We start from the raw sequence: 44,232 nt of genomic DNA, 5'->3' as shown, positions 1-44,232 counted from the left end.
TCGAAAGATGACTTTTTGAACTACCGTTTTCATAAAGGTTCAAAAAGGCAGGTTTGGAGCACCGAGAAGGTTGGATGAAGCTAGGACCGAGTAGCGCAGCGTAGCTGGAGGCTACGTGAGCAACGGAAGGCCCGGCTGAATCCAAGATTCGATGCTGATTAAGCTTCTTGACCTGCTTCGTGATCGAAAGATGACTTTTTGAACTACCTCTATAAGGAAGAAGGAATGTAATATGAAGAAAGCACTAATCGTCTGGGGCGGCTGGGATGGACACGAACCGGAACAGGTCGCGGACATTTTCTCCGGCATCCTGCGGGAGCATCGTTTTGACGTGGAGGTATCGGACACCCTGGAAGCTTATGAAGATGCAGAGAAGCTGCTGGGCCTCGACCTGATCGTGCCGGTATGGACGATGGGGGAGATCTCCAAGGAGCAGGCGGGCAACGTATCGGCGGCGGTTCAGGCCGGAACCGGCCTCGCCGGCTGTCACGGCGGCATGTGCGACTCGTTCCGGAGCAATGTCGATTGGCAGTTTATGACCGGCGGACAGTGGGTCGCCCATCCGGGCAACGACGGCGTAGACTACAAGGTCGAGATCATCGCCAATTCCAGCCCGCTGGTCGAAGGCATTGAGGATTTCCGCGTGCAAACCGAGCAGTACTACTTGCATGTAGACCCTGCCGTCGAAGTGCTGGCCACGACCCGTTTTCCGGTCGCCGACGGACCGCACCGCCTCAACAAACCGGTCGATATGCCGGTCGTTTGGACGAAACGCTGGGGCGTCGGGCGGGTGTACTATAATTCGCTTGGGCATCATGCCGATATCGTCGCGTTGCCGCAGGTCAAGGAGATGATGACCCGGGGCATGCTATGGGCAGCCGACGGCAAACGGCGCGCCTCGGTTTCGCAAAACGGCGATACGCAGAAACAAGCCAACATTTATACGGGCATGGGGGATAGTCAATAATGGAGAAAATCAAAGCAGGCATTATCGGCTGCGGTAAAATCAGCGGCATTTATATGGAAAACTGTCACAAATTCGAGGCGCTGGAACTCGTAGCCTGCGCCGACCTCGACCTGTCCCGGGCGCGGGAACAGGCGGAGCAATATCGCATCCCCCGGGCTTACTCGGTGGACGAATTGCTGCAGGACCCCGAGATTTCGCTCGTGATCAACCTGACGATTCCGGCGGCGCATGCCGAAGTTTGCTTAAAAGCGCTGGAGGCCGGCAAACACGTGTACGTGGAGAAGCCGCTGGCCGTCACCCGCGAGGAGGGGCTGGCGATTCTCGAAGCGGCCCGCCGGTACGGTCTCTTGGTCGGCAGCGCGCCGGAGACGTTCTTCGGCGCCGGCATCCAGACGGCGCTGAAGCTGATCCAGGACGGCGCGATCGGCCGTCCCGTGTCGGCCACAGCGTTTATGATGAGCCGCGGCCATGAACATTGGCATCCGGACCCGGAATTTTACTACGCCAAGGGAGGCGGGCCGATGTTCGACATGGGCCCGTACTATCTGACGGCGTTGATCCAGCTCTTGGGTCCGATTCGGCGCATCGCCGGCATGACCGGCAAGGCATTGGCGGAGCGCACCATCACCAGCGAGAAGAAACACGGTCAGACCATCCCCGTCGAGGTTCCGACGCATATCGCCGGAACGCTGGAATTTGCGCAGGGCGCGATCGCCACGCTGATCACCAGCTTCGATATTTTCGGCGGCAGTACGCTCCCGCCGATCGAGATCCACGGAACCGAAGGCACGCTGCTCGTGCCCGATCCCAATTCTTTCGGCGGACCGGTGAAGTTCCGCAAGCTGGGTGATGAGGAATGGACCGAGGCGCCGCTGCTCCCCGGCTACGCCGAGAACAGCCGCGGCATCGGCCCGGCCGACCTGGCGAGCGCCCTGCTCCGCGGCCGTCCGCACCGCGCCAACGGCGAGTTGGCTTACCACGTGCTGGAGGCGATGTGGGGCTTCCACGACTCTTCCGACGCAGGCAGCTACTACGAAATGAGGAGCACCTGCACCTCGCCGCGGGCGCTGCCGACGGACCTAAAGCCGTACACGCTGGATTAAAGAAACGGTTTGCGTTACGGACCACAAAGGGCCATCTGCCGCGGATTGCGGCGGGCGGCCCTTTTTTTCGCGATCGTTCCCCTTTTCGATCCGGCTTTGGGCAAAACCGATCAGCAAAAGGGAAAACGGAATCTCCGGGGACGGAATTCGTATGCAAAAAAGCAGGACGATCCTTTGCCATTGGATCATCCTGCTTCTTATTTAAATCAGTTCGGATCTTTGCAGCAGCCGCTGCACGATCGCCGCCGCCGATTTCCGTTAGCGTCGATGCATCATTTTCCGGAGTAACGGCGATTTGCGCGCTCCCTGTCTCTGTGCTGAAAGCGGCGCCGCCGGCATTCGTATCGACATTTTGCTGGTGAGGATAATAGCCATCCGCCGAGACGTCCCATAGTTTGTAACTGATAGTTGCAGTGCCGTTCCAGTCACGGGTAGGGACGAAACGGATTTGGTCGGTACCGGATAGGAGATATGCCCCCGCAGTGACATCAGGGATGTTGTACCATTGGTTGGCCCCTGCATCCCAATACTGCCAGAATCCGTTGCCGGGATTATCCAGGCCGGTGACTGCAATCCCCGTATTTTCCGGAGCCTGTTTTTCCTGTTAAAATATGACTGACCTTTTCCCCGGAGCCAGCATAGTTGTCCTCTTGAATGGGTGCCAGGATCGACAGCGTGTTGCTGATATCGCTCCACGAAATGCCTGATGAAGCCTGTGCCAGCACAGGATATGCCGGACCGAGCGCAGAAACGGCCAGCCCTACGGTTAATGTAGTACTCAAAGCCACTTTGATCATTGATTGCTTCATGTTTCTCTTCCCTTCCCGGTCTAAATGAATCCGATTTCGATTTATTTCGACATGATTCGGGATTATTATAAAGTATTCGAATAAACATAAAATAAACAAGTAAAAGCTTCGGAATTCGCCGGCTCCGACGATTCCCAAGCTTTTTTCATCCTTCCTTGTTAACGGGGCTTACGTGAAAGCATGCAACAAATCGCGAATCGGACGGCCGGGCGCTACGCCAAGCTCCTGCAGCAGTTGCTGCACCTGATGATGTCTCGCCGCTAGCTCCAACAGCCTGATATAGTCCAGTTCGATCCGCCGCGAGTACTCCCCGGCCCATTCGTACGCTTTTCCCTTCAACAATTGACCTGTATACAAGGCCTCGGCCCGGTTAAACAAAACGGCGCTTTGTTCCGGCGTCCGCTTCATCTGCATCATCAGCCCTTCAAAATCGTACAAGTCGCAGACTATGGCGCTCTCTTGCATCCGGATCTCGTTTTTGCCGGCGGCGATGCAGCTTCCCGTTTTGCCTTCACCAATCGCTTTTCGGATATAGTACAAGGTCGAGTTCAGGTTTTTCAGGGCCTTCTCCGGCCCCAAACCGTTCCAAAGCGTGTCGGCGATTTCCTCGCGGCTAACTGATTTTTTGCACAGCAAAAAGGCAAAGAGCTCTTCGGTTTTCGGGCTTCTTAGTTTAATCGTGCCACCCCCGGCTTCCGGACGGAGGATTTTCAGCCCATTGAACAACTTCACCTCCAAGCCGGGGGCCGCCGCGAACTCGCCCCTTTTTTTTCGGGCCTTGCCCAAGGTTCGCGACACCCGCTCCGAAGTAACCGGTTTTAGCAGATAATCCAATGCATTCCGGTCAAACGCCTCCACCGCATACGTGTCATAACCGGTCACAAACACGATATCCATGGACTCGTCCAGCTCCTGCAGCAGACCGGAGAGCTTCATTCCGTTGATTTCCGGCATGGAAATATCGAGAAAGGCAATATCCACCGGATGGGATTTAGCGTAATCATAAGCTACGTCGGGATCCAGAAATGTCTGACGAATGTCGACGTCCCCGCTATCCGACAAAATTCTCGTCAATCGTTTTATCGATAACTCTTCATCATCCACGATCATGGCTCGCAGCATGCATGGCTCCCCCTGTCCAACTATTTGATGCCGCCGGGATCTCGAAAGAAACTTTCGTTCCCACTCCTTCCATACTCGCGATCTGTATGCTTTGACCGTAGAGTAGCTTGATCCGCTGGCTAATATTCCAAAGGCCTACGCCTTTTCGGTTCGTATCCCTGTCCCGCAACTCCTCCAGCTTCTGCTCGTTCATCCCGGATCCATTGTCCTCCACGGAAAAATACACCCCGTTTTCCGGCCCGCCTTTCACCGTCAGCTTCACCTTCCCGCCTTTTAACTTGGACATCAGGCCGTGACGGATCGCGTTCTCCACCAAGGGCTGAAGGACCAACGGCGGGATCCGCAGCATCGGGTCGGCATCCACGTCGTATTCGATGTCCAATCTCGGACCGAAGCGCGCCTTCTCGATATTGACATAGGCGGCGACCAGCTCCAGCTCATTCTCCAAGGTAGACAGCGAGTCCAGCTGCTTGAAGTCGAAGCTGCCGCGCAAATACCGGGATAACTCCAACGTCAAGTCCTCCGCTTGTTCCGGGTCCTCCAAGCATAATTCGGCAATCGAATTCAATGCGTTGTACAGAAAATGCGGATTGATCTGGGAGCGCAAAAAGGCGATTTCCGCATCTTTGGCATTGTTGACGGAGGCTTTCAAATTCGTCAGACTGCGGACCCGCGCTATCAGTTCCTCGGCTTCAAAAGGCATGCCGACGAAATCGTTGGCCCCGTTTTCCACGGATAATTTCATGTCATCCTCCCGGTTTCTTGACGTTAGCGTCAAGACCGGCAGCTCAAACGGCGAAAAACGTTCCCGAATGCTGCGTAGCACCTCGAATCCGCTCAAATCGGGCAAGGCGACATCGAGGATTACCAAATAGTAAGGATGTCCCTGGGCCAGTTCCTCCAAAACCTGACGGCCGCGATTCACCAGCACCACCGAATACCCCTCCAGCTTGAGCAAATTGCGCATCGATTGCTGGGTGGCCAGCTCATGCTCCGCAATCAGGATCGCTTTGCCTCCGTTACCCGGTATATATAGCGGATAAGCGGGAGCCGCACTGCTCACTCTCGCCGACGCCCGGTCCGAAACAAACGGCGGAACCGAATCCGCGAATTCACCGGCAGGCTGAGAATCCCCCCGTTCCGCGCGAGGCAGCGTAAACACGAACGTCAAACCTTCTTCCGGGTGCAAATCGGCGCGGATCGTCCCTCCATGCAGTTCGATCAGCTCCTTGGTCATGCTCAGGCCGAGGCTTGTCCCTCCTTCGTCCGACTCCACGGCATCGCCGAGCTCCTCGAAGGAACGGAACAGCCGCTGCGGCAAATCGTCAGGCAGGTTTTTCGCCGTATTCCGAATCCTTACCCGTACCTGATCCCGGGCAGTTTCTCCCTCCACGTTCACGATCCCCTGCTCGGCATACTTGATCGCATATCCGATCAAATGATGCAAAACTTGGATCAGCCGATTGCTGTCCGCATAAACCGGGGGCAGCTTCTCGGGTACCCGGTTGACTAGCGCGATCTGGCTTCCGCTGAGCGAAAACAAATGGACCTGGATCACCACGGCGACATGATCCCTTAAGCTTAGGGCGGTTCGGAACAAACGGATGTCTCCGTGCTTCATTTTGGAGTAATCCAGCAGCTCGTTCACGAGATAAGTCAGCCTCCGCCCGCTGCTCATCACGATGTTCAGGTTCAAAGCCTGGCTGGCCGAAACCGGCCCCTCCGCCCCCCTCAGCAACGTATCGGTAATGTTCACGATGGCGTTCAGCGGCGTTTTCAGCTCATGGGAAGTGCTGGCAAGGAAATCGTCCTTGATCCGGTCCAAACGGACCAACTGGTCTTTCATCCGATCGACCGTGTGGTAGGCTTCGAAAAATTTGAGCACGACCTGGCAAACCATGACGAGATTGAACAATACGAGGTACAGCTGCTCGACCCACAAATTCTCTTTCCACGAAACCGCGAACAGAATCGTATCGAGCGAATACAGGTTGATGGTGAGGATGGACATAAACAGCAGCAACGACTGTAGCGGGTTCTCTTGCCGGCCCCGTAAATAAATCGATGCGGATTTATATAGCACCCACAGGATCATGAGCTCATAGACGAATACGACATAAGGTTGAAACGGGTTGTACATCCGGATCGGCAGGAACGCGACCGCAGCGGAGAATCCGGCCAGCACGGCAATGACGGCCTGCAAGGCCCGGAGCGGGATGATGCGCCTTTGCGCGTTGTAGAAGAAAACCGCCACAAAAATAAAACCGCCCATCGTGGCGACGTCTTTGACCTTATACAGCATTTCAAATGAAATATGCGGGAGCAATATGGTGAGCGTCCGTTCGCCGGACAATCCATGGTAAATGGAAAACAGCAAGCAAATGCAGGCCGACAGGAGCAAAGCGAGATCCTTCTTCCGGTATATTGCCGCAACCGCATAGCTGATGAAAAAAATGACCGCCAGGATGGCAAGCACGGCCAAGGTGCTGAATTCCCGCGCCAGGTTTATTTTCAGGATCCGATCCATGGCGACTTGATCGCCGAAGTAAAGCGAAACTGGGATGCCGGAGTTGATGTAATCATAGTTGGCGACCTGAACGATGATTTCGGCGTCGCCTCGCTCGAGCGGAATCAGCGCCGTTTGCGGGAGGTTTCCCGCTTTATACGTTTCGGCTTGCAAGGAAGGCTTACCGTCGTCGAACAGCTTGCGGCCGTTCACGTAAATCGTGCTGGAAAAACGGATGTTCGTTTTCTTCAGCGCAAAAATCCCGCCGGCCGGCAAGTTCTTCATCACCATCCGGTACGTTGCCGAGCCGTACGCCGGAAGCGGCCGTCCGTTAAGCCGCTTACCGTTCCACTGCGCCGGAACTGGCATGAACGCGTCGAAGGAAGGTTTCTCCGCTAGGCGGAAATCCTCCGGCGCCAGCAGCCGATTCCAATAAAACTCCCACTCTCCGTCCAGCTTGATTCTCCCTTGTTGTTTCGGGTCCCAACCCGACAAATCCATGATCCCTTGATGGACCTCCATCGGCTGCGTCCCACCCTCGCGGGCAGGCAACATCGACAATGGAATAAACGCCGAAAACACCAAGGCGACCAACGCAATCATCGCGATCCTCTTCAGCACCGTGCAGCTCCTTTGCTTGGATAAAACATCGAGTGTCTATCATTTTAAAGGCTTTCCGGGAGATTACAACGCAAAAATCTGGAAAACTTGGAGATTCGCATTTTTGGGGGAGGATAAATGATAAAATGGCGGCCAAAGGCCGCCACATAAGGCTTGTTGAAGTCTCAATCGTCCGGTTTACCGGGATGCTCAATATACTCGAAATAATCGAAGTCCGCATGCTTGCGGAAGCCGGTCAAATCCTGGCAGCACAGGCCGATGAAGGCGCCCGTAAACCAGCCCTCGTTGCAAGCTTCGTCGGATAACGAGCTGGCGTCCAGGACCGGACCGATGTTCTTGAACGCTTGCTCGCCTTCCGTGGAATACGCGAACTGCAGCTTGTCGTGATCCACCTCGGCGCGAAGCCAGATCCGCTCCGCGCCGGCCGGCAAGGGAACGTATCCGGCCAGCGCCGCGTACTCATTGTTGACGGCGGACAGGATGCTGATGCAGCGGCCCAGGTCTTCATCGTGCGTTACGTGCAAATAATAGTAATTAAACGTATCGTACAGGCAGATCAGGCCGGCCAGATGCTTGAAGCTCGCCGGTTCGAATTCGAGGCAGGTGCCGGCCGTGAAATGAAACTCTTGCCAACGCCTTGCGACAAGGCTTTGTCTGTACTTCGAACCGAGTCCTTCCCTGCCGTACAGCCGGAGATACCCCTTCCGCTCCGTCAGCGAATAAAAGGTGGGGTCGAGCGGAACGCGCAACGACTGGAAGTGGATGTCCAGCGTATCGCCGTCGAAATCGTCGCGCACCGGCCGGGTCGGGAACGGATGCGGCGGAAGGTAGGGCGCCTCCACCTCCGCGTCCGGCAGTACGGTGCCATTTGCCAGACGAAGCCAGCCGTCCTCGGTCCATTCCACTTTTTGAATCGCCGTTTCGCGGCCCAGCGTATACCTGCGGTCTCCCTTCTCCGTCCGCTTCTCCAGCGCCCGTCCGCAAAGGTGAACCATATACCAGTCGCCGTTCTGCGTTTCGACCAGATCACCGTGCCCCGCTTTTTGCAACAGCAGCCCGGGATGATTTCTTGACGTCATCAGTGAATTGCCCGGATACGCTTCATAAGGGCCGAACAAATGCTTTGATCTTAACATAGACTGTCCGTGGCCTTCGCCCGTCCCCGTATCCGCCGCGAACAGATAATAATAGCCGTTCCGCTTGTAAAGATGCGGGCCTTCCAAGAAAATGTCGTTGCTCGCATAAATGGTCACTGCCTCGCCGACCATGCGCCGTTCCTGCTCGGAATATTCCTGAATGACCAAATGCCCCTTGTACCGCTTCGTTAATCGATGATCCGTAACCATGCTGACGATGTATTTACGTCCGTCGTCATCATGGAACAGCGACGGGTCAAACCCGTAGCTGTTCAGGAAAATCGGCTCCGACCATTCCCCGCGGATGTCCTTCGCCGTCACCAGGTAATTGGGCGTATCGTACATATTGACATAAAAAGAATTGACGACGGTATAGACCAAATAATAGATGCCGTTATGGCAGGTTAGGCAAGGGGCCCATACCCCTTGCGAAGCCCCGACTCCCCTAAGGTCCAATTGCGAGACGCGGTTCAGCGGGCGGGCGATCAGTTCCCAATGGACCAGGTCCCTGGAGTGGTGAATTTGCACGCCCGGAAACCATTCGAACGTGGAAGTGGCGATATAATAATCGTCATCAACCCGGATGACGGACGGATCAGGGTTAAAACCTCTAAGGATCGGATTTTTGATGGTATTCATCTTGATCTCCTTCCTCGCACAAGTCTTTATCATCCGGTTCATGCAAGTCAAGATCAAAATCACGTGTCTTGTTATCTCTGCATGCTCCTTTGCACGATTATCTCCTTTGTTAAGGGAGCTAAGTGCAGGGGGTAGCGTTGGGTTAGGGATAAAATAATAAGATCTGCGCCAAATATGTTCTTCCTCCGAGTTTGTCCGTTTCTTTGCTCCCTGGTCTGATCAAACGGAATAATCGTGCAAAGCGTCTGGACAGCGAGTGTTGACCTAAGTATAGAGTTTACGCCAAAACCGGTTGCCGGCTCGACCATGGAAAGCTTTAATGCAACGCCAATGCATCCGGTTACCACAAATGAAGATCATTGCCCTTCAGCTTGAATATCGCTTCCATAAAATAATAGTCCCCGTAAATAATCGGCTGATGATGCACCTTGCTATGATAAGCGCCTGTACCGTAAAGCAGAAAATGATCGGTATCCGGCGACCCATCGATTCGCGATTCGTCCAGCGTCTTCAGCAGTTTCAGCGCCGCCGCTATATACGAGCGGCTTTCGTGTCCGCCGACGGCCTTGGCGATTTCGATAAGCCCGCATGCCGCGATGGCCGCAGCCGTATCGTCCGCCAGCCTCGGCTCCTCCGGCTGCCTGAAATCGACTGGAATGATGCCGTTCTCCGGAATGTTCGCCATAAAATAATGCGCAACCCGCTTAGCCGTCTGCAAATACTCGTCTTTTCCGGTATGAAGATAACTCATCGTGAATCCGTACAGCGCCCAGGCCTGTCCGCGCGTCCAGGAGGAACCTTCGCCGTAACCCTGGCCTCCGTGCGAGCGAACCACGCCTCCGTTAAAGGGATCAAATTCGACGATGTGGTTGACGGAGCCGTCGGGGCGGACAAACGCCGTCATGGACGTATCCGCGTGCTTCATCGCGATTTGCTTGAAGCGCGGGTCTCCCGTTTCCTCCGTTGCCCAGTACAGCAGCGGAATGTTAAGCATGCAATCGATGATCGCCCAGCCTCGCGTATCCCCATCCTCCAGATCATTCCACGCCCGAATAAAGCCCCCCGCCGGATTGAACCGGCCCGCCAGCAAGTTTGCGGCATGGAGCCCCCGCTTCCGGGATTCTGGATTCCCCGTCGCTCGGTAATTCGCGACGCTGGTCGGCAGCCACATAAAACCGACGTCGTGATGCAAGCCATAAAATTCCTCAAAGCACCGGTCCAGCTTCGCTTCGGAAATTTGCGCGATTTCCTTGTATTTCTCATCGCCGGTTTCATGGTACATCAGCCACAACATGCCTCCCCAGAAACCGTTTGTCCACCAATGGATACCGTCCGAATCATCCCCCGTCGGATTGCCTGTGGATCGGTCATCGTGCACGCCGTTCACGGTCGTGTAAGGTATTTTGTTTCGGGAGCGCTCGCTGACCGGGTCCATCTTGGCCGTCACCTTGGCGACGACGCCATTCAACCATTGCTGCTGTGTATCGTTTAACAAAGGATGTTCCTGCCTTTCATTGTAAAATTGCCGTATAACCCCATTATCTTAGGCATCCTCAGCCTTTCGTCGCTCCCGACGCAATCCCTTTGACGAAATATTTTTGCAGGAAAATAAAAGCGATCAGCACCGGGACGACCGACATCGTCGTGCCGGCAAAGATCATGTCCCACCTTGATGAGAACTCGCCGATGTAACGGTAAATTTCCACAACCATCGTCTTCGGTTCGCCGGACGGGAGGACGAGCATTGGCATCAGGAAATCGTTCCAGATGCCCAGTCCGTTCAGGACGACCATGCTGGCCGTCACCGGGCCGAGCAGCGGGAACACGATGTTCCAGAAAATCCGCACCCGGGAGCAGCCGTCGATTTCCGCCGCCTCTTCGATTTCCGTCGGAATGCCTTTAACAAAGCTCGAATACAGCAAGCTGCCGAAGCCGACCGAACCGGCGACGTAAATCATGATCGGCCCCGCCAGGCTGCCGTAAAGCCCCAGCAATTTGAGCTCTTTGAACAGGGGGATCATGTAGGCTTGGAACGGAATCATCATCCCGGCGAGGAAATACAGGAAGACGAATCTCGTCCATTTCGCGTTTCTCCGCTGAATGGCATACCCCGCCATCGGGATAAACAGTACCTGAAACACGATCGACACGACCGTCAAGATTAAACTGTTTAAAATTGCCTGTGGATAGTTCGTTTCCGTCAGCAGGTATTTGAAGCTTTCCAGGTACAACGATGTCGGAAGGGCGACCGCGTCTCTCATGATTTCCGCGTTACTCTTGAAAGCGGACATGATGTTGAAGAAGATCGGGAAGAAGAAGAATACCGCCACGATAACCGTCACCGCTAATATCAAGATATCGATCACGAGCTTACGAGTTTTCAGCGACATTACATTTCGACCTCCCTTTTTTGGAGGACCTTCACTTGAAACACGGTAATGATCAAAATAATGAAAAACAGCACCATAGCCAGCGCCGTCCCGAACCCTTGCCGCAGTTCGCCGAAGCCAACCTTATAGATGAGATAGGTCAAGGTTTCGGTTTCAAAGCCGGGACCGCCGTCCGTCATGACCGCGATCTGATCGAAGATCTTCAGTGCGCTGATCATGGACAAGACCATGCATACGGTCACCGATCCGGCCAGCAGCGGAAACGTGATATGGCGGAATTGCTGCCAGCCGTTCGCGCCGTCGATGCCGGCGGCTTCGTTCAGCTCCTGCGGGATGCCCTGCAATCCGGCTAAATAGATGATCATATAATACCCTGCGCCCTTCCAAACCGTGGATATTAGAATCGCCAGCATGGCGTAGCGCGGGTCTCCGAGCCAATCGACCGCGAAGGCCCCGGGGCCGATCTTGTTCAGCAATTGGTTGACGACGCCGAAGTTGTAATTCAGCATCATGGCCCAGACGAACCCCATCACGATACCGCTAAGCAAGGTGGGGAAATAAAAGATGCTGCGGAATATTTTACTTAGCCAACGCACTTTGTCGACCAGCACCGCAAGCAGGATGGCTAGCAAGTTCTCAAGTATGACAAGGCTGATCGTTAAAATTAGCGTGTTTTTCAGCGCGTTATGGACGCGCGGGCTGTTCCAAATTTCCACGAAGTTGGCGAGTCCGATGAATCGCACGTCTGCGCTGATGCCGTCCCAGGACGTAAAACTGTAATAGACGCTGCCCAACGTTGGGACGATCACGAACAGAGTATACAGAATAAACGAAGGTAGAATAAAAAACAGCGCGTAAGACTGCCATTTTTTCTTCTTTTTTATAGCAGAGTACGCTTTTCCGGAATTAACGATAGGTGCAGACATGGTTGTCTCCCTCCTTCGGAACGCATGGATTAAAGAGGAACCTCCCCGAAGGAGGTTCCTGGGCATTGCCGGTTTTCATTACATCGCGTTGGCTTTGACTTGGTTGTCGTACTCCGTGTCCGCTTGCTTCATGTATTCCAGGACGTCCCCGTCCTTTGCGACCAGTTCCTGAAGCAGCTTGTAATACCAGTTGCGGAATTGCGGAGGAATTTGGTTTTCGCCCCACCAGTTGTTGATCGCCAGCGATTTCTTGACCTGCGGGTCGGCCATCAGTTCAAGCACCACCTTCATCTGCTCGCTGGACTCATAGGAAACCGGCTCTTTAGTCGAAGGAATCGCGTTGATGCTGGCCAAATACAACGAATAGTTTTCCGGCTCGAAGAAGAAGCGGATAAATTGCTTGATCGCTTCCACCTTGTCCGCATCTTTGGAGGCTTCCGTGGAAATGGACCAGCCGGCCGGAGAAGGCAGGCCGATCACGTTCACGTTGCCTTCGCGGTCAGGGAGCGCGTAAAAACCGAATTCGAAGTTCGGGTCGGCCTCGGCGATCTGCGTGAACATCCACGTTCCGGAGAACAATTGCGCCGCTTTCCCCGACACAAGGAAGGACGCCGTCTGATTATCGCCCGTGCTTAGCCAGCCTTTATCGACGTAGTTTTGGAAGAGCTCTTTATAGTCCGTCATCGCCTGCACGACATTCGCGTCAGTGAAGCTCGCCTCTTTGGCCGTGCGCTTCGAGTTCCAATCCGGATCGTTCGCGTACACTTCGTCGATCAGGAACTTGTTGACCCAAAAGCCCATATGGAAAATATCTTTGCCACCGACCACGATCGGCGAAATGCCGCTGGCCTTCAGCTTCTCCTGGATCTCGACGAATTCGTCGTACGTTTTCGGCAACTCGGCGATGCCGGCCTCCTCATACGCTTTCTTGCTGTAAATGATTCCCTGCGGTGAATTGACTTGCATCGGCGCGTTCCATACCTTGCCGTCAACCTTTGGCGGGTCGTTGAACAACTCCAGCAAATCGGACGGCAGTTCTACGATCTTGCCCGCGTCGGCAAACACTTCCGTATCCCGCATTTCCACCAGATCCGGGAACTCGCCGACCGCGTCCTTCGTTTTCAGCCAGTCCAGATAAGCGGCGGACGACGTTTCGCTTAAATCCTTGATTTTGATATGCGGATTCGCCTCCATAAACCGCTGAACCGTATCGGCGATGGCTTTTTTCGTTGCGGGATCTCCGGAAGCATAGCCGATCGTAAAGTTGACCTCTTTCGGAGCATCTCCCCCGGCGGAGTTGCCATTGCTGCCGGTTGATGGCGCATTCGCCGCCGTATTCCCGCCGGAGTTGCCTCCGCAAGCGGTTAAAGTCAACGAGGCGGCCAGCAGTAATACAGGTAGTTTAAGCCAGGTTTTTCTGAACATGGGTTTGGTAACCTCCCTTTTTGTCTGTCACCCTGGAAACCGACGGCCGATGTGCGCATCACCAACCTTGAAAACGTTTCCTTGGTTCCAGCATAGCATGGGCCCGTTTCGAACTGAATGAACTTTTTTAAGCGCCGCATGCGCAGTTTTTAAGCTAAAAACTACGATACCGATGAACAAAAAAAACGAACGGAAAGTTCATATTTCCGTTCGTTCCGCCTCGCTCTCCTGCACGATGGGAAAAGTGAGCACAATCGACGTTCCGACATGCTCGCGGCTGTTGATTACGATCCCGTAGGGCTCGCCAAATACCGATTTGATTCGTTCATGTACGTTTTTTAGCCCGACGTTTTTGCCCGGAGCTTCCGGATCGCATAGAACCCGGTTTAAGCGTTCGAGCGTTTCGGCATTCATGCCGGCACCGTCGTCGTAAACCGTAATGACAAGATCTCGGTCGCGTCTTTCAACCGTAAGCCCGACCGCGCCCCTCCCTTTCTGCTTTAACCCATGCTGAATGGCGTTCTCGACGATCGGCTGCAGGGACAGCTTCAAAATTTGCCAATTCAAATCCACGTCCGGAGCGATCTCGCAACTGAACTCGAAGCGTTGGTCATAACGAACCGAAATCAGGTAGAAGTAATCTTTGACATTATCCAGTTCGTTGCCGATGACGACCCTTTCCTCGCCATAGTCGATGACGTATTTTAGCTGATTGGACAGGGAGAGGATCATCCCGGCCACCTCGTGATCGTCTTTATCGACGGCGCTCATCCGGATCACTTCGAGCGTGTTGTACAAAAAATGCGGCCGAATTTGGCTTTTCAAGGCGTTGAGTTCCGTTTGCTTCTGCTTAATCTGCGCCACGTAAGCTTCGTCGATGTACGCCTTCAAACGTTCGACCATCCGGTTGAAGCTGTAGCTTAGCCTGCCGAGCTCATCGTTGCTGCGGATCTCCACCTGCGTATCGAGGTTTCCCGATTCGACTTTAGTCATTTGCTTCATTAGCTTGAGAATCGGCGCGGATAAGCGCCTCGAGAACCAGGCCCCCGTCACGATAAGCGCGATGGAGCACAGCCCAATGGCGATAAACACGGTCATTCGCACCGACAGCAGTTGTTGAAACAACGAAGCGCGGTGAATCCGGGCCGTAAGACTGCCGTTCAGAAACGGGATCGGCTCCGCGATCACCATCATCCCTTTATCCGGTTTGGGCCCAGCTTGTACCTCGGACGAAAGGTCCTTCTCCTTATTGCTGAAATAGATGTTGCCATCCCCGTCGAGCAAAACCAATTCGTCTTGCCCCCGCAGATTAAGCTCCTTGAAAAACTGATCGAAGATCGCAGCATCCACGTCCAGGAACAACGTCCCGACGATCTTCGGTTCGGCCGTCACTTTCCCGGAAATATCGATCAGATTGCGGCCTATGGTAAATACTTCGCGGCCCGAGGTCAGGTAATAATTGTCGGCATGCGTAGGGAATATCGCTACCTTCGAAGGATTCGCGCGCATTTGTCCAAGCCATTCTTGATAGGGCAGCAGTTCCGCGTCCATCCCCCTGTTTTCTTTTTCCTGATAATACAACTTCCCATCCCGCTCCCGGACGAAATAAACGCTGCTGATAAAATTATCGCTGTGCAGCACCGTCTTCAGAAACGAATCGATCGGAATATTGTTGATCTGCTCCAGATCGTTGACGTTATAGGTTTGATTTTGGCTGGAGCTTTCGATGAAACCTTCGTATTTACCGGTATACATCAGCTTGGATACTTCATTGTATTGGTTAAATGCGGAGTTCAGGTTGTAGCTCATGTACATGACCATCTGCTGCATATTGCCGGTCGTATACCGCTCCACATACCCCGTAAACGTGTTCACCGAAAAAAGGCTGAGCGCAAACAGCGGAATGAGCCCGACCAGGATGAAAGCCGCCGCGAATTTGACGAAGATGCTGGTGAATTTTTTGCTCCGTAAGCGCATAAGTCGCCTCCCCTATTCCGCGCCGGCGGATTGCCGGTATTCCTGGGGCAGCTTGCCGTACATCTTTTTGAACATGTCGCTGAAATGACGGGCATTGTTATAGCCGACGCGCTCCGCGATCTCGTAAATCATCAGGTCCGTCTCCAGCAGCAAGCGGAGCGCCTGCTTCATACGCTCCTCGGTCAAATATTGCTTGAAGTTTTTCCCGGTATGTTTTTTGAAAAAGCTGCTGAAGTAATAAGGATTCATGTAAATCAGGGCGGCCATGGACTCCAGCGTGATGTTCTCGGCGTAATGCTCCTCCATATACGTTTTGATCCGCTGCAGCTCAGTGACTTCCTTGTTCGCCAGCTTATGGGAGATCTGTTCGCAGGCATGCTCCACAACCGACGCAAACTCCTTTTTCACGCCTTCGAAAGTCGCATAACCCGACAATCTCGCCAACAGCGCGTTAGGTTCTTGGATGGCCGTGCTCAGCTGAATGCCGATTTTGGCCATACTCTGATCCAGCAGCAGGATCGTATTGTACGCGCTCATCACCGCCAACTGCTTGCTGCCTTCCGCCTGTTGCTCAATGGCCCTCAGAAGCCGGTTCATCGACGCATGCAGTTCCTCCCTGTTCTGCGACATAAGCGCCTTGATCATTTTCTCCTCCAGTTCCGCGAGGCCGCAAGGCTCTTCGGAGCGATCCGCCGCGGTTTCATCCGCCTCGAGGACCCGGTTAAGACCGGTAAAATATTTGGCGATAAGCGCTTCCAAGGCGGCGCGGTAAGAAGCGGAGGCTGCCTCGATGCCGGATACCGGCCGGCCTATCCCGATGGAAACCGGCAACTTAAGGAAAACATTGATTTTCCCGTGCAGGTCGTTTGCCAACTTGCGCGGCTCGTCCGCGCTTTCATGCTGGATCAAGATTCCGAATCTTCCGTCTTTCTGGAACATCAGGCAGTTGCCGCCGGGATCGACCGTTTCTTTGATAATGTTGTAGAGCGCGAATTGGACAAGCTTGCGTTCCCGTTCTTCCCAGCGAGAGGCGCTTCCCATCGTTTCATCCGTTTCCAGCATGCAGACGCTCGTATGCCGGCTCAACGCCACGGCGCCCATGCGGGTCAATTCGGCGGCCGCCCGTTTGTCCCCGTCCATCAAGCCGTCCAGCAGCTCTTCGATCGTCACGGTACGCTGTTTCCGCTCGTAATGGGTCAGCATTTCCTTGGCCCGCTCCCCTTCGTTCTCCTCGCGGATCAACGCCGCCGCCTTGCCGACGACACTTTCCAAATGCGTTTGGTTCACTGGTTTGACCAAATAGTCTACCGCGCCGTATTGAATCGCCTGGCGGGCATAGGCGAACTCCTGGTACGCGCTAATAAAAATGACCTTCATTGGAAGGGATGCTTCATGAATCTCCCGGATAATGTCGATTCCGCTGCAGCCGGGCATGCTGATATCGCTAATGATCAGGTCCGGACGGCACTCCTGCATCAACTGCTTCAATTCGTTCCCGTCATTGGCCTCCCCGATAATCGAAAACCCCAATTCTTCCCAAGCTATTAGCTTTTTTAGTCCGCGTAATATCACCGGCTCATCGTCTGCCAACAATACCCGAATCTTCATGTTGCATTCCTCCCAACCGCATGGGTATAACACCGCGCTAATACGAACAAAAAAGAATGAATCCTTGTCTTACATTATACTGTGTCGCCTCTTCACTTTAACATGCCGGTTTTCTGCGCTAACTGCCGTTTTTTTAAGCTTCATGCGCATTTTTTTAAGTTCACCTTATTGCGCGCATGGTACAAACCAAGCGGGCCATATATATCAACAGCGAATACTGTTTCTTACATTTCGGAAAGGGTGGAGGATCACGTGGCCGAAACGAAACGTCATCCCTTTATATTTGTCACGATCAAGGCGTCTACGATCCGGAATTTTGTTATCCTGGATTTAATCGCCGGAACCGGGCTCTACTATCTGATCAAGTTGGCGACCGCAAGCGCGTTGCTTGGTACGGTGGGCAGCGCTTTGGGAACGGAAGGGATGAAGCGGATTCCCGTATCGCGGTTCGTCAAAGTACTCCGAGGTGCGACGCCAGTACAAAAAGGCTGATCGTCATCAAACGACAACGATCAGCCTTTTATCTTTTGTCCGTATATGTTCAAGTTCCGATCCCGCTGCGGATCCGGCCCCCGCGCTACAACACCGCCGCGGAACCGCCGTCGATATTTACCGCCGTGCCCGTCACATAGGACGCCGCGTCCGAAACCAGGAAGGCGATCACCTTCGCCGCTTCTTCGGCCCGGCCGATCCGGCCGAGCGGTATGCCGTGGCGCGGATCGGCGGCGAATTGCTCCCAGGTTAGACCGGGAGCCGCAGCCTGCCATTTCTTCTCGATTTGGTCGCTGCGGATGAGTCCGATACAAACGGCGTTGACCCTTATATTGTCGGGAGCGAGATCCTTGCTCATCGCCTTCGTTAACGCTAGCCCAGCGGCCCGGCTGACCGAGGTGGGCAGCGACGATGCGCCCGGCGTCTTGCCGCCGACGGCGGTGACGTTAAGGATCGCGCCGCCTCCGACTTTCCGCAGGTGCGGGACCGCCGCCCGGGCGAAGTTCACTGCGCCGAACAGCTTGAGATCGAGGTCGGCGCTCCACGCTTCGGCATCTACCTGCTCAAACGGCCGCGCCGCGGATGTGCCGGCATTGTTCACGAGAATGTCGAGCCCGCCAAAGCGGAGGATCGCCTGTTCCACGGCTTGATTCGCCGCCTCCGGCGAGGATACGTCGGCCGCGATGACGAGCGGCTCGGCTCCGGTTTTTGCCCGAATGGCATCGGCTGCCTCCCGAAGCGGTCCGGCGTTCCGCGCCACGATGGCAACCTGGGCCCCTTCCGCGGCAAGCGCCATCGCCGTCGCCAGGCCGATGCCTTTGCTGCCGCCGGTAACGATCGCTTTCTTCCCATGCAATCCCAAATCCATGCAGCCTACCTCCCACTGTTTCTGTCTATCAATACGCGCTAACGAATCTACACGTTCTTATATGGCCTAAAAAGCAAGGTTTCCCATGCTAACGAACCGACGCATGCCTATTTCCCTAAATATGCGGATAGACGGACCATCCGATAGGTCAAAGCTAAGGCTCACGCTATCGGTCAAGCGGGGGCATCTTATCGGTCAAACGCATCAAGCTTCGAGTAACCGCCTCAGCGCCACGTAATCGGCACTCCTGACAAAATGCGCCCAGTTACGGTTAATCCAGCCCTTTTGCCTTCAAGCACTCCGCTTTATAGGCCGCCGCTTTTTGGGCGATCAGCGAGTAATCGCGCTGCTTCACGGCTTCGTTCGTCAGGTCCGATCCGATGCCGACGGCCACCGCGCCCGCTTTGATCCATTCGCCGAGGTTGGCCAGCGACACGCCGCCCGTCGGCATAATGTTCGCTTGCGGCAGCGGACCTTTGACGGCTTTGATCATGGACGGATCGTACAGGTTGCCCGGGAACAGCTTGACGATATCCGCGCCCAGCTCCAACGCTTCCTGGATTTCCTTGATCGTCATACAGCCGGGCATGACCGGAATACGGTACCGATTGCACAAGAGCACCGTGTCGCGGTTCAACGACGGCCCCACCACGAATTGGGCGCCGCTAAGAATCGCCGCCCGCGCCGTTTCGGGGTCAAGCACCGTCCCGACGCCGATGATCGCGTAAGTGGATTCATCCTGGGAATCCCAGGCATATTTGCGGGACAATTGCTCGATGGCCTGCAAGGCGAACGGAATCGTCATCGTGATTTCGATCACTTTGATGCCGCCGGCAATCGCCTGTTCGGCCATTTGCACGACGTCCTCCGGGGTTTCCCCGCGCAGTACGGCCACGACGCCTTCCTGCATGATTTTTTGTACAAGCTGCAGCTTTTTCATCTGTCATTCCTCTTTTCCAGGTATTTACTTTGGTATCACCGAATAAACATAACGCTCCATCGATACCCGCTCGCCGTTCACCTGCGGATCGCCGGGATCCCCGGGACCATGGACGCTTAAAGACAGTTTGGCATCCTCCGCAAAAGAAGTATACGCCGCCCGAAGACTTCCGGCTGCACCGCCGATCTCGAAGCGAGGCGCGCGGGCATGAAGGGCCGAGGCGAAATCGTCTAACCCGGCAATTCCCCGCCGGTCCGCATCCGGGACGCCGACGGCTTCCACCGCAACGCCGACGCTGCGGCCGCTAACCTCTACCAGCAAATAGCCATCCCGCTGCCGAACCTCGTAGGCGCAATTCACGAATACGGCAAAATACGCATCTTCCGCCTTTCCGAATATACCATTCGCCGCAAAACGCCAATCTCCTTCCGGAAGCACGCCGATCACTTGCCCGGGCACCCTCTCCGGCAGCCGATATAACGCCATGACGACGTTTTTATGATACATCGCGCTCGTCCATTCGCTCTGGTGGCGCGGGTCGTTTCCCGAAGGATCGTACCCGTCTCCGGGATGGAAAAAATAGAGTTGATTGCCTTTCCCCCCGCGGCGTACCGGCAAGCTGAACAACCAGCGCAGCTGCTCGTTGTCGAATTCCTTGACTCGCTCCCACATGCCGCCGGCGGCGAATTGGCCGGTGATATAGGCATAGGAATGGAGCCGGCGCTTCTCGCCTTCGATTTCCTTCGCGACCGCCGCGCATACCTCGGCAGGATTGGAGCGCTCCAGCGCCCGGCGCCGGGCCGGTTCCGGGGCCTCGTAAAACAGCAAGCCGGCGTACTCCGTGCGCGGCATTTCCTCCGGCAGCGCAAAATCGCCAAACTGCACGTAATCGTGCAAAACGTTGGCATCCCGCGGCGCATCATGGGGCCATTCACGGGAATGGACGCCAACCCACGCCCCTTTGAGATAATAGGCCGCCCGGATATGCCATAAATGGTCCAGCATCTCGGAGAGCTCGTCTTTGACCTCCGCTTCTTCCACCAGCGTCCAGGCGCAAGTAAACGCTTGTATCCAGTGCCAGAACCAAGGCAGACTGCCGTATTCGGCCATCCCTTCCCGGCGGATGTGCGCCAACGTGTCCTGCAGGCAGCGCCTTCCGTCCTCGAACAGCGCAGCGTCCTCATACCGCTGCCCGAAGATCAGCTTCGCGGCCGTATACTTTGCTTCGTGATGGCCGTAATCCCGGAGAGGCTTGTGGAAAAAGCCGCCCCGATACGCATGGGATAACGCGATCTCGAATGGCTCCGCAAGCTCCGGGCTCAGTTGCGATCCATAAGCATGCGCAAAATACGCCATCAGACTGCTCATCAGCTCTGCCGGCAGGACATGGGGCGCCGCTTGCTCCGGCACCGGATTCAGCCCCAGCGGCCAATGTCCGTACATCGGACTGTCCGCTTTGGCATCCTGCAAGCTTAGGACGCGCAGCAGTACCTTTTCGGCCACCTCTTTGCCTTCCCGGCGGTCAAACGGCGGCTCTTCCGCAAGATTGACGGAGGCGGCAAACAAATAGGAGGCGTAATAAAAGTTGTCCCGGATGTCGCCGTGAAACCACAGTCCGCTGCTTAAGAGGGGCTGCCGCCAAGCGCGCGCCGCCGCGATTCGGACGATTTCTCCCATTCTTTTCCGATATGGATCCATATGAACTCCCTTCCCGTACCCGGTTTCATCGGCCCCATTATCCTATCATGATTCCATAGTGCATTAAAGTCGGCGAATCCACTTTTTATTACGGGGGGATCTCCTTATTTTGCAGGCTGTGGACTTTCCCGTCAGCGACCTAAAGCACTTGCAAAACGAACCAAAAAGGATTAATGTGAACTTATATGAACATTATACACCTAAATGAACAAAAAGGAGAGGTTTTTGTATGGAACGACGTTACGCCTCGCACCCGAACGAAGTCAAGCAGTTCGATACGGAGCGGCTACGCAAGGAGTTTCACATTCCGACGCTGTTTGCGCCGGACCGTTTGGAGCTGGTGCTTACGCACGAGGATCGCTTGATTATCGGCGGAGCTGCACCGGTGCAGCAAGAGGTGAAGCTGGAGACGGACCTTAAGGAGCTTGGAGTATCCTATTTCCTCGAACGGCGCGAGCTTGGGGCGATCAATGTAGGCGGACCGGGGTCCATCGTGGTCGACGGTGCCGAATATGAGTTGAGCAACAAAGACTGCCTGTACGTCGGGAAAGGCTCCCGGGAAGTCATTTTCAAAAGCAAGGACGCGGCCAAACCGGCGAAGTTCTATTTAATTTCGGCACCGGCGCACAAGGAGTTCCCGACGGCCAAAACGACGCTTGCCGAAGCGGAATCCGGAGCGCTCGGATCGATCGAAAACTCCAACGAACGGACGATCCACCGGTTCATCCACGAGAACGGCATCCAAAGCTCCCAACTGGTGATGGGCATGACCCAGCTTAAAACCGGCAACATGTGGAACACGATGCCGGCCCACGTTCATCCGCGCCGCATGGAAGCCTATATGTATTTTGATTTGGCGGAGGACGCCGTCGTCTTTCATTTGATGGGCGAACCCGGGGAAACCCGCCATATCGTCATGCGCAACGAACAAGCGGTGATTTCTCCGAGCTGGTCGATCCACAGCGGGGTCGGCACGAGCAATTATACGTTTATCTGGGGCATGGCCGGCGACAACAAAGCGTATGCGGACATGGACGCGGTTCCCATGAAAGAATTAAAATAAAAAAAGGCGTTTCAAAAAGTCGTCTTTTCAGTCGGGTTCCGGCAAGCTAACGGACACCAGAAATTGGCCCGCTGTTGGGCATTTTCCGATTCTAACGGACCGAGAAGACCTTATTTCGGACAAAAGCAACCAAATGGCTGCCATGAAAGTCCAATAAGGTCTCTGGAGTCCGTTACAGCGGGAAATAGCCGGGAAATGGGCAAATAAGGTCATTACGGTTCGTTACGTTCAACGCGGTTACCATTCAGTTTTCAGCACGGTTACGCTCAACGAGGTTACCGGTCAGCTTCGCTGCTGACGTCCCTGGTTAGCCTACGCTTCGGTGCTGAAAACCTGAATTTTTGAACACGGATTAAAAATCAACCTTGACGGAAGAGTGAAGCTAAACATGAACCAGATTCGGCGCTACGAAAAAATCATGGAGGTTCTGCTGAACCATAAAGAAGTGACGGTGGCGGAATTAAGCGATAAGCTGGGCGTTACGGGCAAAACGATCCGGGAGGATCTCGCCAAGCTGGAGGAGCAAGGACTTCTGGTGCGGGTGCACGGAGGAGCGTTGCTCGCGCAAAGCGATCAGTACGGGATTTTGCCGTCGAGGGAACCGCTCGCCAAACATGCCGAAGAAAAAGCCGACATCGCCCGCAAAGCCCTCCTGCACATCCGCGAGGGCGACATCATAGCGCTGGACGGCGGCAGCACCACGCTGGAAATCGCGCGGCGGCTGGAAAACCGGCCGCTTACCGTCGTGACGAACGACGTATACATTATCGGCGAGCTGGCGGCCAAGGACCAAATCCGCCTCGTCGTGCCGGGAGGCTACCGGGTCCGCAATATGCTGGCCGGACCGGAAGCCGCGGAATATGTGCGGCAGTTGAACATTCAAAAAGCGTTCGTGTCGGCGACGGGCATCCATCCCGAACACGGCCTGTCGATTTATACCGGCGATCTGATCGGCTTCAAACGGGCGTTGATCGAAACGGCCCGCGAAGCGATCGCCGTCATGAACCATCAGAAGTTCGGCCAAACGGCGCTGCGCACCTTCGCTTCGTTAAGCGAACTGACGCGCATCATCACCGACCGCGGCTTATCCGCCGAAACCGCGCAGCAATACGAACGGGCCGGCGTAGCGATCGAATTTGAATCCAAATGAGCGGATTAACCAATAAGGAGAGTGTATTACTCATGAAACTGTTCGATTTATCGGGAAAAACGGCTTTGGTCACCGGAGCCGCAGGCGGTCTCGGCCAGGGCATCGCCGTCGGGATGGCGGAAGCGGGAGCGGACGTCGTCAGCGCCTCGCTGGGCAGCAGTGCGGAAACGGTAAGCAAAATCGCCGCCCTCGGCCGGAAAGCTTCGGAAATCGTCGTCGATCTGAGCGATCACGGCAAGCTGCAATCCGTTTTCGACGAGGCGCTCCAACTGACCGGGCATATCGATATTCTGGTCAATAACGCGGGCATCATCCGCCGGACGCCGGCGAAGGACCACAGCGATAAAGACTGGTTTGACGTCATCAACCTGAACCTGAACACGGTGTTCCTGCTGACGCAGATCGCCGGCCGCCACATGCTCGAACGCGGCAGCGGCAAAGTCATCAATATCTGCTCAATGCTGTCGTATCAAGGCGGCATCAACGTGCCGGGCTATACGGCCAGCAAACACGGCGTGGCCGGACTTACCAAAGCGTTCGCCAACGAATGGGCGGCCGGCGGCTTGCAAGTTAACGCGATCGCCCCCGGTTACATGGCTACCGACAATACGGCGCCCATTCGGGCCGACGAAAACCGCAAAGCCTCCATTACGGACCGCATTCCCGCAGAACGTTGGGGGACTCCCGACGACGTCAAAGGTCCGGCTATTTTCCTGGCCTCCGCGGCGGCAGATTATCTGAACGGACATATTCTTTGCGTCGACGGCGGCTGGATGGCGAGATAATTTTAAAGGGGATGTTCAAAAAATCGTCTTAAACGGAAATCACCTGCAGGCAGCTCCGGATTTCATCCACGGCGGCTGCCTGTTTCCATTCCCTCCGGTAGCCGAGGCAAGCACAGATCATCTCCGTCCCCCGCTCGATATAATTTTTCCGATAGTGTACATGTCCCATCACGGCGTAACGCACGCCGTATCGGGTGTATAAATCCGCATATTCCGCGCTGCCCAGAAAGGCGTTGAAATATTCCCACTGCAGATGCGGCATCGGCACTTTGAAGAAAGGGTGCCCCAGCATGTGCGTCACCATAATAATCCGTTTGCCGCGATGCTCCTCAAGCTCCCGCTCCAACGTTTCGTAAAAGTAACGGTGGATGTCGCGGTTGCTTTTGCCCCAATCGACATACAGGCTGTCCTGCCAGGTCCGGTCCGCCGTCTTCATCTTCTCGAAGTCGGCAAACCCGTATTTCGGTTCGCCCAGCGTATAATCGTACCAGCCCGAATTGCCAATAACGACCCAATCGCCGTCCAGCGCATGCGGCCGCTCGCTCAGGCAACCGGCAAACGTTTGAAATTGCCGATAAATCCCCCACGTATCCCTGATTCCGTTCTCCTTGCTCCAGTAATCATGATTTCCGGGGACGAACAGCACCGGGATGCCACTCGCCTCGCGCAGCCAGTGGAGCACCTTCAGGCTAAGGCGCGCATCGTTCGAAATATCCCCGGCGATAATCAGATGATCCAGTCCGCGCTCCCTAACGACTTCCAACAAAGCTACTTCAATAGGTCTATCTTCGGGCAGATCATTCAAATCGACGTGCAGGTCCGAGATGACTCCGATATTCATCCGTTTTCCCCTCCTTCGTAGAAATGACAGCTCACCAGGTTGCCCGGCTCGTACGGCTTCAACTCCGGCGCCGTCTGCCGGCACCGGTCCGTCGCGTAGAGGCAGCGCGGGTGAAAAGCGCAGCCCGCCGGCGGCCTGATCGGGCTCGGCAGGTCTCCCTTCAAAACGATCCGTTCCCGCTCTCCGGCCTTGACCCGGGGGATCGCCGAAAATAACGCTTGAGCATACGGATGCAGCGGTTTCCTTGCCCCTCGCCGCACATCGAGGATTTCCACCATTTTTCCCAAATACATCACGCCGACCCGGTCGCTCATATACTGTACGACGTTCAAGTCGTGGGAAATGAACAGGTACGTCAAACCGAGCTTTTGCTGCAGCTCTTTGAGCAAATTGAGGATCTGCGACTGGATGGAGACGTCCAGGGCGGACACCGCTTCGTCGATAACGATGAATTTGGGATTCAGCACGAGCGCCGAAGCGATCCCGACGCGCTGCCTTTGGCCGCCGCTCAATTCATGCGGATAACGCTTCAGGTAGCTATTGTCCAGACCGACTTGTTCCAGGGCCGCAGCCACGGCTTTCCGCCGTTCCCGTTTGTCCCCGAGGCGATGGATGACAAGCGGCTCCTCCAAGATCCAGCCGATCGTCTTCTTCGGATTCAATGAAGCGTAAGGATCCTGAAAGACGATTTGCAGCTCCCGGCGCAGCGGCCTCATCTCCCGCCGGTCCAACCCCGTAATTTCCGTTCCGCGATAACGGATGCTTCCTTTCGTCCGCTCCAGCAGCCGGACCAGCATCTGGCCGGTCGTCGATTTGCCGCACCCGCTTTCCCCGACCAGGCCGAAGGTTTCGCCTTCGCCGATCGCAAACGATACGCCATCCACCGCTCTGACATATTGCCGGGGCTGCCACAGTCCTTCCCGCGGAACGGGATAATATTTGGCCAGCCCTTCAACCTCGATCAACCCCCCGCTCATCGGTCCGCCTCCTCCATTTCCGCCGCTGCATGCAGATGGCAGCGCACCAGATGGTTATCCGCATGCCGTTCAAGCTCCGGCACGCGTATCTCGCAAACGCGCTCGGCGCGGGGACAGCGGCCGGCGAACGGGCAGCCGCCCCGGCGCTCGGACAGGGATGGCACGCGCCCCGGAATCGTACGCAGCGGCTTGCCTTTAAGTTCAATGTCGGGAATGGAATGCAGCAGGCCGATCGTGTAAGGATGCCGCGGGTTTCCCAACATTTCCTCCACCGGCGCCTCTTCCACGACATAGCCGGCATACATGACGATAACCCGGTCACTGATCTCGCGAATCACGCCCAAATCGTGGGAGATGAAGATCATCGCAGCGCCGGTTTCCGCCTTCATGCCGCGAAGCAGGTCCAAAATTTGCGCCTGAATGGTGACATCCAGCGCGGTGGTCGGCTCGTCGGCGATCAGCAGCTGCGGCCGGCAAATCAGCGCCATCGCGATCATGACCCGCTGTCGCATTCCCCCGGACAATTGATGCGGATACTCACGGTAAAGGCGTTCAGCGCGGGGCAACCCGACCCGGTCCATCATGTCCAGGGCCAGCCGCCTGGCCTCCCTGCGGGAAACGGACAAATGGATCCGCGCCGTTTCGGCAATCTGCCGGCCGATTGGAACGAGCGGGTTCAGAGCGGTCATCGGGTCCTGAAAAATCATCGCCGCCTGCTTGCCCCTAACCCGGCACCACTCCTCCTCGCTTAATTCGCGAAGGTTCTTCCCGTTCAAGAGGATGTCCCCGCCGGAAACCGCGGCTCCCTTAGGCAATAGCCCCATGACGGATAAAGAGGTCAAGCTTTTGCCGCATCCGGATTCCCCGACGATTCCCAGCACCTCCCGTTCCCTCAGCTCGAATGAAATGTCCCGGAGCGCCGAATAGCTGGTCTTTCCGGCGGAAAAATCGACCCGCAAACCCCGCGTTTCCAAAAGTGCCGTTTCCATCCGTCTCCCCCTTTAAATGAATGTTCAAAAAGCGTAACGGACCGTAATGACCCTATTTGCTCACTTCTCGACTATTTCCCGCTGTAACGGACTCCAGAGACCTTATTGGGCTCTCATAGTGGCCATTTAGCTGCTTTTGTCCGAAATAAGGTTTCCTCAGTCCGTTAGAATCGGAGAATGCCCAAAAGCGGACGATTAGCGTTTCTGGTGTCCGTTAGCTTGCTGGAACCTAAGTGAGGCTGAATTCAAGATGACTTTTTGAACTGCCTTCAGCCCTGCTTGTCATATACATCCCGAATGCCGTCCCCCAGCAGATTGAAACCGAGCACCATCGTCGTAATGACCGCGCCGGTGATCAAAACATACCAAGGGGCGTTGATCATATACGGCTGGGCTTCGCTCAGCATCCGGCCCCAGCTCGGATCGGGCGGCTGCACGCCAAGCCCGAGGTAGCTTAGCCCGGCTTCGGCCAGCACCGATCCGGAAAACCCCAACGACGCCGCGACAATGAGGGGCGACACCATGTTGGGCAGAATGTGCCGGACCATAATCCGCAAAGGGCCCGCCCCTTTGGCCACGGACGCTTTGACAAAATCAAACTCCTTATACTGCATGAAACCGCTGCGGGCAATCCGCGAAAACGAAGGAATGCTCATCAGGCCCAGGGCCAGGATCGTATTGTTCAATCCCGGACCGAACACGGAGACAAGCATAATCGCCAGCAGAATCCCCGGAAAAGCCTGCGTAGCATCGATCAGGCGCATGATCGCTTCATCCACTAAGCCGCCAAAGTAGCCGGCAGCGGCCCCGATGACCAGCCCGCACGCCAGCCCGATGGAAACGGAAGTGGCTCCGATCAGGAAAGCCGTTTGCGTCCCCTCCACAATCCGGCTGAAAATATCCCGTCCGAAGTTGTCGGTCCCCCACAAATAAGCCGGCTGCGGGGGAACGAGCCGCATGGCGGTGTTCATTTCATTCGGTTCGTGCGGGGTATGGAACACTCCCGTCAGCATGAACAGCAGCAGCAGCATGACCAGAGATCCGCCGATCACAAGCGGTTTGCTTTGGAGCCATCGTTTCAGCTTCATCGCCCTCTCACCCTTTCAGTCGAATACGGGGATCGATCGCTTTATAAAGCAGATCGACGATAAAATTGATGCCGACCACCAGAATGGCGATATATAACACGAGCGTCTGCACCAGCGGCAAATCCCGGGTACCGATCGACGTGATCAGCAAATTCCCGAGGCCCGGAAGGGCGAATACGTTCTCCACCACAATGCTGCCTCCGAGGGTGTCGGCGATCAGCAGGCCGATGATCGTCACAACCGGAATCAGGGCATTGCGCAAAATATGTCGGTACATGATCGCCTTCTCGCGCATCCCCTTGCTCCTGGCCGTCCGCACGTAATCCATGCGCGCTTGATCCAACAGCGTGTTGCGCAAATAGCGGATCACGACGGCGATCCCGGGAACCGCCAGGGCCAGGGACGGCAAGAACAAGGAGCGGACCGCGCCGGCCGGATCCTCGCTCCAGGGCACGTAGCCGTAGGTCGGAAACAGCCGGAAGGTTACGGAAAAAGCCAGGATCAGAATAAAGGCCAGCCAAAAGGACGGCACGGCCACGCCAAGCTGGGTCAGGGCCGACAGCCATACCGCCGGCCACTTGCCGTCCTGTCTGGCGATGAAAATCCCTAGCGGGAGGCCGATTAACATGGTCAATCCCAGGGAAAACAGCGCCAGCGAAACCGTCACCGGCAAACGCTCCGCCAAAATATCCGCGACCGGCCGCTGGTAGCGCAGCGACTCGCCGAGGTCGCCGGAAGCGGCGCTTTGGATCCAGGTCAGATAACGTTCGCCCGCGGGCCGGTCAAGCCCCATCGTTTGGCGAAGCGATGCCAGCTGATGCGGATCGGCGTCCACCCCCAATATGATTTGCGCGGGGTCCCCGGGCAAAACCTGGAACACGAGAAAGGTGATCACCGAGACGAGCAAAACCGTAGCGGCCAGCGTAAACAGCTTGCGGATGTAAAATCTCAAGGCGCATTTCCCCTAACTACTCTTCCGTATAGTACATGGCGGTAAAATCGTATTTTTGCACGGGAAACATTTTAAAGCCGTGCAGGTTTTTCTTCATCGCCACGTTCCGGCTCGGGTCCATGATGAACACGGCGACCGCCTGATCGGTCAGAATGGTCTGCGCTTGCTTGTACAGATCGGCCCGTTTGGTCTCGTCCAGCTCCGTGCGGGCCTGACCTACGAGGCCGTCAAATTCACCGTTGCTGAATTTATAGAAATTTTTCGCATAAGTCGTTTCGTATCTGCCCAGCACTTCATGCGGGTCCAGCTTGCCGGTTAAGCCGATGATCGTCGCTTCGTATTTGGCGTTATTGTAGACGTCCTCAAGCCAACTGCTCCATTCGACTTGCTTGATGGTCGCGCGAATCCCTACTTTTTTAAGCTGCTCGCTGATCACCTGAGCCGTGTCGACATGGAATTGATAATTGGAAGGAACCGTGATTGTCAGGTCGAACCCGTTCTCGTACCCCGCTTCTTTCAACAGTTGCTTCGCTTGCTCGGCGTTTGGCGCATAGCGGTCTTCCAGCCCTTCCTGGTAGTACAGCTTCATAGCCGGACTCATGTTCGAACCTAACTTGGTGCCGTTTCCGCCCGTTACCGTCTGGATGATGACGTCTTTGTCGATCGCATGGTTGATAGCCTGGCGCACCTTCACATCGTCCAGCGGCTTGACCGAATTGTTCAAGGCCATCAGTTGGACCATATTTTGCGGGCCGGATACGATCGTGTAGCCGTCGCCCAATTGCAGCACGCCTTGTTCGCCGACGCCGGGAACCATGTCGATATCGCCGGATTGCAGGGCAAGCACGGACGAATTGGCGTCCGGCATGATTTTAAACTCGATGCGGTCCAACTTGGGCGCGTGCTCCTTATCGTAAAAATGTTCGTTTTTCTCCAGCGCCAGTTGCTGCCCCGGTTGATATTCCGCAAACTTGAAGGGCCCCGCCCCGACCGGCTGCTCGCTTTGCTTCTCGTAGTCTTTCGGAACGATCGCCGCGATGTTGGCGGCGAGGAACGCGGCGTCCCGCTCCTTCAGCTTGACGACGACGGTATGGTCATCCGGCGTTTCGATGCTTGCAATCCCGGAAAATTTCGAGGAGAGCGGCTCCTGTCCGTTCAGCCCGGCAAGTTTGGCATACGAGTAATAAACGTCCTCCGAGGTCAGCGCGGAACCGTCGTGAAACGTTACGCCCTGCTTCAGCTTAAACGTATAAGTCAAGCCGCCCTCCGACACCTGGTAGGATTCGGCGATGGCCGGGATCAGTTCGCCCTTCTCGCCGGCTTCGAACAAGCCGTCGAACACGTTGTCCATCATCGATCCGGTGTCCGTGGCCGCCGATAAATACGGATCCAGGTTGTCCGGTTCCGTAGCCATCGCTACTCTGACGGTTCCGCCATCCTTCACTTTCTCCGTCCCGTTCTCCGCCGCAGCTGGCGTCTGCGTTTGCGTTTGCGTTTGCGGCTCCGTCGCCGATCCGTCCGCCGTTCCCGCCGGCTGGGCGCCTCCGCCGCAGCCGGAAACGATTACGGCCAACAGGGTCAAAGCGGACAAGCCAGCAGCGAAGCTGTTCTTCAATTTCATTACGGTTACCCCTCTCCCTAAATAAATTTTCCGTTTGTCTTGCGCGTCAAATGCCAACCTTCATGCCGCAATAAGCCAACCTTACCTGACCGTCATATTTGCGGGCTGCCTCCGCCGCCAATTGGCGCCTTTCCCCGTAGTGGGGAAAATGCGTTAAAATCAGCTGCACGGCCTTGGCCAAGCTGGCGATTTCCCCCGCCTCGCCGGCAGTCAGATGCCCCCGCATCACCCCCTTCTGGAAGTCGTAAAAGCTGCTTTCCAACACCAACAGATCGGCGTTCGCCGCCAAATCGACGATGCTCTGGCAGTACCCCGTATCCCCGGAATACACCAGCGACCGGCCGTCCGCGGACGTAACTTTGACGGCGCAGCAGGGAACGTCGTGGACGTTCTCGGAAAAAGACAGCGTCAGCTGCCCCACCGACACCGTTCGCCCCGGAACGATCGGATGTACCCTGACGTAATCGGGGTACGCGAACGCCAGCCCGTCAAGGTCGTCATAGTAGATGTACACGTCCAGCGGCCGATCCCGTTTGCCGATCTGCGTCAGAACGAGCGTGGCAAATTCCAGCGCATACGCGTCCGCGAAATGGTCGGCATGCGTATGCGTGATAAACACGGCGTCCAATTGCTCCAACGCGATTTCGTTCTGCAGCCTCGATAAAACTCCGCTGCCGCAATCGAGCAATATCGCGCTGCCCGCGTGCCGCAGCAAATATCCCGAGGTCGCTTCGTTTTTGGCGGGGTAAGCCCCCCAACAGCCGATTACCGTAAACTCCATACTTTTTCCTTTCCCCGACGATTTTGGGTTCGTGTGCCTACTTCGTTTTTTGCATCCATTCGAAGCTGTCCTGAAACTCTTTAAACATCAGTTCCATCCGCTCGAGATTGCGCCCCACCCGGTCCTTTTCCAAATAGGAAATCTCGTTGATGATGGCGTTCACCACCGACAGGGATGCGGTATAGGAATCGAGAAAGCCGGTTGATTTGCATTCCGCCAGCAGCGCCAGATCGGCCAGCTTGGCGAAGGGAGACAGGCCGGAGTCGGTCAGCGCAATCACCTTGGCCTCTTGTTCCTTGGCCAGTTTGGACAGCTTCAGCGTCTTGGAGCAGTACCGCGGAAATCCGCAGGCGAACACGACGTCGCCCGGTTTGATGTAGGACGCGTACTCCGCAACGCTTCCCTGGGGAATCAACTCGCAGTTGCCAAGCATGTATTTCATGACAAAGCCGAAAAATGCGGTTACGGACAAGCCCATCCTCCATCCGGCCACCCAAATGCGGTCGGCATGCAGCAGCAGGCTGGCCGCCTCGTGAATTTGCGCCTCGTCCACCTTCAGCATCGTTTGCCGGATATTTTCCGCCTCCTGGGCGAAATGCTTCTCCAACCACGACTCCTCCTGCCGGCTCGTGGTCTGGATGAAGTTATGAACGGCCCGCCGATCCTGAATGACCATCCGCTGCAAATCCTGATGCATGTCGGAAAAGCTGGAATAGGATAGGGCTTGGGCCAGCCGGTGTACCGTCGCTTCGCTGACGCCGGATTTCTCGGCGATTTTTTGCGCGGATTGCAGCGCGGCTTCGCGGAGATGGCTCTGAAGATAGTGCGCCACTCTTTTTTGTCCGGAGCTTAAGGCTTCAAATTGGTCCCGGATTCGTTCTTCGATCGTCGACATGTCTATTCTCTCCCGATGGTTTGCTGAGGCGGCCGGTCCGGCTGCCAAGGATCCCCTAAGTAAGCGGGAACCTCATCGATCCCGGAAATTACCCGCTCGTCATCCAATTCCTCGATCCCCCGTTTGCCGTAAGGGTTGATCAGCAGGCAATCCATGCCGACCTTGCGCGAACCTACGCAATCGTCATAATAATTGTCGCCGACATATAAAGACTGCTGCGCGGTGACGCCGGCTTTTTGCAAAGCGTATTGGAAGATGGCCGGGTCCGGCTTCTCCGCACCGACCTCCGAGGAAATCACGATGACGTCGAGTTCCTCTTCCAGCCGGTTCCGCCTAAGCACCTCCCGGGCGGTTCCGTCCCAATTGGAGATCAGGCCCGCCTTGTACCCCAGCTCCCGTAAATGACGCAGGGTCGGTTTGCTGAAATCGAACGCGCTCCAGCCCGCCGATCCTTCTTTCGCCACGGACCGGTGCACTTGCAGCACCTCTTCGATCGGCAAGGCCAAGCCCAGGTAGTAGTTCAACACACCGATATACCATGGCAAGTACGATCTGCCGTCCTTTCCCAGGACGCCCCGGAACTCCCTCATAAACAGTTTGTCCGCCAGATGATAGGCGATCGTGATTTCACCGAGGGTTTTGGCGCAAGCAAATCGCTCCAGCGTTCTTAAATAAACTTCTTCGCGATTGGTCTTGACCAGGGTATAGCCAAGATCGAACCATACATACCGAATCATAGATGCACCCGCTTTTTTTGATGATGAAGGATTTCCGTCATATCCTTCAAAAAGATTGTTTTCCTACAACTTCAACTCCATGATAAAGGCGAACTATTTGTCGAAAATCAATTCAAATCGTGATTTGCGTAAAGCTTCGCCCAATGAGGGGGAAGCGAGAAAAGCACGGCCGATTCTTTTCTCGGCCGTGCTCTTGGGTTGCTGATAAATGTTAAACTATTCAACCTATGCTAATACAACACTCTCCACAAGTAGAAGGTCGCATACGACTCCCACTTCTTCCAGCCTTCCGCCCATGCCAAAAGCTCCTTTGGGGTCGGCTTCCGATCCATCCCAAGTACATGCTTGACCGCGTTCTGCAAACCGACATCGTCAACCGGAAATGCGTCCGGCATTCGGAGGCAGCGCATCAGCACGTAATTGGCCGTCCACGGACCGATGCCGCGAATGCCGATAAGGCGTTTCTCCGCCTCTTTTACCCCGCCAGCCGCTCGCAGCCCTTCCTTCGTCAATTCTCCTCCCGCGGCGATCAGCCGGGCCGTATCGAGCAGATATTCGGATTTTCTGCGGGTCATGCGGACATCTTCCAAATCCGCAACGGTCAAACCGGCGATGTCCCTGGCGGAAGGAAAGACCCAGTATCGTTCTCCTTCACAGTCCACGGACCGGCCGAACCGCTCCACGAGACGCCGCTTCAGCGTGTAGGCAAAGGCCAGATTAATCTGCTGGCCGATGATCCCCCAGGCCAGGGCTTCGAACAAATCGGGAATGCCGATATTGCGCAATCCGTAGAAGGAATCCACCGCCTCCCGCAGTAAGGCCTCCCCTTGCGCCAACTCGTAAAACGGCCGCAAATCGGTATCCAAATCGAACCATTCCCTTACATAACGGGCCACCTCTTCCCGATCCCGCTTCCGGGAAGGAGCCGTTCCCCCGAGGAATCGAACCCTCAGGGCCTTATTCCCCTCCGCACTGATTTCTACCACGGGAATTTCGCCGGATTCAAGCGGAATGGCCTTGTATAGCCGCTGACCGTCAATACGCGACAAGCATTCATTGGACGACCGCGACAAGTACTTCATATTTTCGGCAAAACTGAATGGCGCGGGAACCGGCAGCCACAGCATATGCCCCCGATCTTCCCACGCCACGTTCGGCTCTTCTGAATCTGTCTGACTGATGACACTCCCCCCTCACTTTGACTAACGCATTTACCCTAATAGTTTTAACACGATTTGCGTTCCTATCGATTTCGTTATCTTGCTTTTCTATTCGAAAAGCATGACACAGCGGCCTCCGCAAAGGTATACTAAGGCTGGAGGTGAGGTCACCCATGACGACGACCAGCGGCGAATATCCAACCGCCAATGAAACAGAGTGGCAGGCGATCATCCAAAACGACGCCTCGCAGGACGGCCGTTTTTTCTACGCGGTCACTAGCACGGGGATCTTTTGCCGGCCCTCCTGCAAATCGAAGCCGCCCAAAAGGGAAAACGTCCGCATTTTCGCCAACGCCGAGCAGGCCAAATCGGCCCGCTTCCGTCCGTGCAAACGCTGCAAGCCGGAGGGGCAACCGCTGCCGGACCGGGAATGGGTGGAACAAATCGCCGAATACATGGACCGCCATTATGAGGACAAGCTTACACTGGAACTTCTGGCCGACATGTGCCACGGCAGCCCTTACCATCTGCAGCGCACCTTCAAACGCGTCATGCAGATGACGCCGGTCGAGTATATTCAGCGACGCAGAATCGAAGCGTCCAAACGGGCGCTGGCCCAGACGCGGCGGACTATCACGGAGATCGCCCTCGAAGTTGGCATCGGCAGCCCGGCGTACTTCATCACCTTGTTCAAAAAAACGACCGGCGTTACGCCAAACGAATATCGGAATTCGCGGGCGGGATCGCCGACCTAATGTTGTATTTCGTATAACATTTTTCAATATTCACGATTGTATTGATCTTTTCTGGAGGTGCTTTGCCCATGAAAATAAACCAACCTCAGCCCCTATACTGGTCACGGCTCAACGATAATCAATGGAGCCTATACCTCGCCACCACCGACAACGGCCTGGCGTACGTCGGCTCTCCCGGCCGGCCTTTTGAGGAATTGGCCGCATGGGCCGGCCGCCGTTTCCCGGGGAGCCCGCTCACGCAGGACGAGCAGCGGCTGGCTCCCTACGCCGCCGAGCTGACGGAGTATTTGGCGGGCCAACGCGAGCGTTTCGCCCTTCCCCTCGATTTGAGGGGGACGGCGTTTCAGCTCACGGTATGGAAGGCGCTTTGCGACATTCCCTTCAGCCAAACCCGTTCGTACTCGGATATCGCCGAGTCGATCCAAAAACCGTCCTCCGTCCGCGCCGTCGGCGCGGCGATCGGGGCCAACCCGCTGCTTATTACCGTTCCCTGCCATCGGGTGATCGGCAAAAACGGCGCGCTTACCGGCTACCGCGGCGGTTTGGAAATGAAAACCCGGCTGCTTGAGCTGGAACATGCAGCCATAGGCTGCAGCAACCAATGAACCGAAGCGAACGCCGCCCTCCCGCGGCCGCCGCTTAATATGTAATTTTAGTTCGAGGCTCCATCCAACATTTTAAATAGCGATGCGGATATCCTTTGAAAAATGGGGGTATCCGCATTTTTATCGAGATTCGTTCTTTATACAAATCCGCTCCTTTATGATGCATAACAACCTCTCGAACAGCCATACTACAAAAGGAAAAAAGGAGGTGACTGACTAAATGCCTACAGTTGTTGATTCTTCTGCAACCAAATTTCAATCATGTATTGACGCGTGCAATAAATGTATGCAAGCTTGCGAAGAATGCTTGACTTCTTGTTTGAAAGAAGCCGATGTTCAAGCAAGACAACATTGCATCATGATCCTGCACGATTGTGCGGATATTTGTGCGATGGCATCCCAATGGATGTCCCGTGGAAGCATGTATGCTCATCAGCTATGCCAACTTTGTGCTGCAATTTGCGATGCTTGTGCCACTGAATGTGACAAGTTCCAAGATGCACATTGCCAAGCTTGTGCTGATGCTTGCCGGAAATGTGCTGATGAGTGCAGAAAAATGTCAGCCTAAGGTTTAGAAAAAAGTAGGCGGCCTCGAGTTGTCTGCTTTTTTTTTCACAATCGTATTAACGAGGCGTGCAAAATAGACTGGAATACCCTATGGAATGGCGGCGCTTCACTAAACCCGTTCGAAATATTCTTAAGAGGAACGATCCTCTATTTTTCCATCTTATTTTTGACTCGTTTGATGGGTCCGCGCCAAGTCGGAATTGTATCAGCCTTTAATTTTATCACTCATGCCGGCATGGCTCATGTAGCAACCTCGCGCATGGTAAATCCGCCTTCTTCATTGACCGCTGCTCTTGTGATTATTGCGGTTGCTTATTCACATTTAAGTGTAATGAAAAAGAGGAATATTCGCCTCCGACCCCCGTGGATTTTCAAATTTCAGTACCTTCGGAGGATTGTCTACGGTTTTAATTAACGGCAAAGTCATCAAAAAACATATGCGGAACTTAAATGTGAGCAAGCAATGGTTAGAGCAAGGATTGAATAAATACGGGGTGTTGAAATTTGATGACGCTTTTAAGGAAATGGTATTTCGTGAAGAAACGCTTTCTGATAATTATTCGGATTTCAGTTTTGCGAATCAAAGGTACATTCCCAAGCCCTAGCGAATAGCCTATTTTATATATCTGCGAAGGGAATGAACAAAATGTACTATGTTTCATATATATATCCATATCCTTACTACGTTTACCCGCCAATTTATAATTATGTAAGACAGCCTATGTACTGGGCGATCCCACAAGAGATGGAACATCCAAACCGATTTGATTTTCGGCAAACATCGGAAAGCAGAATTAAATTTAAAGATTATGGTAAAGAACCTTTTGTTGTAAATATTGAAGAGGCCACAAAGAAAAACAATACATTCCGCACCGCTATATGGACAGGAGATAATTTACAAGTTACTGTGATGAGTATCAATGTTGGGGAAGATATCGGTCTAGAGGCTCACCCTACGGTTGATCAATTCTTGCGTATTGAAGAGGGGCAAGGTATAGTTCGCATGGGCGATACGAAAGATACAATAAATTTTGAAAAAAGAGTTTATGATAACTATGCAATCATGGTACCTGCTGGTAAGTGGCATAATCTAATTAATACGGGTAATATACCGCTTAAACTTTACACAATCTATGCCCCGCCTCAGCATCCATTTGGTACGGTTCATAAAACGGAAGCAGATGCAATGGCTGCTGAATAAATAAATCAACACGGATTTGCTCCTTAAAAAACAAACAAAGCCGCCGGAACTTCGTTTCGGCGGCTTTGTCACGTTGGTATTACAGCAAAACCAAAAAAAATGATCACGTTAACAATTTGCGCAAACTTCATCTTCGGAAAGCTCGGTTTTGGCCCTTACCGCTCCACATGCCCTTTCCCGGCCAGCAAACGTTCGATCTCCGCCGCGCTGGGAAGCCCTTCCCAATCGCCCACGGCCTGAATGACCTGGGAACCGATGAGATTGCCGAGACGAACCGCCTCCTCCATCTTGTAGCCGCGAACGACGCCGGCCAGGAATCCGGCGCAAAAGCCGTCGCCCGCCCCCACCGTATCGATCACATGCTCCACTTTGAAATAAGGCACGGAGGTCAGCTTACCCTGCTCCAGCACGTAAGTGCAGTCATCCCCGCCTTTGATAATGCTTACGGCAGGCAGTTCCCGCAGCTTATCCGTAATGGCGTCCATCGAATCGGTCTCATACAGCAATTTCAACTCGTCCAGCCCGGGGAGGAAATAATCCGCTTTCATCGCCAGCGGCAGCAACACTTTGCGCGCTTCCTCGACGCTCCACAGCTTCAAGCGCAAATTAGGGTCGAAGCTGACCTTAACCCCGTTCCGCTTCGCCATCTCCACCGCCGCATTCGCCGTTTCGATGCAGGACGCGCTGAGCGCCGGCGTAATCCCGGTAATATGCAGCACTTTGGCCCCGGCGATGTACGCTTCGTCCAAATGCTCGGGACGCATGAAGCTGGCAGCGGACAGCTTGCGGTAATAATAAACCGAGCTTTTCCCCGCTACGTTCTCCCGAACCATTAACCCCGTAGGCGCTTCATCCGTAAGCTGGGCGCGGGACATATCGACCCCCTCTCCGCGAACGGCCTTGTAAATGCGGCGGCCAAACGGATCGTCACCCAGTCTGCCGCACCATCCCGAAGCATGTCCCAGGCGGGCCAGCCCGATGGCTACATTCGACTCGGCGCCGCCGAACGACGGCGACAGGACATTGGCATATTCCAGCCCTTTGCCCCCTTCCGCGATCAGCAGGGCCATGCTTTCGCCAAACGTCACGACCTCGGGAAATCCTTGCCGGTTCAAATCTGATAAACTCATAGTCGTTTCACCTTCTCTTCTGATCTGTGACGTTTCCATTATCTCATTCCGAGCGCCTAAAGACTACGCAAAAATGCACGCCGTCTCGATAAAATTGCCCAATCCATCATAAATCTGTCAATAATGGCAAAACGCAAAAAGCCGACCCTGCCGGGCTCCCGGCTGGATCGGCTTGATTCAATGGTCAAATTAAGCGCCTGCTCCGTTATCGTAAGCCGTAATGTAATTGACTTGGGAATCGCCTCCGACAAAACCAACTCCCAGACTAATCACCAGCATAAATGCCAAAATCCATTTCCGCACCTCTCAACACCTCCTTCATCAAAATTTCGTACTCCCTCAGTTGCTGTTTCGTAGCGCAAGCCCGATGCTGCTCAAACAAAGGAACCATTTTCACGAAAAACTCCTTGTTGTTGAGAGAAATGGAATATTTGAGCGCGTATATCATTTTCTCCAAGCCTTCTATTATATCCTTTTTCCTGAACGAATATATCGCTAAATGGTAACATAAATCCAAATACCGATCTTTATTCAGCACGGTTAAATAATAATTGTCGAACTGGTTATACAAGCTTTGATCCACCTTAAATTCCTGCAGTACATCATCAATGAAAAAGCCGTTGATATTTGCCGCTTTGACGATCATCCGCAGACTGGGCAATACCTCATATGGATATGCACGGAGCAGCTTGACATATTCCGGAATGACTTCCTGGCGGCCGCTAAGCACTTTCAGGTTAAAGTCGTTCAAGCGGGCGAAGGTCCGGAACTTCTCCACCTCCTGCTTGCCAAGCTCGTCCAGTCCGGCGAACCAGCTCAAATCGGCATAGCCTTCGATATATTGCGCGGCTTCCTCGTAGTTCCCTTCATGCTCGAGCGCGTTTCCTTTGAGCAGAAAGCTTTGACCATAATAGACCACGAGATGGCGGGCGGTATTTAATTCGAAAGGCCGGCCTTGGCGTAAGGCTTCCTCGTAACGCTTGTAGACCTTTTGAACCAACCCTCTTAATTCGTCGGCAAACAGCTTGACCCGATCCCACCGCTGCAACGTGTAATACACATTCGCCAGATGCAGCAGCCCGTCGAGCTGGAAATCTTCCGGCAACCGGTTACGGTAGGGCTCAAACCAGGTCGCCGCGCGCAGGTTCCCTTCCGCATCGTCACCGAGAGACAAGCGGAACAACCGGTACTGGCTGATGGCCAGTCGTTCGGAATGCTGGTACTTTTCATTTTCGCAGACCGATTGGAAAAATAAGGATGACGCTTCGGTTTTCCCCTCTTCATACAACTCCTCGCCAATGGAGAAGATCATCGGTAGATAAGACAGGTCTTCGGCCAAACGGGACAACACCTTGTCGATGCAGGCCATTTCTCCGATTTCCGCGCAGCGCAGCAAAAAGGACTTCAAACGCCGGCGGTTCGGATGCTCCGTATCGATGCATTCGTCGATATACAGCGGGTAATACTGCCCTATCGGCTGTTCGAGGGCTTCAGTGATCGAATCCAGCTGTCCAATAGAGATCGGTTTGGGAGGATTGCCGTTTAAAATGGCGCTGAGAGTTCCCCGATTGATGCCCGATCGACGCGAAAAACTATGTAAAGAATAGCCCTTCCTGGTAAGCTGGTGGCTTATCACGGAACGAATCGTGGGTTCATTCGTCATCTTATCATCCTCCTTTATCGAAATCTCCTATTTTTTTACACATTATACGAAATTATGAACAGGTGGTCAAATAAAAAAGGAACTTCCTGAATAGCAGGAAGCTCCCGGCCGCGTGCTAGACTTCAAGAATGGACGGCATAATGTGCGGCGTTCGGCCCACTTCTTTGGTAAAATACCGCCGCAGCATCTGTTGAGTGGCCTTCAGCCAGGCGGCATGGTCATACTCCTCTTTCTCCCCCAGCCGGTTCAGATTACGCCGCAGCGTGGACTCGGCCCGCCGCAGCAATGGTCTGGCGTCCTGCATATACACGAAGCCGCGCGTAACGATATCGGGTCCCGCAAGGATTTGCCGAGTCTTGCGATCGACCGTCATGACCACGATCACGATCCCTTCCTGCGCCAGCTCCATCCGCTCCACCAATAAGGCGTCTTCAAAAGAACGCATTTCCCCGTTGCTGATGAACACCTGGCCGGACGGGATGGTTTTGCTGCGCTTCGCCCGGTTCCGGTACACCGACAACGAATCCCCGATGTTCATGACGAACACGTTCTCCTCGGGGATCCCCGTCTGCAGGGCCAGGTTCTTGTGATTCAGCAGCATCCGGTATTCCCCGTGAATCGGAATGAAGTATTTCGGACGGATAAAGCTGAGCATCAGCTTCAGATCCTCTCGGCAGCCGTGGCCGGACGTATGGATGTCGAATATCGAGCCATAGATAACGTTCGCTCCCGCCCGCAGCAGCAAATCGATGCTCCGGTTGATGTTCTGCGCATTGCCGGGAATCGGCGAGGAAGAATAGATCACGGTGTCTCCCGGATAAACCTGCACGTTGCGATGAGCGCCCGAGGCGATCCGGCTGAGCGCGGCATTGGGCTCTCCTTGGCTGCCGGTACAAACGATCAACACCTGATGCTCGGCAAAACGGTCGATATGCTTGACGTCGATCAGCATCCCTTCGGGAATGCGGATGTATCCAAGCTCCTGGGCGATGGCGAACACCTTCTCCATGCTGCGTCCGATGACGGCGATCTTGCGATTGACGGCCGCAGCCGCCTCTACGACCTGCTGGAGCCGGTGCACGTTGGACGCGAAGGTCGCGAACAAGATCCGTCCCCGGCAGCCGCGGAAGGATTCCAGGATGGCGTCGCCTACGCGGCGCTCCGAAGGGGTGAATCCCTCCTTCTCGCTGTTCGTGCTGTCGGCTAGCAGCGCAAGCACGCCTTCCCCGCCGACGCTGGCCATTTTGAACAGATCGGCCGGCCGGTCTTCCGGCGTGAAGTCGAATTTAAAGTCCCCCGTGTGCACCACGGAGCCGTAAGGGGTGTCCACAACGATCCCGAAGGCGTCGGGGATGCTGTGCGTCGTACGGAAGAAATGCACGGCCAAATGCTTGAACGCAAACCGATCGTTCTCCTGAAACACATGCAGCTCAGCTTGTCCGAGCAACCGGTGCTCCTCCAGCTTGGCCTTCACCAGGCCGATCGTCAGCGGACCGCCGTAAATGGGCAGCTGGAGCTGGCGGAGAACATACGGAATCGCTCCGATATGGTCCTCATGGCCGTGGGTCAGGAACAACCCTTTCATTTTATGTTTGTTTTCGATCAGGTAGCTTATATCCGGAATGATGCAATCGATGCCCGTCAAACGGGAATCCGGGAATTTGAGCCCGGCGTCGATGAGAATAATTTCATCCTTGTATTCGATGCCGTACATGTTTTTGCCGATTTCTCCAATCCCCCCGAGCGAAAAAATCCGGACGGGCGGAGGGGACGACTTGGAACGCCGATTCGTTTTAACTGGTTTGTTTGCTGCTACATTCATTAGGTCGTTAATCCTCTCTGACAGAGTTCGTTGGGTTTATATGAATTATACTGAATTATGGCCATAATAACTATTCAAATTTTACGGCTATGCGGCAAAATCGGGTGAATTTGCCTAAAGATTTTAAGGCAAAAATTTGAATCTGGGTTGACGCTGAAGCGAGTGCGGAGGTTTTGGGGATTGTAGGGATTTAAAATACACAGGTATTGAAACATTTCACATAAAATACTAAAATGAAAACAGTAAAAGGAGCCGTGCTACCAACACGGACTCCTATGAGCAACAGCCGCTTTTAAGGGCGGAGGGCTTTTACAAGGTGCTATCCATAAAAAATAGACTGCAAACCTTTGTCAGAGGGCAGTCTATTTTTTGATGTTCCTTTCGATATTTCTTACAGCGGCCAGCTTTTTCAAATCGAAATTGTGCTTTTTAATATAAATTCTTGATAAGTATCTATAACTTGCGGAGGAGCAAAGCCTTTATAACGTTCGAATAATTCTACGCATTTGATGATCAAGGATCGATTATGAATGTTTAAAAAACAGTATTGTTCCAAGCTCTCTATAAAATAGTTAAAGCCCTCCGAGTATTTGCCATTGCGTAAGTAGTAAATTGCTAATTCGTTAAAAAGTTGGGAAATGCGATCTAATATAAACTGCTGAGTGTACACTCCCAGGGCTATTGGTTGTTTTCTTAAAAGTTGAATTTCCAATTCAAATCGCTGAAGGATGTCGTCGACATCCATATCATACCGATTTGCTGCCTCCATAATATTTGATAACAAAAGTATGATCTCATCTTTTCTGGATGACATATAAGCCACATAATCCGGAAGAACGCTTGCATCTCCAGATGATAGTCTGTTCAATAGGGTATTTGCTTGAGCCCATTCTTGAAACTGATCTTTCCAGTATTTCGTTTCCTGATCGTTTTCCTTCACCCAGCTTAAATCAGCGTAAAACTGAATACATCGCAGCGCCTCTTTATACTCTCCACGCAACTCATTAACATTTCCAAGAAGAAGATAAGAATAAGCCAGATAAAAAAACAAAGGTCTGTTCGTCTTTCTTTGGAGTACGGTTCTCTTCCTTTCCGAGAAGTAATAAATTTTGGCCTTTTGCTCCATTTTTTGAACGATTTTCTCTACTTTATCCCAGCGGTTTAAGGCACGATAAGCATTAGCCAAATCTCTTAGCGCATCGAGTTGACTCGCTTCATCCAGCCGCTCGACAAAGGGTTCGAATTGAATAGCAGTTTGGTAATTTTGATCCTGGTCATTGCCCTGCCCGATCAGAAACAAACGGTATTGGCACAAGGCCAGCCGTTCCGAATGTTGTTTGCGCTCGGTCATGGCCACATTTTCGTATAAAATCCCCGCTGCTTCAAATTGGCCTTCTTCATATAATTCTTCGGCCAGATCAAACAAGAGATGAGCGTACAGCGGATTATCCAACAATAAACCGACGATTTCTCGAATGCTATCAAGCATATCCAACTCGGTGCAATTATGGAGCAAAGGTTTCACCCTGCGCCAATCAGGGTCCTTTTCATGCAAATACTCGCTAATATAAGCTTTATAGAAATAACCTCGAGGAAGCTCCATCACCGTTGTGATCCGCTCCAATTGTTCGACGGCCAGCGGACGGTTGCCGTTCAGGATCGAGCTGACCGTCCCGGGGTTCAATTCCCATTGTTTGGCCAATTGCGTAAGACTTAACCCGTTCCGCTCCATATATTTATGGACTGCTTCAATAATAGTGGTCCGATATTTCAAGTGATTCAAGTGAATCCCCCTCAATCATGTAAATAAGACTATACATATTACTTTAGGGGATTATGTCTAGATTTGGAAAAACAAAAATTAAAAAGCATAAATCTGACATGACAAAAAAAGACCAGCTCGTAGGAGCTAGTCCTTGTAAATGGCCTTTTAAAAAATAAATTAACCTGCACCAATGTGAATGTAGGTTTGGAAAATGGCTTCATTTAAGGGGCCTTGGATTGGGTTAACCAATGCTAGTAAAATGCTACTAAAAAAGAGGAGTGCCATCCATTTTCTTTTCATTTTCATACACCTCGTTAATTAATATTTTGTAGGTCGAATTCATTTCGGATGAAGCGTTCTCTCTATAAAGTTCAAGCTTCGTCGCTATACTTAGTGGCTTAAAGTCTGAATCAAAGGAAAGTAGTCAATACTGCTCTGTAATACGTGAATAGGAGCGG

38 protein-coding genes are annotated in these 44,232 nt (G+C 54.1%); 10 read left to right on the top strand and 28 right to left on the bottom strand.

Translation table 11 applies throughout. The annotated features are described in order from the left end of the window. Positions 1 to 232 precede the first annotated feature (232 nt). Together ACQ4N8_RS20680 and ACQ4N8_RS20675 are read left to right on the top strand one after the other, a co-directional pair. A complete protein-coding gene (locus ACQ4N8_RS20680) occupies positions 233 to 967 on the top strand; it encodes a ThuA domain-containing protein (RefSeq protein WP_430706240.1) in 735 nt (244 codons plus the stop codon). Beyond that, on the top strand, positions 967 to 2,070 hold the full coding sequence (locus ACQ4N8_RS20675; RefSeq protein ID WP_430706239.1) for a Gfo/Idh/MocA family protein: 1,104 nt from the start codon (positions 967 to 969) through the stop codon (positions 2,068 to 2,070). Before ACQ4N8_RS20680 ends, ACQ4N8_RS20675 begins: the two co-directional genes overlap by 1 nt. A 551-nt stretch (positions 2,071 to 2,621) precedes the next feature. Here ACQ4N8_RS20675 and ACQ4N8_RS20670 read toward each other — a convergent pair. The 10 genes from ACQ4N8_RS20670 to ACQ4N8_RS20625 all read right to left on the bottom strand — a co-directional run bounded on the left by ACQ4N8_RS20670 (position 2,622) and on the right by ACQ4N8_RS20625 (position 17,229). Then, positions 2,622 to 2,879, bottom strand: coding sequence for a hypothetical protein (locus ACQ4N8_RS20670; RefSeq protein WP_430706238.1), 258 nt, complete (start codon positions 2,877 to 2,879; stop codon positions 2,622 to 2,624). Between the two features lie 168 nt (positions 2,880 to 3,047). Beyond that, entirely contained in the window at positions 3,048 to 4,001 is a 954-nt protein-coding gene (locus ACQ4N8_RS20665; protein WP_430706237.1) for a response regulator, read from the bottom strand. After that, complete coding sequence (locus ACQ4N8_RS20660; protein ID WP_430706236.1) at positions 3,976 to 7,128, bottom strand: ATP-binding protein; 3,153 nt, start codon at positions 7,126 to 7,128, stop codon at positions 3,976 to 3,978. Before ACQ4N8_RS20660 ends, ACQ4N8_RS20665 begins: the two co-directional genes overlap by 26 nt. A 164-nt stretch (positions 7,129 to 7,292) precedes the next feature. After that, positions 7,293 to 8,903, bottom strand: a complete 1,611-nt coding sequence (locus tag ACQ4N8_RS20655) for a glycoside hydrolase family 43 protein (protein WP_430706235.1) — start codon at positions 8,901 to 8,903, stop codon at positions 7,293 to 7,295. Between the two features lie 340 nt (positions 8,904 to 9,243). After that, positions 9,244 to 10,398, bottom strand: a complete 1,155-nt coding sequence (locus tag ACQ4N8_RS20650; protein WP_430706234.1) for a glycoside hydrolase family 88 protein — start codon at positions 10,396 to 10,398, stop codon at positions 9,244 to 9,246. 58 nt (positions 10,399 to 10,456) lie between these two features. After that, complete coding sequence (locus tag ACQ4N8_RS20645; RefSeq protein WP_430706233.1) at positions 10,457 to 11,293, bottom strand: carbohydrate ABC transporter permease; 837 nt, start codon at positions 11,291 to 11,293, stop codon at positions 10,457 to 10,459. After that, complete coding sequence (locus tag ACQ4N8_RS20640) at positions 11,293 to 12,219, bottom strand: carbohydrate ABC transporter permease (protein ID WP_430706232.1); 927 nt, start codon at positions 12,217 to 12,219, stop codon at positions 11,293 to 11,295. Before ACQ4N8_RS20640 ends, ACQ4N8_RS20645 begins: the two co-directional genes overlap by 1 nt. A 78-nt stretch (positions 12,220 to 12,297) precedes the next feature. After that, the gene (locus tag ACQ4N8_RS20635; RefSeq protein WP_430706231.1) at positions 12,298 to 13,644 is read right to left on the bottom strand and encodes an ABC transporter substrate-binding protein; all 1,347 of its coding nucleotides are present in this window, start codon (positions 13,642 to 13,644) and stop codon (positions 12,298 to 12,300) included. A gap of 198 nt (positions 13,645 to 13,842) precedes the next feature. Beyond that, the gene (locus tag ACQ4N8_RS20630; RefSeq protein WP_430706230.1) at positions 13,843 to 15,621 is read right to left on the bottom strand and encodes a cache domain-containing sensor histidine kinase; all 1,779 of its coding nucleotides are present in this window, start codon (positions 15,619 to 15,621) and stop codon (positions 13,843 to 13,845) included. Positions 15,622 to 15,633: 12 nt separating this feature from the next. Continuing rightward, positions 15,634 to 17,229, bottom strand: coding sequence for a response regulator (locus ACQ4N8_RS20625; protein ID WP_430706229.1), 1,596 nt, complete (start codon positions 17,227 to 17,229; stop codon positions 15,634 to 15,636). 252 nt (positions 17,230 to 17,481) lie between these two features. Here ACQ4N8_RS20625 and ACQ4N8_RS20620 point away from each other — a divergent pair, with 252 nt between their 5' ends. Further along, positions 17,482 to 17,721 carry a hypothetical protein gene (locus tag ACQ4N8_RS20620; RefSeq protein ID WP_430706228.1) on the top strand — a complete coding sequence of 80 codons (240 nt, stop codon included), beginning with the start codon at positions 17,482 to 17,484 and terminating at the stop codon, positions 17,719 to 17,721. 85 nt (positions 17,722 to 17,806) lie between these two features. Here the strand turns inward: ACQ4N8_RS20620 and ACQ4N8_RS20615 are convergent, their stop codons facing one another. The 3 genes from ACQ4N8_RS20615 to ACQ4N8_RS20605 form a co-directional block, all read right to left on the bottom strand. After that, the gene (locus tag ACQ4N8_RS20615; protein WP_430706227.1) at positions 17,807 to 18,589 is read right to left on the bottom strand and encodes an SDR family NAD(P)-dependent oxidoreductase; all 783 of its coding nucleotides are present in this window, start codon (positions 18,587 to 18,589) and stop codon (positions 17,807 to 17,809) included. Between the two features lie 271 nt (positions 18,590 to 18,860). After that, entirely contained in the window at positions 18,861 to 19,529 is a 669-nt protein-coding gene (locus tag ACQ4N8_RS20610) for a bifunctional 2-keto-4-hydroxyglutarate aldolase/2-keto-3-deoxy-6-phosphogluconate aldolase (RefSeq protein ID WP_430706226.1), read from the bottom strand. A gap of 24 nt (positions 19,530 to 19,553) precedes the next feature. Further along, positions 19,554 to 21,227 carry a hypothetical protein gene (locus ACQ4N8_RS20605; RefSeq protein ID WP_430706225.1) on the bottom strand — a complete coding sequence of 558 codons (1,674 nt, stop codon included), beginning with the start codon at positions 21,225 to 21,227 and terminating at the stop codon, positions 19,554 to 19,556. Between the two features lie 229 nt (positions 21,228 to 21,456). Between ACQ4N8_RS20605 and kduI the strand changes: the two genes are divergently transcribed. The 3 genes from kduI (at position 21,457) to kduD (ending at position 24,225) form a co-directional block, all read left to right on the top strand. Beyond that, positions 21,457 to 22,290, top strand: coding sequence for a 5-dehydro-4-deoxy-D-glucuronate isomerase (gene kduI / locus ACQ4N8_RS20600; RefSeq protein WP_430706224.1), 834 nt, complete (start codon positions 21,457 to 21,459; stop codon positions 22,288 to 22,290). Between the two features lie 388 nt (positions 22,291 to 22,678). After that, positions 22,679 to 23,440: a DeoR/GlpR family DNA-binding transcription regulator gene (locus tag ACQ4N8_RS20595; RefSeq protein ID WP_430706223.1), complete on the top strand. Its 762-nt coding sequence runs from the start codon at positions 22,679 to 22,681 to the stop codon at positions 23,438 to 23,440. Between the two features lie 32 nt (positions 23,441 to 23,472). Next, entirely contained in the window at positions 23,473 to 24,225 is a 753-nt protein-coding gene (kduD, locus tag ACQ4N8_RS20590; RefSeq protein WP_430706222.1) for a 2-dehydro-3-deoxy-D-gluconate 5-dehydrogenase KduD, read from the top strand. Positions 24,226 to 24,253: 28 nt separating this feature from the next. On the opposite strand, the gene ACQ4N8_RS20585 is transcribed toward kduD, so the two are convergent. From ACQ4N8_RS20585 to ACQ4N8_RS20540, 10 genes are all read right to left on the bottom strand, one after another. Then, the gene (locus tag ACQ4N8_RS20585) at positions 24,254 to 25,066 is read right to left on the bottom strand and encodes a metallophosphoesterase (protein ID WP_430706221.1); all 813 of its coding nucleotides are present in this window, start codon (positions 25,064 to 25,066) and stop codon (positions 24,254 to 24,256) included. Further along, complete coding sequence (locus ACQ4N8_RS20580; protein WP_430706220.1) at positions 25,063 to 26,043, bottom strand: ABC transporter ATP-binding protein; 981 nt, start codon at positions 26,041 to 26,043, stop codon at positions 25,063 to 25,065. The genes ACQ4N8_RS20585 and ACQ4N8_RS20580 overlap by 4 nt, the downstream gene beginning before the upstream one ends. Continuing rightward, positions 26,040 to 27,032, bottom strand: coding sequence for an ABC transporter ATP-binding protein (locus ACQ4N8_RS20575; protein WP_430706219.1), 993 nt, complete (start codon positions 27,030 to 27,032; stop codon positions 26,040 to 26,042). Before ACQ4N8_RS20575 ends, ACQ4N8_RS20580 begins: the two co-directional genes overlap by 4 nt. Positions 27,033 to 27,301: 269 nt before the next feature. Continuing rightward, positions 27,302 to 28,120: an ABC transporter permease gene (locus tag ACQ4N8_RS20570; protein ID WP_430706218.1), complete on the bottom strand. Its 819-nt coding sequence runs from the start codon at positions 28,118 to 28,120 to the stop codon at positions 27,302 to 27,304. Between the two features lie 7 nt (positions 28,121 to 28,127). After that, positions 28,128 to 29,072, bottom strand: coding sequence for an ABC transporter permease (locus tag ACQ4N8_RS20565; RefSeq protein ID WP_430706217.1), 945 nt, complete (start codon positions 29,070 to 29,072; stop codon positions 28,128 to 28,130). Between the two features lie 16 nt (positions 29,073 to 29,088). After that, complete coding sequence (locus ACQ4N8_RS20560) at positions 29,089 to 30,693, bottom strand: ABC transporter substrate-binding protein (protein ID WP_430706216.1); 1,605 nt, start codon at positions 30,691 to 30,693, stop codon at positions 29,089 to 29,091. Positions 30,694 to 30,739: 46 nt separating this feature from the next. Next, on the bottom strand, positions 30,740 to 31,474 hold the full coding sequence (locus ACQ4N8_RS20555) for an MBL fold metallo-hydrolase (RefSeq protein ID WP_430706215.1): 735 nt from the start codon (positions 31,472 to 31,474) through the stop codon (positions 30,740 to 30,742). 37 nt (positions 31,475 to 31,511) lie between these two features. Then, positions 31,512 to 32,369, bottom strand: a complete 858-nt coding sequence (locus tag ACQ4N8_RS20550) for a MurR/RpiR family transcriptional regulator (RefSeq protein WP_430706214.1) — start codon at positions 32,367 to 32,369, stop codon at positions 31,512 to 31,514. A 2-nt stretch (positions 32,370 to 32,371) separates the two neighbouring features. Then, a complete protein-coding gene (locus ACQ4N8_RS20545) occupies positions 32,372 to 33,106 on the bottom strand; it encodes an HAD family hydrolase (protein WP_430706213.1) in 735 nt (244 codons plus the stop codon). Positions 33,107 to 33,336: 230 nt separating this feature from the next. Then, positions 33,337 to 34,257 carry a DNA-3-methyladenine glycosylase 2 gene (locus ACQ4N8_RS20540; RefSeq protein ID WP_430706212.1) on the bottom strand — a complete coding sequence of 307 codons (921 nt, stop codon included), beginning with the start codon at positions 34,255 to 34,257 and terminating at the stop codon, positions 33,337 to 33,339. A gap of 182 nt (positions 34,258 to 34,439) precedes the next feature. On the opposite strand from ACQ4N8_RS20540, the gene ACQ4N8_RS20535 reads away from it, so the two are divergent. The 4 genes from ACQ4N8_RS20535 to ACQ4N8_RS20520 all read left to right on the top strand — a co-directional run bounded on the left by ACQ4N8_RS20535 (position 34,440) and on the right by ACQ4N8_RS20520 (position 37,394). Continuing rightward, positions 34,440 to 35,021, top strand: a complete 582-nt coding sequence (locus ACQ4N8_RS20535) for a bifunctional transcriptional activator/DNA repair enzyme AdaA (RefSeq protein ID WP_430706211.1) — start codon at positions 34,440 to 34,442, stop codon at positions 35,019 to 35,021. A 68-nt stretch (positions 35,022 to 35,089) separates the two neighbouring features. Beyond that, positions 35,090 to 35,626 (top strand): methylated-DNA--[protein]-cysteine S-methyltransferase, encoded by a 537-nt coding sequence (locus tag ACQ4N8_RS20530; RefSeq protein WP_430706210.1) that lies wholly within the window; start codon positions 35,090 to 35,092, stop codon positions 35,624 to 35,626. Positions 35,627 to 35,846: 220 nt separating this feature from the next. Further along, a complete protein-coding gene (locus ACQ4N8_RS20525; RefSeq protein ID WP_430706209.1) occupies positions 35,847 to 36,194 on the top strand; it encodes a four-helix bundle copper-binding protein in 348 nt (115 codons plus the stop codon). A gap of 645 nt (positions 36,195 to 36,839) precedes the next feature. Beyond that, positions 36,840 to 37,394 (top strand): cupin domain-containing protein, encoded by a 555-nt coding sequence (locus ACQ4N8_RS20520; protein WP_430706208.1) that lies wholly within the window; start codon positions 36,840 to 36,842, stop codon positions 37,392 to 37,394. Between the two features lie 155 nt (positions 37,395 to 37,549). Here the strand turns inward: ACQ4N8_RS20520 and ACQ4N8_RS20515 are convergent, their stop codons facing one another. The 5 genes from ACQ4N8_RS20515 to ACQ4N8_RS20495 all read right to left on the bottom strand — a co-directional run bounded on the left by ACQ4N8_RS20515 (position 37,550) and on the right by ACQ4N8_RS20495 (position 44,074). Beyond that, positions 37,550 to 38,524, bottom strand: a complete 975-nt coding sequence (locus ACQ4N8_RS20515; protein WP_430706207.1) for a sugar kinase — start codon at positions 38,522 to 38,524, stop codon at positions 37,550 to 37,552. A gap of 265 nt (positions 38,525 to 38,789) precedes the next feature. Continuing rightward, the gene (locus ACQ4N8_RS20510) at positions 38,790 to 40,187 is read right to left on the bottom strand and encodes a helix-turn-helix domain-containing protein (protein ID WP_430706206.1); all 1,398 of its coding nucleotides are present in this window, start codon (positions 40,185 to 40,187) and stop codon (positions 38,790 to 38,792) included. 115 nt (positions 40,188 to 40,302) lie between these two features. After that, positions 40,303 to 42,009: a ribonuclease J1 gene (gene rnjA, locus ACQ4N8_RS20505; RefSeq protein ID WP_430706205.1), complete on the bottom strand. Its 1,707-nt coding sequence runs from the start codon at positions 42,007 to 42,009 to the stop codon at positions 40,303 to 40,305. 409 nt (positions 42,010 to 42,418) lie between these two features. Further along, entirely contained in the window at positions 42,419 to 43,792 is a 1,374-nt protein-coding gene (locus ACQ4N8_RS20500; RefSeq protein ID WP_430706204.1) for a transcriptional regulator, read from the bottom strand. Between the two features lie 159 nt (positions 43,793 to 43,951). Next, positions 43,952 to 44,074, bottom strand: a complete 123-nt coding sequence (locus ACQ4N8_RS20495) for a hypothetical protein (protein WP_430706203.1) — start codon at positions 44,072 to 44,074, stop codon at positions 43,952 to 43,954. Positions 44,075 to 44,232 lie beyond the last annotated feature (158 nt).

This window comes from Paenibacillus macerans, from assembly GCF_050565405.1.
Classification (GTDB): Bacteria; Bacillota; Bacilli; order Paenibacillales; family Paenibacillaceae; genus Fontibacillus; species Fontibacillus macerans_B.
The sequence above is the reverse complement of the archived record's forward strand: the minus strand, read 5'-3'. Positions and strand labels throughout refer to the sequence as shown.

What these genes read in the sequence shown, in the direction of transcription:
- ACQ4N8_RS20680 (WP_430706240.1), top strand. Translation starts at nt 233, where the DNA reads ATGAAGAAAGCACTAATCGTCTGGGGCGGCTGGGATGGACACGAACCG.
- ACQ4N8_RS20675 (WP_430706239.1), top strand. Translation starts at nt 967, where the DNA reads ATGGAGAAAATCAAAGCAGGCATTATCGGCTGCGGTAAAATCAGCGGC.
- ACQ4N8_RS20670 (WP_430706238.1), bottom strand. Translation starts at nt 2,879, where the DNA reads ATGAAGCAATCAATGATCAAAGTGGCTTTGAGTACTACATTAACCGTA.
- ACQ4N8_RS20665 (WP_430706237.1), bottom strand. Translation starts at nt 4,001, where the DNA reads ATGCTGCGAGCCATGATCGTGGATGATGAAGAGTTATCGATAAAACGA.
- ACQ4N8_RS20655 (WP_430706235.1), bottom strand. Translation starts at nt 8,903, where the DNA reads ATGAATACCATCAAAAATCCGATCCTTAGAGGTTTTAACCCTGATCCG.
- ACQ4N8_RS20645 (WP_430706233.1), bottom strand. Translation starts at nt 11,293, where the DNA reads ATGTCGCTGAAAACTCGTAAGCTCGTGATCGATATCTTGATATTAGCG.
- ACQ4N8_RS20640 (WP_430706232.1), bottom strand. Translation starts at nt 12,219, where the DNA reads ATGTCTGCACCTATCGTTAATTCCGGAAAAGCGTACTCTGCTATAAAA.
- ACQ4N8_RS20635 (WP_430706231.1), bottom strand. Translation starts at nt 13,644, where the DNA reads ATGTTCAGAAAAACCTGGCTTAAACTACCTGTATTACTGCTGGCCGCC.
- ACQ4N8_RS20630 (WP_430706230.1), bottom strand. Translation starts at nt 15,621, where the DNA reads ATGCGCTTACGGAGCAAAAAATTCACCAGCATCTTCGTCAAATTCGCG.
- ACQ4N8_RS20625 (WP_430706229.1), bottom strand. Translation starts at nt 17,229, where the DNA reads ATGAAGATTCGGGTATTGTTGGCAGACGATGAGCCGGTGATATTACGC.
- ACQ4N8_RS20615 (WP_430706227.1), bottom strand. Translation starts at nt 18,589, where the DNA reads ATGGATTTGGGATTGCATGGGAAGAAAGCGATCGTTACCGGCGGCAGC.
- ACQ4N8_RS20610 (WP_430706226.1), bottom strand. Translation starts at nt 19,529, where the DNA reads ATGAAAAAGCTGCAGCTTGTACAAAAAATCATGCAGGAAGGCGTCGTG.
- ACQ4N8_RS20605 (WP_430706225.1), bottom strand. Translation starts at nt 21,227, where the DNA reads ATGGATCCATATCGGAAAAGAATGGGAGAAATCGTCCGAATCGCGGCG.
- kduI (WP_430706224.1), top strand. Translation starts at nt 21,457, where the DNA reads ATGGAACGACGTTACGCCTCGCACCCGAACGAAGTCAAGCAGTTCGAT.
- ACQ4N8_RS20595 (WP_430706223.1), top strand. Translation starts at nt 22,679, where the DNA reads ATGAACCAGATTCGGCGCTACGAAAAAATCATGGAGGTTCTGCTGAAC.
- kduD (WP_430706222.1), top strand. Translation starts at nt 23,473, where the DNA reads ATGAAACTGTTCGATTTATCGGGAAAAACGGCTTTGGTCACCGGAGCC.
- ACQ4N8_RS20585 (WP_430706221.1), bottom strand. Translation starts at nt 25,066, where the DNA reads ATGAATATCGGAGTCATCTCGGACCTGCACGTCGATTTGAATGATCTG.
- ACQ4N8_RS20580 (WP_430706220.1), bottom strand. Translation starts at nt 26,043, where the DNA reads ATGAGCGGGGGGTTGATCGAGGTTGAAGGGCTGGCCAAATATTATCCC.
- ACQ4N8_RS20575 (WP_430706219.1), bottom strand. Translation starts at nt 27,032, where the DNA reads ATGGAAACGGCACTTTTGGAAACGCGGGGTTTGCGGGTCGATTTTTCC.
- ACQ4N8_RS20570 (WP_430706218.1), bottom strand. Translation starts at nt 28,120, where the DNA reads ATGAAGCTGAAACGATGGCTCCAAAGCAAACCGCTTGTGATCGGCGGA.
- ACQ4N8_RS20560 (WP_430706216.1), bottom strand. Translation starts at nt 30,693, where the DNA reads ATGAAATTGAAGAACAGCTTCGCTGCTGGCTTGTCCGCTTTGACCCTG.
- ACQ4N8_RS20555 (WP_430706215.1), bottom strand. Translation starts at nt 31,474, where the DNA reads ATGGAGTTTACGGTAATCGGCTGTTGGGGGGCTTACCCCGCCAAAAAC.
- ACQ4N8_RS20550 (WP_430706214.1), bottom strand. Translation starts at nt 32,369, where the DNA reads ATGTCGACGATCGAAGAACGAATCCGGGACCAATTTGAAGCCTTAAGC.
- ACQ4N8_RS20545 (WP_430706213.1), bottom strand. Translation starts at nt 33,106, where the DNA reads ATGATTCGGTATGTATGGTTCGATCTTGGCTATACCCTGGTCAAGACC.
- ACQ4N8_RS20535 (WP_430706211.1), top strand. Translation starts at nt 34,440, where the DNA reads ATGACGACGACCAGCGGCGAATATCCAACCGCCAATGAAACAGAGTGG.
- ACQ4N8_RS20530 (WP_430706210.1), top strand. Translation starts at nt 35,090, where the DNA reads ATGAAAATAAACCAACCTCAGCCCCTATACTGGTCACGGCTCAACGAT.
- ACQ4N8_RS20525 (WP_430706209.1), top strand. Translation starts at nt 35,847, where the DNA reads ATGCCTACAGTTGTTGATTCTTCTGCAACCAAATTTCAATCATGTATT.
- ACQ4N8_RS20520 (WP_430706208.1), top strand. Translation starts at nt 36,840, where the DNA reads ATGTACTATGTTTCATATATATATCCATATCCTTACTACGTTTACCCG.
- ACQ4N8_RS20515 (WP_430706207.1), bottom strand. Translation starts at nt 38,524, where the DNA reads ATGAGTTTATCAGATTTGAACCGGCAAGGATTTCCCGAGGTCGTGACG.
- ACQ4N8_RS20510 (WP_430706206.1), bottom strand. Translation starts at nt 40,187, where the DNA reads ATGACGAATGAACCCACGATTCGTTCCGTGATAAGCCACCAGCTTACC.
- rnjA (WP_430706205.1), bottom strand. Translation starts at nt 42,009, where the DNA reads ATGAATGTAGCAGCAAACAAACCAGTTAAAACGAATCGGCGTTCCAAG.
- ACQ4N8_RS20495 (WP_430706203.1), bottom strand. Translation starts at nt 44,074, where the DNA reads ATGAAAAGAAAATGGATGGCACTCCTCTTTTTTAGTAGCATTTTACTA.